57 protein-coding genes, 2 rRNA genes, 1 pseudogene and 1 riboswitch (1 of these 61 running past the window's edge) are annotated in these 57,671 nt (G+C 45.7%); of the genes and pseudogenes, 4 read left to right on the top strand and 56 right to left on the bottom strand.

Annotated features, from left to right (window positions below; translation table 11 throughout):
• The 20 genes from AC1DPK_RS23175 to AC1DPK_RS23080 all read right to left on the bottom strand — a co-directional run.
• Positions 1 to 776, bottom strand: the 5' portion of a protein-coding gene (locus tag AC1DPK_RS23175) for an ABC transporter ATP-binding protein (RefSeq protein WP_076271306.1). Its footprint begins 769 nt before the window's first position; only the first 776 of its 1,545 coding nucleotides appear in the window; its start codon is at positions 774 to 776; the stop codon falls past the left edge of the window.
• A 162-nt stretch (positions 777 to 938) separates the two neighbouring features.
• Positions 939 to 1,994 (bottom strand): BMP family lipoprotein, encoded by a 1,056-nt coding sequence (locus tag AC1DPK_RS23170; protein WP_477511769.1) that lies wholly within the window; start codon positions 1,992 to 1,994, stop codon positions 939 to 941.
• A gap of 345 nt (positions 1,995 to 2,339) precedes the next feature.
• Positions 2,340 to 4,337 (bottom strand): ATP-dependent zinc metalloprotease FtsH, encoded by a 1,998-nt coding sequence (gene ftsH / locus AC1DPK_RS23165; protein ID WP_477511768.1) that lies wholly within the window; start codon positions 4,335 to 4,337, stop codon positions 2,340 to 2,342.
• A gap of 98 nt (positions 4,338 to 4,435) precedes the next feature.
• Positions 4,436 to 4,975 (bottom strand): hypoxanthine phosphoribosyltransferase, encoded by a 540-nt coding sequence (gene hpt, locus AC1DPK_RS23160; protein WP_477511767.1) that lies wholly within the window; start codon positions 4,973 to 4,975, stop codon positions 4,436 to 4,438.
• Positions 4,976 to 5,024: 49 nt separating this feature from the next.
• Complete coding sequence (gene tilS / locus AC1DPK_RS23155; protein ID WP_477511766.1) at positions 5,025 to 6,437, bottom strand: tRNA lysidine(34) synthetase TilS; 1,413 nt, start codon at positions 6,435 to 6,437, stop codon at positions 5,025 to 5,027.
• A 39-nt stretch (positions 6,438 to 6,476) separates the two neighbouring features.
• Positions 6,477 to 7,400: a protein kinase domain-containing protein gene (locus AC1DPK_RS23150; protein ID WP_477511765.1), complete on the bottom strand. Its 924-nt coding sequence runs from the start codon at positions 7,398 to 7,400 to the stop codon at positions 6,477 to 6,479.
• Positions 7,384 to 8,109, bottom strand: a complete 726-nt coding sequence (locus tag AC1DPK_RS23145) for a vWA domain-containing protein (protein WP_441885240.1) — start codon at positions 8,107 to 8,109, stop codon at positions 7,384 to 7,386. Before AC1DPK_RS23145 ends, AC1DPK_RS23150 begins: the two co-directional genes overlap by 17 nt.
• Positions 8,110 to 8,904: 795 nt before the next feature.
• Positions 8,905 to 11,397 (bottom strand): stage II sporulation protein E, encoded by a 2,493-nt coding sequence (gene spoIIE, locus AC1DPK_RS23140; RefSeq protein WP_477511764.1) that lies wholly within the window; start codon positions 11,395 to 11,397, stop codon positions 8,905 to 8,907.
• 503 nt (positions 11,398 to 11,900) lie between these two features.
• Positions 11,901 to 12,419: a S1 domain-containing RNA-binding protein gene (locus AC1DPK_RS23135; RefSeq protein WP_076271298.1), complete on the bottom strand. Its 519-nt coding sequence runs from the start codon at positions 12,417 to 12,419 to the stop codon at positions 11,901 to 11,903.
• A gap of 148 nt (positions 12,420 to 12,567) precedes the next feature.
• Positions 12,568 to 12,876 carry an FtsB family cell division protein gene (locus tag AC1DPK_RS23130; protein ID WP_076271297.1) on the bottom strand — a complete coding sequence of 103 codons (309 nt, stop codon included), beginning with the start codon at positions 12,874 to 12,876 and terminating at the stop codon, positions 12,568 to 12,570.
• A gap of 8 nt (positions 12,877 to 12,884) precedes the next feature.
• Positions 12,885 to 13,493: a spore cortex biosynthesis protein YabQ gene (gene yabQ, locus AC1DPK_RS23125; protein WP_477511763.1), complete on the bottom strand. Its 609-nt coding sequence runs from the start codon at positions 13,491 to 13,493 to the stop codon at positions 12,885 to 12,887.
• A complete protein-coding gene (yabP, locus tag AC1DPK_RS23120) occupies positions 13,490 to 13,777 on the bottom strand; it encodes a sporulation protein YabP (RefSeq protein WP_076271295.1) in 288 nt (95 codons plus the stop codon). Before yabP ends, yabQ begins: the two co-directional genes overlap by 4 nt.
• A 166-nt stretch (positions 13,778 to 13,943) precedes the next feature.
• Positions 13,944 to 14,687, bottom strand: coding sequence for a YciC family protein (locus tag AC1DPK_RS23115; RefSeq protein ID WP_477511762.1), 744 nt, complete (start codon positions 14,685 to 14,687; stop codon positions 13,944 to 13,946).
• A 130-nt stretch (positions 14,688 to 14,817) separates the two neighbouring features.
• A complete protein-coding gene (locus AC1DPK_RS23110; protein WP_076271293.1) occupies positions 14,818 to 15,108 on the bottom strand; it encodes an RNA-binding S4 domain-containing protein in 291 nt (96 codons plus the stop codon).
• 3 nt (positions 15,109 to 15,111) lie between these two features.
• Positions 15,112 to 15,384 (bottom strand): HU family DNA-binding protein, encoded by a 273-nt coding sequence (locus tag AC1DPK_RS23105; RefSeq protein ID WP_053373361.1) that lies wholly within the window; start codon positions 15,382 to 15,384, stop codon positions 15,112 to 15,114.
• Between the two features lie 180 nt (positions 15,385 to 15,564).
• Positions 15,565 to 17,061 (bottom strand): bifunctional methyltransferase/pyrophosphohydrolase YabN, encoded by a 1,497-nt coding sequence (yabN, locus tag AC1DPK_RS23100; RefSeq protein WP_477511761.1) that lies wholly within the window; start codon positions 17,059 to 17,061, stop codon positions 15,565 to 15,567.
• A 1,149-nt stretch (positions 17,062 to 18,210) separates the two neighbouring features.
• Positions 18,211 to 20,361, bottom strand: a complete 2,151-nt coding sequence (locus AC1DPK_RS23095) for a polysaccharide biosynthesis protein (protein ID WP_477511760.1) — start codon at positions 20,359 to 20,361, stop codon at positions 18,211 to 18,213.
• A 127-nt stretch (positions 20,362 to 20,488) separates the two neighbouring features.
• The gene (spoVT, locus tag AC1DPK_RS23090) at positions 20,489 to 21,031 is read right to left on the bottom strand and encodes a stage V sporulation protein T (protein WP_054025813.1); all 543 of its coding nucleotides are present in this window, start codon (positions 21,029 to 21,031) and stop codon (positions 20,489 to 20,491) included.
• A gap of 343 nt (positions 21,032 to 21,374) precedes the next feature.
• The gene (locus AC1DPK_RS23085) at positions 21,375 to 21,560 is read right to left on the bottom strand and encodes a type II toxin-antitoxin system antitoxin (RefSeq protein ID WP_076271291.1); all 186 of its coding nucleotides are present in this window, start codon (positions 21,558 to 21,560) and stop codon (positions 21,375 to 21,377) included.
• Positions 21,561 to 21,572: 12 nt separating this feature from the next.
• Positions 21,573 to 22,445, bottom strand: coding sequence for an SPFH domain-containing protein (locus AC1DPK_RS23080; RefSeq protein ID WP_477511759.1), 873 nt, complete (start codon positions 22,443 to 22,445; stop codon positions 21,573 to 21,575).
• 155 nt (positions 22,446 to 22,600) lie between these two features.
• Here AC1DPK_RS23080 and AC1DPK_RS23075 point away from each other — a divergent pair, with 155 nt between their 5' ends.
• Together AC1DPK_RS23075 and AC1DPK_RS23070 are read left to right on the top strand one after the other, a co-directional pair.
• Positions 22,601 to 23,092, top strand: a complete 492-nt coding sequence (locus AC1DPK_RS23075; protein WP_477511758.1) for a hypothetical protein — start codon at positions 22,601 to 22,603, stop codon at positions 23,090 to 23,092.
• A gap of 26 nt (positions 23,093 to 23,118) precedes the next feature.
• Positions 23,119 to 23,991 carry a phosphotransferase gene (locus AC1DPK_RS23070; RefSeq protein ID WP_477511757.1) on the top strand — a complete coding sequence of 291 codons (873 nt, stop codon included), beginning with the start codon at positions 23,119 to 23,121 and terminating at the stop codon, positions 23,989 to 23,991.
• An 87-nt stretch (positions 23,992 to 24,078) separates the two neighbouring features.
• Here AC1DPK_RS23070 and urtE read toward each other — a convergent pair whose 3' ends face one another.
• The 24 genes and pseudogenes from urtE to AC1DPK_RS22950 form a co-directional block, all read right to left on the bottom strand.
• Entirely contained in the window at positions 24,079 to 24,774 is a 696-nt protein-coding gene (urtE, locus tag AC1DPK_RS23065; RefSeq protein WP_477511756.1) for an urea ABC transporter ATP-binding subunit UrtE, read from the bottom strand.
• Positions 24,752 to 25,525 (bottom strand): urea ABC transporter ATP-binding protein UrtD, encoded by a 774-nt coding sequence (urtD, locus tag AC1DPK_RS23060; protein WP_477511755.1) that lies wholly within the window; start codon positions 25,523 to 25,525, stop codon positions 24,752 to 24,754. Before urtD ends, urtE begins: the two co-directional genes overlap by 23 nt.
• The gene (gene urtC, locus AC1DPK_RS23055) at positions 25,497 to 26,579 is read right to left on the bottom strand and encodes an urea ABC transporter permease subunit UrtC (protein WP_477511754.1); all 1,083 of its coding nucleotides are present in this window, start codon (positions 26,577 to 26,579) and stop codon (positions 25,497 to 25,499) included. Before urtC ends, urtD begins: the two co-directional genes overlap by 29 nt.
• Positions 26,580 to 26,601: 22 nt before the next feature.
• Complete coding sequence (gene urtB / locus AC1DPK_RS23050; RefSeq protein WP_339205875.1) at positions 26,602 to 27,507, bottom strand: urea ABC transporter permease subunit UrtB; 906 nt, start codon at positions 27,505 to 27,507, stop codon at positions 26,602 to 26,604.
• Positions 27,508 to 27,636: 129 nt separating this feature from the next.
• Positions 27,637 to 28,911: an urea ABC transporter substrate-binding protein gene (urtA, locus tag AC1DPK_RS23045; RefSeq protein WP_076271283.1), complete on the bottom strand. Its 1,275-nt coding sequence runs from the start codon at positions 28,909 to 28,911 to the stop codon at positions 27,637 to 27,639.
• A gap of 326 nt (positions 28,912 to 29,237) precedes the next feature.
• Positions 29,238 to 29,696, bottom strand: a pseudogene (locus AC1DPK_RS23040) (TroA family protein); the annotation flags it as partial.
• A 116-nt stretch (positions 29,697 to 29,812) separates the two neighbouring features.
• Positions 29,813 to 30,868 (bottom strand): peptidylprolyl isomerase, encoded by a 1,056-nt coding sequence (locus AC1DPK_RS23035; RefSeq protein ID WP_477511753.1) that lies wholly within the window; start codon positions 30,866 to 30,868, stop codon positions 29,813 to 29,815.
• Between the two features lie 71 nt (positions 30,869 to 30,939).
• Positions 30,940 to 34,467: a transcription-repair coupling factor gene (gene mfd, locus AC1DPK_RS23030; RefSeq protein ID WP_477511752.1), complete on the bottom strand. Its 3,528-nt coding sequence runs from the start codon at positions 34,465 to 34,467 to the stop codon at positions 30,940 to 30,942.
• A gap of 109 nt (positions 34,468 to 34,576) precedes the next feature.
• Positions 34,577 to 34,807, bottom strand: coding sequence for an anti-sigma-F factor Fin family protein (locus tag AC1DPK_RS23025; RefSeq protein ID WP_339205871.1), 231 nt, complete (start codon positions 34,805 to 34,807; stop codon positions 34,577 to 34,579).
• A 63-nt stretch (positions 34,808 to 34,870) separates the two neighbouring features.
• Positions 34,871 to 35,431, bottom strand: coding sequence for an aminoacyl-tRNA hydrolase (gene pth, locus AC1DPK_RS23020; RefSeq protein ID WP_076271325.1), 561 nt, complete (start codon positions 35,429 to 35,431; stop codon positions 34,871 to 34,873).
• A 184-nt stretch (positions 35,432 to 35,615) separates the two neighbouring features.
• Positions 35,616 to 36,266 (bottom strand): 50S ribosomal protein L25/general stress protein Ctc, encoded by a 651-nt coding sequence (locus AC1DPK_RS23015; protein ID WP_441885271.1) that lies wholly within the window; start codon positions 36,264 to 36,266, stop codon positions 35,616 to 35,618.
• Between the two features lie 216 nt (positions 36,267 to 36,482).
• Positions 36,483 to 37,880, bottom strand: coding sequence for a bifunctional UDP-N-acetylglucosamine diphosphorylase/glucosamine-1-phosphate N-acetyltransferase GlmU (gene glmU, locus AC1DPK_RS23010; protein ID WP_339205866.1), 1,398 nt, complete (start codon positions 37,878 to 37,880; stop codon positions 36,483 to 36,485).
• Positions 37,881 to 38,199: 319 nt separating this feature from the next.
• Complete coding sequence (gene spoVG / locus AC1DPK_RS23005) at positions 38,200 to 38,481, bottom strand: septation regulator SpoVG (RefSeq protein ID WP_028609566.1); 282 nt, start codon at positions 38,479 to 38,481, stop codon at positions 38,200 to 38,202.
• 130 nt (positions 38,482 to 38,611) lie between these two features.
• Positions 38,612 to 39,010, bottom strand: a complete 399-nt coding sequence (locus AC1DPK_RS23000; RefSeq protein WP_305953918.1) for a RidA family protein — start codon at positions 39,008 to 39,010, stop codon at positions 38,612 to 38,614.
• A gap of 51 nt (positions 39,011 to 39,061) precedes the next feature.
• Entirely contained in the window at positions 39,062 to 39,889 is an 828-nt protein-coding gene (gene purR / locus AC1DPK_RS22995) for a pur operon repressor (RefSeq protein ID WP_076271323.1), read from the bottom strand.
• Between the two features lie 83 nt (positions 39,890 to 39,972).
• Positions 39,973 to 40,827: a 4-(cytidine 5'-diphospho)-2-C-methyl-D-erythritol kinase gene (gene ispE, locus AC1DPK_RS22990; RefSeq protein WP_339205863.1), complete on the bottom strand. Its 855-nt coding sequence runs from the start codon at positions 40,825 to 40,827 to the stop codon at positions 39,973 to 39,975.
• Positions 40,828 to 40,964: 137 nt separating this feature from the next.
• Positions 40,965 to 41,150 carry a small, acid-soluble spore protein, alpha/beta type gene (locus tag AC1DPK_RS22985; protein ID WP_054025797.1) on the bottom strand — a complete coding sequence of 62 codons (186 nt, stop codon included), beginning with the start codon at positions 41,148 to 41,150 and terminating at the stop codon, positions 40,965 to 40,967.
• 203 nt (positions 41,151 to 41,353) lie between these two features.
• Positions 41,354 to 41,629 (bottom strand): biofilm formation stimulator Veg, encoded by a 276-nt coding sequence (gene veg / locus AC1DPK_RS22980; protein WP_053373389.1) that lies wholly within the window; start codon positions 41,627 to 41,629, stop codon positions 41,354 to 41,356.
• Between the two features lie 282 nt (positions 41,630 to 41,911).
• Positions 41,912 to 42,796: a sporulation peptidase YabG gene (gene yabG / locus AC1DPK_RS22975; protein WP_076271274.1), complete on the bottom strand. Its 885-nt coding sequence runs from the start codon at positions 42,794 to 42,796 to the stop codon at positions 41,912 to 41,914.
• 76 nt (positions 42,797 to 42,872) lie between these two features.
• Positions 42,873 to 43,790, bottom strand: coding sequence for a 16S rRNA (adenine(1518)-N(6)/adenine(1519)-N(6))-dimethyltransferase RsmA (rsmA, locus tag AC1DPK_RS22970; RefSeq protein WP_477511751.1), 918 nt, complete (start codon positions 43,788 to 43,790; stop codon positions 42,873 to 42,875).
• 4 nt (positions 43,791 to 43,794) lie between these two features.
• Positions 43,795 to 44,343, bottom strand: coding sequence for a ribonuclease M5 (rnmV, locus tag AC1DPK_RS22965; RefSeq protein ID WP_441885278.1), 549 nt, complete (start codon positions 44,341 to 44,343; stop codon positions 43,795 to 43,797).
• Between the two features lie 124 nt (positions 44,344 to 44,467).
• Positions 44,468 to 45,616, bottom strand: coding sequence for a ubiquitin-like domain-containing protein (locus AC1DPK_RS22960; protein ID WP_441885280.1), 1,149 nt, complete (start codon positions 45,614 to 45,616; stop codon positions 44,468 to 44,470).
• A gap of 248 nt (positions 45,617 to 45,864) precedes the next feature.
• Positions 45,865 to 46,045, bottom strand: a riboswitch (cyclic di-AMP (ydaO/yuaA leader).
• Positions 46,046 to 46,229: 184 nt separating this feature from the next.
• Complete coding sequence (locus tag AC1DPK_RS22955; RefSeq protein ID WP_477511750.1) at positions 46,230 to 47,003, bottom strand: TatD family hydrolase; 774 nt, start codon at positions 47,001 to 47,003, stop codon at positions 46,230 to 46,232.
• A 17-nt stretch (positions 47,004 to 47,020) separates the two neighbouring features.
• Complete coding sequence (locus AC1DPK_RS22950) at positions 47,021 to 48,319, bottom strand: HD domain-containing protein (RefSeq protein WP_477511749.1); 1,299 nt, start codon at positions 48,317 to 48,319, stop codon at positions 47,021 to 47,023.
• 270 nt (positions 48,320 to 48,589) lie between these two features.
• Here AC1DPK_RS22950 and AC1DPK_RS22945 point away from each other — a divergent pair, with 270 nt between their 5' ends.
• Positions 48,590 to 48,844, top strand: coding sequence for an AbrB/MazE/SpoVT family DNA-binding domain-containing protein (locus tag AC1DPK_RS22945; RefSeq protein WP_054025791.1), 255 nt, complete (start codon positions 48,590 to 48,592; stop codon positions 48,842 to 48,844).
• Positions 48,845 to 48,975: 131 nt separating this feature from the next.
• Here the strand turns inward: AC1DPK_RS22945 and rsmI are convergent, their stop codons facing one another.
• The 10 genes from rsmI to AC1DPK_RS22895 form a co-directional block, all read right to left on the bottom strand.
• On the bottom strand, positions 48,976 to 49,857 hold the full coding sequence (rsmI, locus tag AC1DPK_RS22940) for a 16S rRNA (cytidine(1402)-2'-O)-methyltransferase (RefSeq protein ID WP_477511748.1): 882 nt from the start codon (positions 49,855 to 49,857) through the stop codon (positions 48,976 to 48,978).
• Positions 49,854 to 50,522 carry a tRNA1(Val) (adenine(37)-N6)-methyltransferase gene (locus AC1DPK_RS22935; RefSeq protein WP_076271322.1) on the bottom strand — a complete coding sequence of 223 codons (669 nt, stop codon included), beginning with the start codon at positions 50,520 to 50,522 and terminating at the stop codon, positions 49,854 to 49,856. The genes rsmI and AC1DPK_RS22935 overlap by 4 nt, the downstream gene beginning before the upstream one ends.
• A gap of 127 nt (positions 50,523 to 50,649) precedes the next feature.
• Positions 50,650 to 51,051, bottom strand: coding sequence for an initiation-control protein YabA (locus tag AC1DPK_RS22930; protein WP_477511747.1), 402 nt, complete (start codon positions 51,049 to 51,051; stop codon positions 50,650 to 50,652).
• A 62-nt stretch (positions 51,052 to 51,113) separates the two neighbouring features.
• Complete coding sequence (locus AC1DPK_RS22925; RefSeq protein WP_053373398.1) at positions 51,114 to 51,917, bottom strand: PSP1 domain-containing protein; 804 nt, start codon at positions 51,915 to 51,917, stop codon at positions 51,114 to 51,116.
• Between the two features lie 3 nt (positions 51,918 to 51,920).
• A complete protein-coding gene (gene holB, locus AC1DPK_RS22920; protein WP_076271266.1) occupies positions 51,921 to 52,898 on the bottom strand; it encodes a DNA polymerase III subunit delta' in 978 nt (325 codons plus the stop codon).
• Positions 52,899 to 52,931: 33 nt separating this feature from the next.
• Entirely contained in the window at positions 52,932 to 53,375 is a 444-nt protein-coding gene (locus AC1DPK_RS22915; RefSeq protein ID WP_076271265.1) for a YaaR family protein, read from the bottom strand.
• Between the two features lie 16 nt (positions 53,376 to 53,391).
• Complete coding sequence (locus AC1DPK_RS22910; protein ID WP_054025787.1) at positions 53,392 to 53,721, bottom strand: cyclic-di-AMP receptor; 330 nt, start codon at positions 53,719 to 53,721, stop codon at positions 53,392 to 53,394.
• A 127-nt stretch (positions 53,722 to 53,848) separates the two neighbouring features.
• Positions 53,849 to 54,505, bottom strand: coding sequence for a dTMP kinase (tmk, locus tag AC1DPK_RS22905; protein ID WP_477511746.1), 657 nt, complete (start codon positions 54,503 to 54,505; stop codon positions 53,849 to 53,851).
• Between the two features lie 113 nt (positions 54,506 to 54,618).
• Entirely contained in the window at positions 54,619 to 56,148 is a 1,530-nt protein-coding gene (locus tag AC1DPK_RS22900) for an aminotransferase class I/II-fold pyridoxal phosphate-dependent enzyme (RefSeq protein ID WP_477511745.1), read from the bottom strand.
• Between the two features lie 105 nt (positions 56,149 to 56,253).
• Entirely contained in the window at positions 56,254 to 56,445 is a 192-nt protein-coding gene (locus AC1DPK_RS22895; protein ID WP_339205847.1) for a sigma factor G inhibitor Gin, read from the bottom strand.
• 232 nt (positions 56,446 to 56,677) lie between these two features.
• Between AC1DPK_RS22895 and AC1DPK_RS22890 the strand changes: the two genes are divergently transcribed.
• Positions 56,678 to 57,208 carry a hypothetical protein gene (locus AC1DPK_RS22890; RefSeq protein WP_076271261.1) on the top strand — a complete coding sequence of 177 codons (531 nt, stop codon included), beginning with the start codon at positions 56,678 to 56,680 and terminating at the stop codon, positions 57,206 to 57,208.
• Positions 57,209 to 57,319: 111 nt separating this feature from the next.
• Here the strand turns inward: AC1DPK_RS22890 and rrf are convergent.
• A 5S ribosomal RNA gene (gene rrf, locus AC1DPK_RS22885) occupies positions 57,320 to 57,436 on the bottom strand.
• 99 nt (positions 57,437 to 57,535) lie between these two features.
• Positions 57,536 to 57,671, bottom strand: a 23S ribosomal RNA gene (locus AC1DPK_RS22880); the annotation flags it as partial.

Raw genomic sequence — 57,671 nt, 5'->3', positions numbered from 1 at the left:
ATAACTTCGCCAGGCTCGTTCTTCGTCTTCTTCACCTCGAAGGATACGTCCCTGCCGACCATTAATTCCGCAAGCTGCTGCTCATTCGTCTCATCTGTAGTTACTGTCTTGATAACCTTGCCGCGTCGAATAACGGTTACAGCATCTGCAAGAGCCATTACTTCTTTCAATTTATGCGTAATGATAATAATCGACTTTCCTTCAGCAGCCAGGTTGCGAATGATTTCGATTAGCTCCTCAATTTCCTGCACCGTCAAAACAGCTGTCGGCTCATCAAAAATAACGATTTCGGCGCCGCGATACAACGTTTTCAGAATTTCAACACGCTGCTGCATGCCTACTGTAATATCTTTAATTCGCGCCTGAGGGTCTACATTCAGACCATAACGTTCGGATATCGCCCGAACCTTCTCATTAGCGAGCTTGTAGTCGATTTTCATACCTTTGACAGGCTCATTGCCAAGCACAATATTTTCTGCAACGGTAAAAGGCTGTACGAGTTTGAAATGTTGATGAACCATTCCGATGCCAAGGTCAATTGCTTTAGAGGCACCCTCAATGACTGTTTTCTCACCATTAACCCAAATCTCGCCCTCGTCCGGTTGATATAGTCCGAACACAATGTTCATTAGGGTCGATTTTCCTGCGCCATTCTCGCCAAGCAGCGCATGAATCTGACCTTTCTTCAATTCAAAATTTATGGAATCGTTAGCTACCAATCCGGGAAACCGCTTTGTAATTCCCTTTAACTGTACAGCCGCCTTGCTCCGGTCCATTCCTCATCATCTCCCCGGTTTTTACTGCTTCAATATGCATAAAAAATTTGACATTAAAAGCACTTACTTATCCCAACAAAGAACAAAGACCGGCCGAAGCCGGTCTTGTCTGATTCATCAACAAACGATCCTCAATCAAAGGATACCATTGAATGGAGAAAACTATTCAGTAGGTACTTTAATATCGCCGCTAACGATTTTTGCTTTGTATTTCTCTACTTCAGCAAGAACATCAGCTGGAACGTTTTTCTTAGATGTTTCTGGCAAGCCTACTGCATCGTCTTTCAAACCTAACTCTTGTACAGTTCCGCCAGCCCATGTTCCAGCGAGTAGATCTGTGGATACTTTATGAACAGCAGTTTCAACGCCCTTCATCATGGACGTTAGTGTAATTTCATCACCGAACTCAAGTGATTGGTCTTTATCTACACCAATAACCCAAACGTTTTCACCATTGTCTTTACGCGCTTTACCTTCATTGAACACACCATTGCCTGTAGCACCAGCAGCGTGGAAAATAATATCAGCACCGCCATCGTACATTGTTGATGCAGCCAATTTACCAAGGTCAGGTTTACCAAAGTCACCTGCATAGTTAACTTCAACTTTAACATCCGGTTTAACCGCAGCAACACCAGCTTTGAAGCCTGCTTCGAATTTCTTGATAACCGGAATCTCCATACCGCCAACGAATCCAACTTTATTTGTTTTTGTCATCAAACCTGCAACGACACCAACAAGGAAAGATCCTTCGTTTTCAGCGAAAGTAATAGAAGCAACGTTTGGCGCTTCAACTACGCTGTCAATTACTGCTAGCTTAGCATCTGGATTTTCTTTAGCCACTTTGCTTAGTGCATCATTAAACAAGAAACCGATACCCCAAGTAAGGTCATATCCTTCTTTAACGAAGCTGTTTAGGTTCGGCTCCATGTCTGCTTCGCCTTTACTTTCCAAGAACTTCGTTTCCGCACCAGTCTCAGCAGTTACTTTCTGAAGAGCTTCCCATGCGCTTTGGTTAAAGGATTTATCGTGTACGCCGCCAACATCAGTAACCATACCAATTTTTTTGCCTTTTCCAGTACCATCGTTTTCAACAGCAGGCGTAGTGCCTTTATCTCCGTTCGTGCCACCCTCGTTGTTTTTCTTTCCTCCGCAAGCTGACAACACTAGTGTCAACGCGATCATCATTACAAGCATAAAGCTAAATGTCTTTTTCATGCGTGTTTTCTCCCCTGCTCTAATTTTTGTGTAGCTTGGCAACCCCTGTTACATTCTTATTCTTGCTGATACTGGCCGCTATTATTTCATTATAGTTACAAAAAAATAAACGTCAATAACTTATGTCAGTTAAAATGACATAAAAACGTTATGACCGTTGTCATGTAACATCTATGTAACATTTGACCAATATGTGCAAAACCCCCATGTGAGCATTTCTGTTTTTCATCTGAGGTTTATACACGTATTATAGGCTAAATCCGAACATTAATAAAGAAAAAAATAGTCGCCCGCTACTCTTTACAAGTAGCAAAGCGACTATCGTTAACAATTATCCATAAAATACTATTCGTTCTTATCTGGATCTTCTGTTGCATCACGTTTCTCAAGGTTCGGAGCTTTCGCTTCGTCCTGATCACGAGTTTGGATGCGCACCTTTACGTCTCCAACCGTCTCAATAATAGGCTCGGTTGTCGGCTCATTTGTTTCAACTGCATCAGTAGAAGGACCGCCTTCCAAAGTACCAGTCTCAACCAAACGTTTGATTTGATCCATTTCGAGCGTTTCTTCATTAAGCAGTGTTTGAGCAATCAAATGCATTTCTTTGCTCTTCTCTGTTAATAGCTTCTTCGCACGATCATAACAGCCTGTAATAATGGATTGCATTTCTTGATCTATCTCGTATGCAATGGCATCAGAGTAGTTCTGCTCATGTCCAATATCACGTCCAAGGAATACTTGGCCTTGTGAACTGCCGAATTGCATCGGTCCAAGCTTGTCGCTCATACCGTATTCCATAATCATACTGCGTACGATGCCTGTCGCTTGTTTAAAGTCGCTATATGCACCTGTACCAATTTCACCAATAAACAGTTCCTCTGCTACACGGCCTGCAAGCAAACCAGTGATTTTGTCCAGAAGCTCCTGTTTCGTTACAAGCATACGATCTTCTTTTGGAAGCATGATGACATATCCGCCAGCACGTCCGCGAGGAATAATCGTAACCTTATGCACCATATCCGCATGCTCCAAGAAGAAGCCTGCAATCGTATGGCCTGCTTCATGGTAAGCGACAATACGTTTCTCACGATCACTGACAACACGGCTTTTCTTCTCCGTACCAACAATGATTCGGTCAATCGCATCATCAACTTCAACCATTGCGATATCTTTCTTATTACGACGGGCAGCTAGGAGAGCTGCTTCATTAAGTAAGTTTTCTAAATCAGCGCCACTAAAGCCTGTTGTACGTCTTGCGATAACTTCAAGCTTAACATCCTTGGATAGCGGCTTATTGCGCGCATGTACTTTAAGCACCGCTTCACGGCCCTTAAGGTCTGGACGGTCAACCGTAATTTGACGGTCAAAACGGCCTGGACGCAGAAGCGCTGGATCAAGGATATCCGGACGGTTTGTTGCTGCAATAATAATAATACCTTCGTTGGCACCAAAGCCATCCATTTCAACGAGCAATTGGTTGAGCGTTTGCTCACGTTCATCATGTCCGCCGCCTAGACCAGCGCCACGTTGACGACCTACCGCATCAATCTCATCGATAAAGATGATACAAGGAGCATTTTTCTTCGCGTTCTCAAACAAGTCGCGTACACGGGATGCACCGACACCGACGAACATCTCTACAAAATCAGAACCGGAAATGCTGAAGAACGGCACGCCCGCTTCGCCTGCTACTGCACGAGCAAGCAATGTTTTACCTGTACCCGGAGGACCAACAAGCAATACGCCCTTCGGTATACGAGCGCCTACTAAATTGAATTTCCGCGGGTCCTTCAAGAAGTCTACGACCTCAACGAGCTCTTGCTTCTCCTCGTCTGCGCCAGCGACATCTTCGAATGTAATCCGCTTCTTCTCATTATCGTAAAGCCGCGCTTTGCTCTTGCCAAAGTTCATAACTTTGCCGCCGCCGCCCTGAGCTTGATTCATCAAGAAGAAGAACAGGACAAAGATGATGACAAACGGAATAATGGAGGTAAGGAATGTAAGCCAAATGCTTGGCTGATCCATTTCCTTCGTCTCATAAGCGAATCCATACTGCTTCGACCATTCAGCGATCTTAGGCTCAGCGCTAACGCCGGTCCTTGATACGAATTGATCGTTTTCTGCATCCGCAGGTTTCACTTTATATTTTCCGGAAACAAAATAAGATTGGTTCTCGTACTTAACACTTAACTCTTTAACATTCCCTGACTCAATTGCTGCAACGAGTTCATCGTAACGCAATCCAACGGTCGTGTTATTTTGGCTGCTGATAAATTGAAAAATCCCAACGGTCACCAAAAAGATAATTAAATAAAAACCAGTATTACGGATGATCCGATTCATCCCCAACCTCCTCTCAGACGCTTAAAATATTTTACCATATCATGACTTTCCATAACAATAGAGGTGTACGGAGAAGGGCATGTACGGGTGAATCGCAATTATTTTTGATAAACTTGCGGCTTCAAAATACCAATATAAGGGAGATTACGATATTTCTCTGCATAATCCAGTCCATAACCGACAACAAACTCATCAGGCAGTGAAAAGCCTTTATAGTCTGCTTCCAATTCAACTGTACGGCGAGCAGGCTTATCGAACAAAGTTACAACTGTAACAGACTTCGCATTGCGACGCTCTAGCACGTCAATTAGGTAACTAAGCGTCAATCCGCTGTCGATAATATCTTCAACGATTAGAACATCTCGGCCTTCGACAGATACATCGAGGTCTTTAATAATTTTGACAACGCCAGATGATTTCGTGGATTGTCCGTAGCTAGATACAGCCATAAAATCAATTTCAAGCGGCACTGTAATTTCCTTAACCAAATCAGCCATGAAAATAAACGCGCCTTTCAAAACACAAATAACGAGCGGATTACGCCCATTAAAATCTTTACTCAGTGTTGCACCAAGTTCCTTAACCTTCTCACCAATTTGCTGCGCGTCGTACAATACTTCTTGAATATCGTTCTGCAAGTGTAAATCCCCCTACGCTTAACTATGTTTATGAGTGTACCAGTGCTTCTTATTCGTTGCCTGCCCTTATGAATAACACGTCTTTTGTGTGTACATCCGTAAGCGCATGGCTTGATCTGCGAATGCCCGGAATCCAGAGTAATTTGCCTGATCCATCAAACAGCAATGGATACAGCTCTCTCTTCAGCGGAGCAACTTTCTCGTCAACGAACATATCTTGCACTTTTTTCGAACCATTTAATCCTAAAACCTGAATTCTGTCTCCCGGCTGCCGATTTCGAACAACGAGCGGATACGTTAGTTCCGACGCATCAAAGCAGGCTTCATAACGCGATGCAGGCTTACAACTTTCTAACGCTGATGTATAAGCAAACTCAAATGTCCACCCGCATTGCTCGATCGCCAGGCTAGCTTTATCCCTTCCCACCTCGCACAAATAGACACTCGCTTCTTTGGATACATGCTGTGGCACTTGAATCCACCGCATTCTATCATATTCACGAGCGCAGCAAATGCCGGCACCAGCATCGATTCGCCAAGTTGCAGGCGCATGAGTGGAAGCAGCAAGCCTCATCGTCTCAATCTGCTCGAAAGATATCTTTTCCGTTTCCTTAGAAAGATAACTTAATATTAGTTTAATCAATCTCCTTTGTAAAGCGACGTGGAGACCATGCAAATCGTCGCAGCTTATCGCGCATTCATTGGGGGATAACGTAACGAGCTGCGCTAATAACGCTTCGGTTTGTTTCTCCATCCATTCGTCTTCCGCTCCCGCTACTTCAGCAAGTCGTTGAAGGGATTGGGATATGTGCGGATTATGCTTTGATAAATACGGTAAAATATCTAACCGAATGATGTTTCGGAAATAATGGCGTTCCTTGTTACTGCTGTCCGTGCAGTAAGGAATTTGGTGTTCTTCGCAGTAACGCAGAAGGTCTGACTTGTTCATACGAAGCAGCGGCCTGATAAGTTCCACGTTTTTTTCTCTTCTTTTACTGAGAATTCCCGCCAAACCAGTTAAGCCTGTCCCACGAATGACGCGCATAAGGACGGTTTCCGCCTGATCATCTGCATGATGGGCGAGCGCGATACGCGAAGCTCCATATCGGGTCGCGATTTCATGCAAAAAGCCGTACCGCCTCTCGCGTGAGGCAGCTTGTCCATTCATTCGGGTTTCTTCTATATAAGACGGCATGTCGAACGTTACCGTCTCACAAATGACCCCTAGCTGCTCCGCAAATTGCTTAACGACAATCAGCTCATGCGCCGACTCCTCTACTCGAAAGCCGTGATTCACATGAGCTGCAATAATGGAGATTTCATTGCTCTTCGCTACAGCAGACAGCATATGCAGCAGCGCCATTGAATCCGGACCTCCGGACACTGCTACAACAATACAATCCCCTCTCGACCAAAGCCTGCGGTCTGCAGCTGTTTTCTCAAGCTCGTTTCGCAGATTCATAGGTTGTACCTCACCTTCATTTCCCGTTGCGTGCTGCCGCTACAGCACATTGCGTATGAGCCAGTAAACCGACGTTCCAAGCAAGACCGCTGAAAGGGCAGCAAGCCCCTTTAACCACCCTGGTGTAGCAGAGGGTCTATGCGTGTCTCGTCTATGCATCAGTAAACGCCAAGCCGCTGAAGCCTCACCCGCATCCGAATACTGTCCTGCAAAAGCTTTACGCAGCCATCCGGCAACTGGCTTTAATACCGAACTGGATTCAGCGATCTGGATGAGCTCCACAGCTGAGCGATTTTGCGGCAATAGCTCCACCGTCAACTGATGAAGCCGTTTTGGTTCATGCAGCTGTATGCAAAGCACACCAAACGAGAACAAATCGTAACTCGGATCAGCAGATCGCGAGCCTTCATTCCAGTAGCCCCGATCATAAATTTCAGTAAATTGGCGAACGGCTTTGCCTGCTGCAGTCACCCCGCCGAAATCAACCAGCTCAACATGACCATAATCGGCAACGAGCACATTTTCCACCTTTAAGTCGCCGAACACCCATCCTGCTTGGTGCAGCTTCGTCAGCTTGCCCAGCAGATTCAAGCCAACTAACGGAAACCACTCCGAGCCGTGCTGCTTTAGGTAATCGTCCAGCTTAGATCCCAGTACATAGCGCATAATATAAAAAGGATATTCCTTTCCATCCGGACCGTACAAATCATCTACGTCGAACAAAAAGGATTCCTGCCCGTATTGCTTCTGCTTGGCGATCGACTGCAGCACATTGATCTCCGATTGCAGATCGAGTGCATCTAAACCGAGCTTCATCGCATACCAGCTGCGATCACGCTGTACGAGATATACTTTACCGTTTGCGCCCTCTCCAAGCAACCTCTCTATCCGGTAACGCCCTTGTTTCCACTTGCCAACCACCACCATGCCACGGCGAAGATCAACTTTAAACGACGTAGTCACTCATCATCCCATCCGTTTCGTCTCTGCTCTGTCTACCATAATCGCCCTGGCGATAAAAATCAATGACATGCATAATCGCAGGGCCCGTCGGCGTGGTTCCGCCCATTTGCAGTTTCGGAAAGATGGCGTGAACACCATTCAAGTGACTCGTCCAGCTCAAATCCATCAAACAGTCATCCCCATGTCTTGAGCCTGGGAAATGAAATACCGAGATTTCACTTTTTCCTTGTCTCGCTTGCAGGCTGAGCATTAAATCGCGTATAGCCTCCTCCACAGCCGCCAGCTTTGGCTTCATGCTGGCGCTGGCATCAATAAGAAGCGCCACTTGCAAATTTGATGTCTCCCCCAGCTCGTCGATAACACGTACAACATCGCCACGCTTCTCCGGCGACAATGCTTCGATTGAGCCGTTGCCAAGCACCTGCTTCAATTCCTTCTGAACTGCTAATTGAATCGTCTGCACTACGGTCTTGCGAGTCATCATCTGTACCGTCTGCGACAGCTGACGCATATTTACCATCCTGCTTAGACCGCCGCCCGCACGCGCAATCTCATCAATCTCAGCCGCGCCAAGCTCACCTACATCGCCATGATCGAGTACGCCTACTACATTTACTGAAATTCCTTCCGATTGTGCATGTGCCGCCGCTATGACTGGACTTAGACCCACATTAGAGCATCCATCTGTAATCAACAATATTTGCTTCATAATGATTTACCCTCCTCAAGCGTTTGAGAATCAAACGCAGCATCGTAAGCATAGGCTTAGTGTTTGAGAATCAAACACAGCATCGTAAGCATGAGCCAAGTGTTTGAGAAACAAACACGGCATCGTAAGCATGAGCCAAGTGTTTGAGAAACAAACACGGCATCGTATGCATAGGCTTAGCGTTTGAGAATCAAACGCAGCTTCGTAAGCATAGGCTTAGCCCTTTGCCTTTCTATTAGCTTTGCCTTTTTTGAGAGGGATAAACAACTAGACTAGTTAAAAATTGATATTTACACATATAACAAACCAATATTACTTGTATTAATAAGGCACATCTGTCCACTCATTGAAAATAGGTTTGATATTCATAGCAATATGTATAACTATTTTATTTGAGCATTTACTATGTACCACAGTTGAAAATTACTAAACTTCATATGCCCCTTTATCTTTCATCGGTCATAATTGAGTGTTGAATGAATGCAGCAACAAATTGATGTTTCAAAAATAAAATCTACGTGTATGTATTAATATTAGTGTGAATTCCGTTTCGCGGGTTAATTCAACAAAGCATGTCATGTCTTTGTTACTTTAAAGCTTTTATGTACTATACGCTCGCTATTATGTAACAAACAATAACAATAGCCCATTTCCTGTCAGCGTGAGTCAGCCGACAACAAAATAGGCTACTGCTTGCTCAATGAATATCATAGATACAAGCTCACCGTTCAAGTATCCATTCATCATTGTTTTAATTTTATAAATGATTTCACAATCCATATTTTATTTCTATACTCAGCTCACCGTCCTTGGACGCTCCATGCGCGTCACACCCGGAAAACGGAAGGATGCCCATTCTGGCAAATGCTTATCGATACGCGCTACAAGCACGGTCATATCATCAATAATCTCTCCATTATGATGACGAACCACCTTCTCAAGCAGCGCATCCGCCATTTCCTGCGGATCATCTGTCGCCAGCTCGCTAATAATTCGCTTCATCCAGAGCTCTTTATTAACCGCAAGGCCCGGCGCATCATAAATGCCGTCACTCATCATGACTAGCGTGTCGCCCGATTGCATTTGCATCGACACGAAGTCGACGTCAATATCTTGAAGAATGCCAATCGGCAAATTGTTCGCTGTTATCGGAATAACCTCATTTCCTCGTTTAATAAAGCTTGGCGTTGATCCTATTTTCATAAACGTCGTTTGCGCCGTATACAAATCAACGATCGCTAAATCGACGGTAGCAAATACTTCATCAGATGAGCGCAATAAGAGCACCGAGTTAACTGACTTCACGGCCAGCTTCTCATCCATGCCTGACTGCAGCAGCTGCTGCAGAATCGACAATGCCGCGCTGCTTTCCTGACGCGCACGCTCACCATTGCCCATACCATCGCTGATCGCAACTGCAAACTTGCCATTTCCAAGCTCCACCATACTAAAGCTGTCGCCAGACAGCAGATCTCCTCCTTTAGCTGCACCAGCTATGCCCGTCTCCACCTCGTACTGCTTGGCTGAACCAAACGCGACCAGGGACGGCTCACCGCTTCTCGTTGGGGAGTGCTCCGACTTCACTGCAATATGCTCTCCCAAAATATCACTAAGCAGCGGTGCGATTATTTTTCGGCACTCATCATAGCCTTGTCCAAACGTATGATACACCTCTATATCCACATTCCCCTCCTCTAAGCTCACAATATCAATCCCCTGTACGGATAAACCGAGTCCTTCCACCGCCTCTCGAATTTGCTCCTCCTGCAGATGAAGCGTTTGTCCCTCCCTTTTAATTTCTTTCGCCAAATCCTCCATTACCTGCGATACACCCTGCAATTGATCCGCTACAAGCTGACGGGAGTCGCATATTTGCTTCTTCCAGTGCATATTATTTTGATATAGCTCGTACTGCTGGCTCATATCCACAAGAACCTGTGACGATTTCACGCAATGCGCCGACCAAGCCCGCGGTATTTCCTTAGGGGACGGAATCCGTTTCTCCTCTACAACCGTCATCATATCGGTCATCATTTTGTACGTATGAAAGAACTTGTCCTCCCAACAAGCATTTTGCCGATGGCAGCTGGCACAGCTGCGCTCAGCAACCGCATTCATAAAATGGCTGATCTCATCCTCCCTTTTAACCGTCGTAACGCTGCTATTGAGCTGGCCAAAGCTCTTTGACAGCTGACGGAACACTTCTGAGTACTGTGATACGCGGTCCGCAGTCACCTCACGTACCCGCTTGGCATAATCATGCTGAGATTTGGCATGCTCATTCGTACCCGGCACATAACGTGATATCGTGCGGATCATAATACGCGGCGTCAGCATAAGCAGCGTTGCGGCTGCTACCGACTCCCAGGTTGAGCTCATAACATCAGCCTGACTTCCTACATATATGGATAAAATCGATGTTCCAAGCAACATTCCGAATGCCGCTGCCATTTTGCCGCCATCACGCAGCAGACCAGCCAGCAAGCCCGCAAAAGCGAGTAAGCTCATTTGAACGACTGCACCAAAATCAGCCAAGCTTAGAATGAGTCCTGCAACCACACCGACCGAAGCGCCAAGCGGCGCACCCCCTGCTAAAGCAAAGAGGAGCAGCATATAACGTGACATCACATGCTCTACCGACATTCCGTAAAACACCCATCCAACCGCCCCCGTCATAACCGACGCGAGTAAAATCATTAAACAAATGATTTCCTCGTTTTTGAGAGAAGCTGATTTTTTGGTCATCGTAAGCACCGGTATCGCTTGTATGAACACCAATGTGAGCACGAAACCAAGCGCGGCCTCCACCACAACGAGCATGAAATTGTACCAGCTCAGCTCGTCCCCTATAAACACGCTGAACATTTGCACCATTAACGTTGATGCGAACACTAGAATGGGCGCCGACGACAGTTCTGCCCTCTCGTAGGTTTCTAATCCCTTTAGAAAAAGAAAGAGTACAGCAATCTCCATCGCAATCCACATCGGGGCAGGATCAGCTGCAAACCAGCTCCCGGCTACTAAGGATATCGCTACCCACGGGTAAATATCCCTTCTCATAAAGTAAATAACGGCGAAATAAGCAATGGCAAACGGCATCAGCGATTCGAGTATAACCGCTCTTCCGAGCAAGAAAGCTACACCTACGAGTAGAAACGTCCACTTTTTTGCTAAAATGACTTGAATGAACCGCCTTGCAGCCGCCCATTCCCGACCTTTCTGCAACATCGTCTGAGCTAGTCCTAACCGTTTCACACCTGGAAGCACAACCGCGTTTTCCTTTTCCATGAGCAGACACCACCATTCCGAATGTAATGTGTTTTTCATTATAGGAGGTTGTCCGCATAAAGTATGTCAGTTAAAGCAACTGAATTGTAAATTTTTTCCGACAAAAATAAATGGCATTGCGGTCATTGTCATTTCACTGTCAAACATATATCCCATATGGGATTTCAATACCTCCTGCACAACCAAATCACACAGGTCCGACAACAAAATATGTGTTGTGTCCTTTTGAAATGATGGCGAATCGGGGTTATAATGTGTCGGGAATGATGGAGGATGAGAGAAAAGTATTTTTTTTACGATTCTGCGCGCTTTACAAACGACATTGACCGTGACAATTAGAGGCTCGTCCAAACATTCACCAGCATATACGCAGTCTTATTGTCCTGCTTCGACAGCAACCTGTATACGCTTACTCATTATCGCGGGGAAACTTGTGCAGCTGGACGCAAAAAAAGCAGAACCGGTTAGGTTCTGCTTCATGTATAATGTTATGACGATTCAGCTTATACTCGCTTGGCACCGCGTCCGCCGCGTTTGCCCTCCGTATTCTTCTTCAAAGAGGAGATGCGCTCTTCGCTGTCTTTCAGGAACCGTGACACTTTATCCTCGAATGACGGTTTACCGTATGCCGGTCTGCCAGCCGATTGCTTGTTGAAGGGACGTCCGCCGCCACCACCACCGCCACCGCGGTTGAAACGTTCGCCACCACCACCACTACCGCCAGTGCTTCCACCGCCGCCTCCGCTGTGACGCTCGCGTTGTTGTGGCGCTGGTTGGCCTTCTGGCCGGTCAATGGCTTGCTTAATGGAAAGCCCGATCTTTCCGTCTTTGTCCACGTTGATCACTTTGACTTTCACGACATCGTCGATCTTCAGGTGATCCTTCACGTCTTTGACGTAATTATCAGCAATTTCCGAAATGTGAACAAGACCCGTGACACCTCCCGACAAGTCGACAAATGCCCCAAAATGCGTAATGCCTGTCACTTTTCCTTCTAACTTAGCGCCCACTTCAATTGCCATAAAATAAAATGTTCCTCCCTAAAAGTTATGCGAAGCAAAACTGAATTCATAAGCATATGCTAAAAGTTTTGCGAAAACGCTATTAACGTGATTATAACCGAACCGTTCAAGTAAGGTCAACAGACGTTCACCCGAATTGACGCCCTAATTAGTCACTGAAAATTTGCTGCTCGCCCTTCTTTACCATGCCCTGCTCTTTTGTTGCTAGCTGTTCGATATATTCTGGGTCGTTTAATCGTTCAATTTGACGTTTAAGCTCCTCGGTTTCTTTGGTGGTAACATCAAGCTTATCTTGAATTGTAGTCAGCTTCAAACCTGTTGCGTTCTTCTGCTGCATTTGGCCAAAAATTGTATACCCCGCCCAGCCCATAAATAGCACGATGAACATCATCCATAGTTTGAACCGGCGTTTTGTGCCAGCATTCCCTGGCGTTTTATTCTCAGCTGCTTTTGCCATGAGCGGTGTTACCTCCTAAACCATTTGCTCCACAATCGAGCTATTCGTTGTCCAAATCCCCTCAGCTTGCCAACTAATTGCCATTTGGCAGCGTAGCGCGATAGCCACCGTCCAAGCGGACGAATGACTGGACCTGCCATCCAAACAAACAATTTCCAAAATGGACGGACTAATTGTATCACAATTTTTAGAGTGAAAATAGTGAGCGCAGACCCAAATGCCAAAATTACCTTTACCAACTTATAGAGCAGTAAAATCGGCTTAACGATAAGAATATCCAGGCATTTTAGCAAAATTTGGATTAGTTTGCGAACGGCTCCGATGATCCATTTTACGACTTGAATAACGATTCTGCTAAAAAAGAAATAATAGATGACCATCCCAATAGCCAGTCCGATAAAAACGTACGCTCGCACCTCGCCATTGTTGCTAGCGTACAGTACCCGAAAGACGATCAATGCCGCTGCCATCCAGTAAACGATATCAAGCACCGGAAGCCACCAGCGCGGAAGCTTGAGCTCATTCGTCACGACTCGGTAGCCGTCGAATACTGTTCCCATGCCAAGGCCTGATAATAGCATGACCGCCATCGTTAACCATTGCATATTAAGCGTCACTTAAATAGCTTCCCGAACAACCCTTTGGATTTAGAGGAGGAATTGTTGCTGTCCATATAGGCGAGCGAATGGACGAGTCCTTCAATAGTTACCATTCCCTGTTCAAGGCTAAGAAGCTTCATATGCAAATTTTGGCCCTTAACCTCCAAGAAGCCAAGCTCTGTTTCGAGTAAAAACTCTTCGCTGTCAAAGCTCTCTACGTTTACGACTCCGGTAAGCTCCAGCAGCTTGCGATTTAGCATTTTGACTTCCTGACGCTTCTGCCCCTTGCCTTGGTCAACCATAGACTCGTCCTCCGCTTCGTTAACATGTCTTGGCGTAAACGGCTACAGCCGAGCTAGTGCGGCGCAGCATACGTTTCGCGTTCAAATATAAGAAGGGCATAGGCGTAAAGCTTATCCTGTCTTATATGTTAAGACTAGCTTATGGGGCGTGGACGAGAATTAGAACCTAATCTGCTTGATTCATAGCATTCAGCGCGTCGTCGTTTCTTTCTGTATATACCTGTAGAAAAACTAGCAATAGTACAATGGTTACCAACTGGTTGAATAGGCTATAGCATAAATCAAATATCGTCGCGGTTATCCATGATTGATTCACAAAGAGAGAGAAAATAAAAACGATAATGCTGGTAAGCACTATGACCATAACGTATCCGCCAATCGCATAGCCTACAAGCTTGAAATAACGCCCGCGTGCCAAATCACGGCTAACTGTCATCGGATTTATCCGCGATGTATCAGCAATAGAAACAATTATAGGCATCAGCATCAGCCATACAGCAAACAAGAAACCCGGAACAATAAATACGATAAATCCCGCAATTACAATGACGCCGTGTAGAAAAGTATACACAATCATGCGCGGCCATTTGCGAAGCCCCCGCAGAATGGGCTGCACAATGCCACTGCTATTCCCCGTCATTTTACCAAGTATGTAATAGATAATCATCGGCGTGATGACACATAGGAAAAATAAACTGGTCACACTGTCCATGCTGTTGGCGGGCATATAAATAAAGCCGTCTTCCGGTTCAAAATAGTAATAGTTTTTAATAGCCTCAACCGGAATCGTAATTATCGCTGTTAAAAATAGAATGGGTACAATGTTTTTGAAATAGAGAGCACAAGCATGCGCAAGCAATGAAAAACCCTTTCGCCGATACTCGGGAATGGGCAGCTGCAGATGATTCATCGAATAGTCCTCCGAGTATATAAACATAATTTATGATGTTGAAACAGGGAATCTCGTAAAATTTAGAAGCTACTTATTGGGCATAAAAAAAGACTGCCTGCAAGTATTATGCTTGTAGGCAGCCTTGTTGTTATTGCGGTACTTCCCAGTCGAGCGTATTCTCGCGCTGGCGTTGCTCTTCTTTCACCAAGGTATACAGCTCTCCGGCTTCATCCTTACGGGTCGTCTCCGCAATTCGCTCAACGCGAACGGTTACGATTTTTTGACCGAACTGGATTTGGAGCTCATCACCGACTTTGACGGCGCTGCTAGCTTTCGCTTCGCGGCCGTTGATCCATACGCGACCTTGCTCGGATACATCCTTCGCAACGGTACGGCGTTTGATCAGCCGGGATACCTTAAGAAATTTATCTAATCGCATAGATTATTGGATAGCTTCTTTCAACTTGTTGCCTGCTTTGAATGCAGGAACTTTTGCTTCAGAAATTTCGATTGGAGCGCCTGTTTGCGGGTTGCGGCCAGTGCGTCCAGCACGTTTGCGAGTTTCAAAAGTACCGAAGCCGATCAATTGTACTTTATCGCCACCAGCAAGTGCATCTGTTACTTCGCCCAAGAAGCCGTTAAGTACTGCTTCTACGTCACGTTTAGTCAAACCGCTTTTTTCTGCAATGTTGTTGATCAAGTCTGTTTTGTTCATTATAAAATCCTCCTAATTTTTAACCATTATTTGTGGTCGACGCTTGTGGCGTCGCCTTTGCTTCCCATTTTTACTCTCACGAAGAATACTTATTCTGCCTTGTAGCAAATAAATCCTGCCGCTATTTGAAATTTTTTTGCGTTTGTTGCGGAATAAAGGCGATTCATGACGAATTGCAAGCTAGGATTGACGTTTTGCCTCTTCCCACCAACGATCCATTTCTGTTAAATCAGTCTGGTCAAAATTTTTACCGCTTATACGAAGCTGTTCCTCAATATACTCAAATCTACTGCGGAATTTTTTGTTCGTGCGGGAAAGCGCCTCTTCCGGATCAGCGTGGATGAAGCGCGAGGCATTGACGACTGCAAACAGCAAATCTCCAAGCTCAGATGCCTGCTCCTCTTCCGATTGCAAGGTTATCGCTGCGCGCAGCTCTGCAAGCTCCTCTTCAATCTTGGCAAGCACAAGGCCAAGCTCGTCCCAATCAAAACCTACCTTAGCCGCTTTTTTCTGAAGCTTGTAGGCTTTCATGAGTGCTGGCAGATCTGGCGGAATGCCATCCAGCACCGATGTACGCGAAACATCGGTTCCTTTAATCCGTTTTTCCTCAGCCTTCATTTGTTCCCAGTTAACCAGCGCCTCTTCCGAATTGCTCGCATCAACGTCCCCAAATACATGCGGATGGCGGAAAATAAGCTTCTCGTTAAGTGATTGTATCACATCATAGACGGAAAATGCGCCAGTCTCTTCTTCCATTTGGCTATGAAGCATCACTTGCAGGATAACATCGCCAAATTCCTCCTGCATAGCATCCGGATCATCATTATCGATGGCTTCAAGCGCTTCATACAGCTCTTCGATAAAATTTTTACGGATAGACTGATGCGTCTGCTCCTGATCCCAAGGACAACCTTCAGGGCTGCGAAGAATAGATACAATCTCATGCAATCGCTCAAAGGAACGATTGCGAAGCGCTGCATCATCAGAGCGCGGTACCCAAATCAACGATAAATTACCGTAACCAGGTGTGCGATCAAGCTCGTATAGCGGAACGCGAATGATCTGCTGCTGGGACGCAACACCAAGAGCATGCCCTACCACAACCTCGTAGTCATCGGGATAACGCTCCATAAGCGCAAGCTTAACATCAGATGCCGTGAAGGCATCATACACCTGTCCAATCAGAGTATGCAACTGCGGCTGCAACAAAGACGGCTGTAATTCAGCTGCATCAAGCAGCGCAAAACCTTCTATCGGATCGATTCCAAGACTAATAAAAGCTTGATCAAGGAAGCTTTCACCGCCGATAATTTGCAGCTCAATACCCGCTTCCGGACATTGCTCGCGCAGCAGCTGAACCGTGCGTTCAGCCACCATTGGGTGCCCGGGAACCGCATAAATAATAGGCTCGTCCACGCTTGTGCTCATGCTTTTCGCTTCGGAAATAAGCGCCTCGGCTATTGCCTTGTACACATCCGGAAAGGAATCATGCTGCTCATACAAAGTATCAAATGAGGTATATTCCATACCGATTTCCAGAAGCATCGACATTGCAGGATGCTCAGCCGTACGGACAAAAATTTTCTTCGCTGCTTGCAGCCTGCGCCATACGCCAAGCGTCATTTGGTCAGGATCACCTGAGCCGAGCCCAACAACAGTAAGATATGGGGTTGCCATTTTGGTAAAGCCTCCTTAACTATTCATTCGTATTATGGTCGAAATTTGATGGAGTAGCTATAATGCCAGCGGCTTGCAAAAAGACTTTCGGGGTCGTTTATAGGGATTGAAACGAGCTCGGAAGTGTGTTCGGTAAAGAGCTCGCATGCATTCGAAAATAAGTTCGAAAACGAGCGCACATACATAAAAACACGACTAATCATCGTTTATTTTTGCTCAAAAATCAATAATGAACCAATTTGACATAAACTTCAATATAGCCGTAAAAAATGCTTGCGATTAGCATATCACACTGGATGTTCATAGTTGAAATAGTCAATTCGTAGGAAACAATATGGGATATGGGTATAGCGGATAGTTTAATCTCAATGACATATATCTATCAAAAATAGTTCATCAATTGAGAGAGTTGTTGATCAGAATAAATGAGCTGGTGACCAGGTTTATTACCTGTGAAACTAACCTATTTAACAGAATTATTTATAAAAATATGTAATGATTATGCAATAACCTCTACTAATTCTGCTCATAATTGCTAGATTCCTAGAGATTGTTATAGATCTAGAAACTAGATCTATTTTCTTCAAAATGACCAATATTGCACAAGTAAGTGCAGATATTAGTCTTATTTTGCGACGCTTTCTGCCAATGGGCAGCAGAGGTGCGGAATGGATGGAAATAGGACTAGAATTTAGTTCTATTCGCTTCGGAATGATCAATTTTGCATAAATAAGCCTAGATCTTAGTCTTATTTTGTAGCGCTTTCTGCCAATGGACAGCAGAAGTGCGGAATGGTCGGAAATAAGACTAGAATTTAGTTCTATTTGCTTCAGAATGATCAATATTCCACAAATAAGTCTAGATATTAGTCTTATCTTGTTGCGCTTTCTGCCAATGGGCAGCAGAAGTGCGGAATGTTCAGAAACAGATCTGTGGATTCATCACGTTGAGAGATTACATGTTCAATCGAGGCAAGCGATGCCGCACAGCAATGATTGTGCTGAAAAGATGCTTAGGTTTTCTCAACTTTAGAGAAAACCCTAATAATCTACACGAGATAACCTGTGCAGCTCAGACAACTGGCGTTTTACATATTACTCCATGAAAAACACTTGCTTTACAAGCGCTCACCGCCGCCAACTTGCGGCGCTAGCGCTCATCTTTCGCTGGCGGAATAAGCCGCCAGCGCTGCAAACGGGCGGCCAGCACCGCGCCGCCCGGCAACGCGCGCAATTCGCGCGCGCTGATAGCGCCGCCACGCAAAGCTGCGACGCCAAAGGCGCAAGCGCCGACGGCAACGCACGTCAGCGCAAGCGCAGTTGCTGCCGCCCTAGGCGGCAGCCCGCCAAGCGCTGCGCTCAGCGCTCGCTCGGCGATAACAAGCGCCGCGGCCATGACCGCGAGCGCAAAGACCGTGCCCGCCGCCGCACGCCCATGCGACGGCTGACGTCCATCTTCTCTCCCTTGCTTTCGCTCCTGCCCTTGCTCTCGGACCTGCTCTCGCTCTTGCACTCGTCCTCGCTCTTGCCCTTGCTCTCTCCACCGCTCTTGCACTCGTCCCTGCATTTGCTCCTGCCCTTGCTCTTGCTCCTGCCCTTGCTCTTGCACTCGTCCCTGCACTTGCTCCTGCTCTTGCTCCTGCACTCGTCCCTGCTCTCGCTCCTGCACTCCTCCCTGCTCTTCTCCCAGCACCCGCTCTCGCACTACCCTCTCACCAACCACTCGATCGCGCGGCTTCACACGCCCTTCCACACCCGCTCGTCCGCCAGCTAACGCCGCTCCAGAACCCGAAGCTGCATACCGCACTGCAATGATCCCAAGCAAAGCCGCCACGCTTAGTGCCACGACACCTGCGATGGCTGCGCCTTCAATGCCATACGTGGGTACAAGCACAGCGTTAATGACGCCTTTAAGCAGCGCTGCAACCAGCAGCAGGATAGCTGGAATACGTACAGCGCCTAATCCTTGAAGCACAGGTGCCGTCACCGCATTCACACTGCCCGCAAGAGCAGTGCAGCCAACCAAGGCGAAGGCGAATGTACCTTGAGTATCCGAATACAGCATCATATTGAGCGGTTCCGCGAGCAGTGCCAAGCCGATGGCTGCTGCAGCGCCGATTGCCCAAGCCGCCCGCTCAGCAAGCGAAAGCTGTACTCGAAGCTGTCCGTATGCACCCCGCATACGTGCTAACGCAATGCTTGGTACGAGCGCCGCTGCCGCCGCTCCAGCTACCATAACAACAAGCTGCACAAGCGGCTGCGCTCGGCTGTACACGCCAAACGATGTCATTGCCGCAGCTTCCGAAGCCCCTCCTTCCTGCAATAAGCGAGGAACCATAAAGGCATCCACAACGCCAAGAACAGGAACAACCACCGCGCCAAGCGCGACAGGCAGTGCAATAACGGCAAGCTTTCTCATCTCTGCTCGTATTGCCCCTGCCATTCGATTAAGCCGCTCCCCGCTGCGTCTGCGCCATAAATATATAGCCAGCAGCAAAAGCGATGCGCAAGCTCCGAATGCCGAACCGCTCATCACACCAGACGCTACAGATGCATCTGCCCATCCAGCGGACCAGCTTAATGCAAGCACTAGCAGCATTACGCCTACACGAATCATTTGCTCAACAACTTGTGAGGCGGCAGACAATCCCATTTGTCCGATTCCCTGCACATATCCTCTTAACGCAGCAACGAATGGAGCAAGCAGCAGCGCAAACGAGACCGAGCGCACTGCACCAGCCGTCTCCGCATCGCCAATCCAACCTGCTACTTGATTCGCTCCACCCCACATCAAGCCAAACGAAATAATACCCGTCACACCAAGCAGCAAAAGCGCAGCGTATAACGTTCGCCTGACGCCTTCTGCATCATCTCCCTTGCGCAGCCTCTCTGCAATGAGAAGCGATACGGCCGTTGGCAATCCCGCAGTGGCTAGAACAGCTGCCAGCTGATAAAACGGATACACGGCGTTGTAAATGCCAAACACGCGGTCCCCAGCTAGATTTTGCAGCGGTATTTTTTGAAAAACACCAATCAACTTTGACAGCAGCGCCGCACCCGCCATGAGCGCAACACCATTCATGAGATGCTGCTTCGAGCTTCGTTCTACTTGAACCCGTCCTTCAACTGCAGGTTCCGCTGCTTTAGCTAGCGACTGTTCGCCGGCACAAGGTCGCTCTTGGCTCTCCGTAAGTTCAGCCTCAGCTTGGCGTGCTTCGACCACTCCCACGCTTGTTTTTCGCTTACCCGCCTGCCCCAGCATTTCCGCCGATTGCCTATTTTTCCCCGGCTTGCGGTTCATCCCGTTCACTCCTGCCTGTCGCACGATTTCTATTGGTATCTATTATACCTCACAATCGTAAACGTGGAAAAAGCTTCCCCAATCGAGTGTTTCTCGATCAAAGAAGCTGTTATAGCCACATTTCTTACTATTGCTCCATCTGTTTTGCCAAAAAGCCCGCTGCTGTTTCAGCCATTTTTGTTTCCATAGTAGACATTTTTACCGATTCATCCTTGCTAAGCAGCACGACTGTTCCAATGGGGTCGCCACCCGCAATGATCGGCGCAATAACGAAGGAGCTGTAAGTTTCCTGCGTATCCTTCACAATTTCAAAGGCACCGCCATTTGCTTCAGCAAGCGTCTTGCGATTTTCCATACAACTCTCCAGAACAGTGCCTACCTGCTTATCAAGCAGTTCTTTCTTGGAGGCTCCAGCTACAGCAATTATGGTATCCCGGTCCGTGATCAATGTAACATGATTTGTTCCTTCAAATAACGATTCCGCATATTCCTTAGCGAAGTCGCCAAGCTCACCGATAGGAGAATATTTTTTCAAAATAACTTCGCCATCACGATCTACAAATATTTCTAGAGGGTCTCCCTCGCGAATACGCAGTGTACGGCGGATCTCCTTCGGAATGACGACACGCCCGAGATCATCGATGCGACGTACAATTCCAGTTGCTTTCATTTCTTGTTGCCCCGCTTTCCTAGAGGATTTTGAATCGACTGGATTCTTGCAGCTTGTTTATAACGAAGAAGAAACTTCCTTCAAAAGATTTTGAATCTGACCATAGTATTCATCCGCTCCCAATTTCTTATGCACGGACTACAGTTCAAGCCAAACGTTCCATCTCTTTGTGAAAAAGGCCGTCGACGTATCGTCCAGCCTTCGTTTTACGCTTCCCCGAGCTCGTTTTCAGCATTCCCCATTTCTCCCTTTTGCTTGCATGAGAAGCAAATGCTTTTTAATTGTTTATGGATTAAAAAAGGCAATTATCGATTTGAATCGATAACCGCCCTTTGCCTAAATATTATTTACCTTCATTATTGTCCATCTGATTCGTTTTTTTGAGCCTGCCTGCCTTGCCAAGCGCTTCTCTGAGCAAAAACTCAATGTGCCCGTTGACGCTGCGGAATTCGTCTGCGGCCCATTGCTCAAGAGCACGATGGATATCGGGATCCAAACGAAGCGGAAATGCTTTCTTTTCTTTAGCCATAATAATCAGCCTCTAGCCGTAAAGAGTTCCTGTATTAATGACTGGAGTTGCAGCGCGATCAGATACAATCGCCACCATTAAATTGTTCACCATCGCCGCTCTCCGTTCGGCATCCAAGCTAATCCCGTTTTCCTCCAACTGCCGCAGTGCCATATCTACCATACCAACTGCACCTTCAACAATTTTGGAACGTGCCGCTACAATCGCAATCGCCTGCTGCCTTTGAAGCATTGCACTAGCGATTTCCTGAGCATACGCCAAATGAGTCAAGCGAGTCTCAAGCACCTTTACGCCGGCAACTGCAAGACGGTTTTGCAGCTCGTTGCCTAGCTCCGCCGCTACCTCATCCGCATTGCCTCTAAGTGAGGAAGCCGCGTCTGTAGAGAAAACATCGTAAGGATATTGCGCGGCAATGTGACGTATCGCCGTCTCGCTTTGAATTTCTACAAAACGCTCATAATTATCAACGTCGAAGCTCGCTCTTGCCGTATCCATTACTTTAAATACAACAACCGCACCAATCTCCACCGGATTTCCTTCCGCATCATTCACCTTTAGTGTTTGGCTGTTGAAATTGCGTACTTTAAGTGAAATATTAACCTTGTTTGTAAGTGGAAGAACCATCCATAAGCCGCTTTCAAGAACTGAACCCATATACGTTCCAAAAAACGTAACCACCTTCGCCTCATTCGGCTGCACGATCGTAAGAGAGGATAAACAAATGACGGACAGCAAAATTAAAAAGGCGCCAACACCGATAATTACCCCAGACCCGCTGTCCTTGGATGCTTCCGATATCGTTAGAAAAATACCGCCAGCAGCAGCAACTACCGAAAACAGCAATGCCATGTATCCGCTAACATACCAGGCTTTCTTCTCGTTCATTAAACCCCACTCCTTCATCTTTTTCTATATTGTTTTGATATAAATATGATATCACTTTTTACATATATAAGCAATTATTTCTTTTTACATCCAACCTCTTTTTGCAACAAAGGGAGCTGCCGCTTCGTCACAAAAAGCAAAGAGATTAAGAAGGGATGAATACATTGAAATATTTATTAATCCTATTTCTGCTTTCCTTGTCGATCGGTTGTACAGGAGAAACCAAAACAACGTCAGAGCAATCCATTTCTCAAAGCTATCTTGAAGAAAAAGGATATCGAATCAGCTCAAAAGAAGGGCAAGTTGAGAGCTATGAGCTTACCGAACAGAAATTATCAGCATTGCCCTATATGATGTACTGGGGGTTGCAGCGCGTGAACCCCTCCGATTATATTGGAAAAACGATTCATATCCAGAAATTTACCGTAACGAACCATCCACTGAGCAAAGAGAAAGTAGATGTTTTTGTTTATTTGGCTGATGGTCAGCCTATAGGAGGAACTTCATTTCCAAACGGAGACACTGCAGACGGCGGGTATTGGTCTATAGAAGGCAAAAATTTAGAAGATATTCAAGGAATGTCTTATCAAGAGTGGCGTAAAAGCTGGACTGAGAAATATAAAAGCACTTCACCAGATGAAGCATAAAGCATTCCATATACAGGGGGATTTACATGAAAATAAAGAACGGCGTGCAGGAAATCATCGAAAATCTTCGGCATATAAGTGCCATTGAAAAACAGTCCGAATTCCATAAACAAATGGACGGAACGACGGAAGGTCTTGTATATCTCATTAAAGTTGATGAATCACCCAAATATGTGCTAAAGCTTGATCAGCCAGATGCACTTTCTTTAGTTGAACAATATAAAAAAACATATCCAGATGCCCCTCTATTGCCTAAGCTTACTTACACCGCTCCAGATAAAACATATATCGTTTATACATTTCTCAAGGGTTCAACCGATTATATTGGCGGCTCTAAGGAGCAATGGTTGAAGGCTTTAGTGAACGGACTTATTCAGCATTACATAAGCTGCTCACCCTCACAGAAATGGGGAGATTGGCTGGAGAATCCCCGCAATACTTGGCGAGAATTTATGGAGAAGAAAGTCGATTACGCTAGAAGTTATATCGGCGACCGCTTGCCATTAGAGGATCATACCCTTGTAAAATCACTTTTAAAGAAAGCAACGATGAGTGAGTCTCAGGGGAAATTTTTGCTTCACGGCGACTGCGGTGTTCACAACTTCATCTTTAGTCATAACGAGTTAATTGGCGTTATCGATCCATCACCAATAATCGGACCTCCGCTCTATGACTTGCTTTATGCATTCTGTTCCTCACCTGATGACTTGAGCATAGAGACGTTAATGCCTGCATTCGTTATGCTTAATCAATCGGATGCGGATCAACCAAGGCTAATTGAAGAAGTGATCATTCAGCTCTATTACCGCTTAGGCATTTGCCTCAAGCATCACCCTCACGATATAGACGATTACTTACAAGCATGGCGTTACTGGAAGTCCTTAATAAGCAATGAATAAACCACTATCATCACAGCTCAAAAACAGCTCTAAAAACACAAAGCAAAAAGCGCCTCTCATAAAGGCGCTTCTAGCTCATCATTCGCTTTATACCGTCAAATATTTGCGTATGACCTCATCATCCAACGACTCCAAGCCGCCCTCCCACGCAATCGCCCCTTTTTCCAGCACGTAGAAGTAGTCTCCTACACTCTTAACGAAATCCAGGCTTTGCTCCACCAGCAAAATAGCCGTCTTGCCATCCGCTTTAATTGAGCGAATAACATCCCTAATATCATCGACAATGGAGGGCTGAATCCCCTCACAAGGCTCATCAAGCAGCAATACTTGAGGCCTTGAAGTTAACGCCCTCGCGAAGGCAAGCTGCTGCTGCTGTCCGCCGCTGAGATCGCCGCCGCGGCGCGTATACATTGCCGGCAGCACAGGAAACTTTGCAATAGCCTCTTCTGGAATAGAAGATATTTTCGACTTTGAAGCCTCAAGGCCAAGCAGCAAATTTTCATAAACGGATAGCTGAGCAAATATTTCGCGTCCTTGCGGTACATAGCCGATTCCGCTTTTAGCCCGCAGTCCCGGCGCTTTCTTCGTTAAATCCGAGCCATTATAAGAAACAGAACCCTCGCGCGCCTTCAGCAGCCCCATAATGCTTTTCATAAGCGTTGTTTTGCCTACGCCATTCCGCCCGAGCAGACATACAACCTGCCCTTGCTTCACTTTCAGCGACACATCACGTAAAATAATGCTTTCACCATAACCAGCCTCAAGCTGTTGAACGGCTAACATCGGCATCCCGCCTTTTCCCCAAGTACACTTCCGCCACGCGGTCATCTCGTTGAATTTCATCCATCGAGCCTTCTTTCAGCAGCTTCCCTTCATGCATAACGGTGACCTTGCTCGCAAAATTACGAACAAACTCCATATCATGCTCCACAACTACAATCGACCGCATACGGGCTATCTGGTGGAGAAGCTCGCCCGTTTTATCCGTCTCCTTATCGGTCATCCCCGCCACTGGCTCATCGAGCAGCAATATTTCCGGCTCCTGGAGCAGCATCATGCCAATTTCGAGCCACTGCTTCTCTCCATGCGACAGACCGCCTGCCCGCCAGCTCGATTTTTTCTGCAATCCAATCATAACGAGCTGCCCGTCAATTTTAGCCCGCTCATCCTCAACCATCTTCGCAAACAACGTCGCGAACACAGTACGCTTTTGGCGCATCGCGATTTCCAAATTCTCAGCAACCGTCATCGAAGGGAATATCGAAGGAGCTTGAAATTTACGACCGATGCCAAGCTCAGCAATTTGATGCTCTTTCTTTTTCGTTATATCTACCTTCCCGAATGTGACACGTCCCGCTGAAGGCCTTACTTTCCCACAAATCACATCCAGAATTGTCGTTTTGCCGGCTCCATTTGGCCCAATGAGGAAACGAAGCTCCCCTTTCTCAAGCTTTAGGTTCATGCCTTGGACCGCTTTAAAGCCATCGAACTCAACAGTCACATCATCACACAGCAGGATTGCGGACTCCTTCATGCTTCGGCTCCCTCCCTTTTTTGCGTAATTTCAATTGGCCAACTAAGCCAGCAACACCTTTAGGCATAAATACGACCACGACCACAAACAGCAGCCCCATAAAGAATAACCAACCCTGCGGATAAGCGGTACTGAACTCACTTTTAGCCCAGTTCATGAGGATAGCGCCGAGTGCGGCTCCAACCAGCGTTCCACGTCCGCCAATTGCTACCCAAAGAACCATTTCAATCGAAGGCACAATTCCGAGCATCGACGGTGAAATAATACCGACGTGGAGTACAAACAGCATGCCCGCTATACCTGCAATGCCTGCCGAAATCGTAAATATGACCATTTGATAAATTGCGGGATTGTAGCCGATAAACCGCACCCGGTTCTCGCCATCGCGAATCGCACGAAGCACCTTGCCGAAGCGGCTGCCGATGACGTAACGGCAAAAGACGAAGATAGCAATGAGAGCAATGACGGTAATATAGTAAAGCACGCGCTTCGTCTCAGGAGAACCTATAGAGAAGCCAAGCACGGTAGAGTAGCCTGTTATCCCATTCGTACCGCCTGTAAAAGCTTGCTGACCAATGAGCAGTGTCGTCGTAATAATAACGAGCGCTTGCGTCAAGATCGTGAAGTAAACGCCGCGAATTCGGTTGCGGAACGTGACGTAACCAAGCACAAGCGCGAGCAGCGCAGGTATGGCAATCCCCATCGCTACCGCAAACCAGAAGCTCTGAAATGGCTGCCAGAAAAGAGGAAGCTCTTTAAGACCGCTCCAGCCCATGAAATCCGGCGGCCTTCCTCCGCTTGCCTCCAGCTTCAAATACATCGCCATAGCGTAGGCGCCTAAGCCAAAGAAAATGCCATGCCCTAAACTTAAAATGCCGGTGTAGCCCCATATCAGATCAAGCCCTAATGCTACTATGGCAAAGGCTAGAAATTTCGCTAACAAATTGAGCCGAAAATCACTTACAAATAGCGGAGCGGAGAAGAGTGCTGCCGCTGCTGCCGCATAGCCAATTAAGATCCATATCCGCGCAGGAGTAAACTTTTGCAAGCGCATAAGCGTTCCACCTTTCTTTTCCCTAGTCAAGCGACCGCGAACGCATGGCAACGAGTCCCATAGGCTTCCATTGGAGGAAAGCAACTATACAGACAAACACTAGCACCTTGCCAAGCGAAGCATTCGTCCAATACTCAAACAACGTATTAAACATTCCAATCCCTGTTGCCCCGAGCACCGTCCCAACCAGCTTGCCGACTCCGCCAAGCACGACGACCATAAAGGCATCAACGATATAATAAGTGCCAAGGGACGGACCGATAGGACCAAGCAGCGTTAACGCACAGCCGGCAATGCCGGCAATACCCGATCCGATAGCGAAGGTCATCGCATCCACTCGTCTTGTCGAAACGCCAAGGCATGCAGCCATATCGCGATTTTGCATCACTGCCCGCATCCTTCTGCCTTCATGGCTGCGGTAAATATAAAAATACATAGCAACTAAACAAGCGATGACGAGTCCGATGATGAATAACCTTTTGTAAGGAAGCAATGTTCCATCCATAATCTTCAAGCCGCCATTTAGCCATGCCGGGCTTGTGACTGCAACGTTTGGCGCCCCAAAAATAGATCTTGCTAGCTGCTGCAGCACGAGACCCACACCCCAAGTGGCGAGCAAGCTATCAAGCGGCCGTCCATATAGAAAGCGAATCAGCGACATCTCGAGAATGAGACCAATGATAAATGCAACGATAAAGCTGACCGGAATAGCCAATACAAAATACCAATCAAACATCGATTTCGGCAAATAATCATGAAACACATTTTGCGTCAAATACGTGGAGTACGCACCGATCATAATTAACTCACCATGCGCCATATTGATGACCTTCATCAAGCCAAACGTAATCGCAAGCCCCAAAGCAACCAGCAATAAAATGGAGCTGATGCTTAAACCATTAAATAGCTGCAGCAGAAACACTTCCATATGACCGCTCCTCTCTAGCGTAAACGGCTGTCGCCTTCCTCTGTCACAAAAAAAGCAGAAGGGAGCATTCGAAGCGATCGAATACTCCCCCATTAATTGCTGTGTATTAGACCATTGTTTGCTTATGGATTATTGCGTTGGTTGAATGCTAGCTGCCCAGTCGTAGCCTTTGAGATACGGATCCGGCTTAACCGCTTCACCTGAGTTCCACAGCTCCTTGAATTGGCCGTCCGCTTGCACTTCGCCAATACGAACCGTTTTATAAATATGCTGAGTAGCGCCGTCGATTTTCACTTTTCCTTCTGGAGCATCCCACTCCAGCTCTTTGGCTGCTTCCTTTACTTTATCTACGTCCGTGGAGCCTGCTTTCTCGACCGCCTTTGCCCACAAGTAGACCGCTGTATAGCCGGCTTCGATAGGGTCCGCCGTTACACGCTCATCACCGTATTTCTTTTTGTAGTTTTCGACGAACGTTTTGTTAGCTGGCGTATCCGTTGTTTGATAATAGTTCCACGCCGCCAAATGGCCTTCCAGCACATCGACGCCAATACCGCGGATCTCTTCTTCTGCAACCGATACTGACAAAGTAGTCAAATCTTTAGCTGTAATGCCTGCATCCTTCAATTGCTTGAAGAACGCAACGTTGCTGTCGCCGTTAAGCGTGTTGTATACGACATCTGGTTTAGCTTCTTTGATCTTGCTGATTAGCGTGCTGTAATCTGTATGGCCTAGCGGCGTGTATTCTTCTCCAACCAGTTCGCCGCCTTCAGCCTTCAACTGTTCTTTTATTACGAGGTTTGCGGTACGAGGGAATACATAGTCCGATCCGAGTAAGTAAAATTTCTTGCCGCGGTTTTCAAGCAGCCACGAAACAGATGGAACGATTTGTTGGTTTGTCGTAGCGCCTGTATAAAAAATATTCGGAGAAGATTCAAGACCTTCATATTGCACCGGATACCACAGCAGGCCATTTAACTCTTCGAATACCGGCTTCATTGCTTTCCGGCTTGCGGAAGTCCATCCACCAAATACGGTAGCCACTTTATCTTCAGAAATAAGCTTGCGCGCCTTCTCAGCGAAGGTCGGCCAATCGGAAGCGCCGTCTTCAAGTACAGGTACAATCTTTTTACCTAAAACACCGCCTGCAGCATTAATTTCATCGATAGCCATCATTTCAGCATCGATAACCGATACCTCGCTAATTGCCATGGTGCCGCTCTGTGAGTGCAATATTCCCACTTTTATTTCCCCGTCTGCTCCCGATCCGGCATTGGCAGCATTCGTAGGTTTATCTGTTTCCCCATTCGTAGATGCTGGTTTGTTGTTGTTTGCGCCACAACCTGTCAATACGATCGTTAAAGCTACAAACATAAGGCCAAATGAATAAAACATTCTCTTTTTCATCTTCCCACTCCCCATCGCTTCATATTTGTCTCTATATTTCCGAACATTTACATGGATTTAACTTCCATTGTTCGTGCTTTTATTATAGATTGGGAATTAAGTTAATGTCAATATAGTTAACACTAATTTTTTCAAGGGATACATTCATACTTAAAAATGGTCAATTAGGGGCAATTTATTCGCATTTATGTTAGGTATAATGACACTTGTTTGTCGATTTACTTTTTTTATGTGCGAAATGTTGATTGTATGACATTTTTATTCACATAAAAAACCCAACCTAAGGCAAATGCCTCAAGTTGGGTTAACTTGTTTAAATTCATATATTATTTTTTATTTTCTTCTGCTCTTGCAATAAGCATGTCTACAATAAGATCGACTTGTCCGCTTATAGCAATGGGATCATAACGATAGAATGTATTAAAATCATTTTCAAAATATTGATTGTTTTTCACGGCGTCTAAGCTTTTCCAAACCGCTAAGTCTGTCAGCTGCTTAATCGCCTCACCCTTCTTCTCCGGGTCATAGACGGTTATAAACATATAATCTGCCGAATACTCAGGAAGTGCTTCTTTAGACAGCTGGAAAAAGCCGTCGTTGGCATCCACTTGCTTTTTAATCGATTCAGGAATTTTTAGACCCAGTGCATTATATACCGCTTGACCCGATCTGCCCGAATTTTCGCCAAACATCCATATTTCGCCTTTATCTGTAAGCTCAAAAATGCCGACTGTCGTATTTTCATCGACAACACCTTTCAGCTTCTCGCGGCCCGCTTTTGGCTTCACGCAGCAAATATTGATTTGTGTTCAGCATACAATCCATCCTTACTCAGCATAGTTTCAGAAAAAGACCCCTTAACCGGTGAATGGTTAAAGGGTCTGACATGTTTGTTTTGCACTTATTTCGTTGCAGGTGCTTCTGTAGCTGGAGCATCCGTAGCCGGCGTTTCTTCACCAGCAGGAGCATCGCTAGCAGGAGTATCACTTGCTTTTGGAAGCTTAATGACGATTTCTTGCTTAGGAAGCTCGTCTGTCATATATTTGTTCATTTTCTCAGAAGCAACTGTACCTTTTACTGATTCTTTATCTGCATCAGTTAATTTATCAAATGCTGGCGTATCACGTTTCTCAACAAGGATAACATGGTAGCCAAAATCTGTTTTCACAGGCTCGCCAATAACGCCAATCTCTTGTTTATAAGCAGCTTGTTTAAATTCTTCTACCCATTGACCATTCTTCTTGTCCGCATATAGACCGCCTGCGTCCTTCGAGCCTGGATCGTCGGAGTATTGTTTGGCAAGAGCAGCCCAGTCTCCGCCTGCTGCTAGCTTGTCTTTCACTTCTTTAGCACGAGCCAATGCTTCTGCATCCGTGCGAATCTCTTTTTCTTCTTGTGTAGTTGGATCCGTTGTTTTGGTTGATACCAAGATGTGGCGAACAGAAACGGTTGCATAGTTAATACCGTTCTTTTCATATTCTGCTTTCATTTCTTCCTCAGTTACTTGAGCGTTCATATGAGCTACAAGCTTGGAAGTCATAAGCAAATAGTTTTCCATATCTTTGTCTTTCAATTTCTTAGCATCTACAGCAGCTTTCAATTCGGCATCTTGGGAAAGCGCCGTTTTATACTGCTTCATTTGTTCTTTTACTTCTGTTTCAGCCTTTTTCACGTCTTCCTTAGAAGCCTGGCCGCTTAAAATTTTGTAGGAAATATACTGCTGGAGCAGCTGCTCCTTAAATTGCGGAATTTCAATAACTTGCGCATACGCTGGCTGCATAACCGTAAATACATCCAAATACTTGTTGAATTCCTTGTCTGTCACATTGCCGCCTTTATAGGTTGCAACTTCTGTTTCCTTCGCGCCGCCGCATGCCGCCATCGTCAAGACCAGCACGACTGCCACGATAAGCAGCGCGCCTTTGCGCCATGCCGATTTGCGTGAACTGTGTAACATGTTGAATCCCCTTTCATATTGAGAACTTGATAGTATTGTATCAGAAAAGGGGCGTATAAAGCGAATCTTGTCTATGTTGTCGCATCTTGCAATTCGTCTTTATAAAGGAGAACATCCTTGTACGCTTGCAAAAATTGTTCAATCATATGAATTTTCTGCTCCATATTCAATCCCTTGCCGCGCAGCAAAATACTTGGGTTTGGCTCCTGCTCGCTGCCCTGCTTAAAGCGGTTCTCATGCTTCAGACAAAGCTGATCCACCTTCTTACGGTCAATCCTCAGCTTCTCGCTAGCTGCGTAACGAAGCAGCAGATCATCACCTTTGCCGCTGAGCTGTTCAATGCCATACATCGTGCCATATACTTTTAATCTAGCCACTGCGAGCAAATTGCTTACCGCTTGCGGTAAATCGCCAAAACGATCCACAAGCTCATCAATCACATCATCTGCCTCTTCGAACGTTCGGATAGCAGCTACTTTTTTATAGATCTCAATTTTTTGGATGCTGTCATAAATGTAATCCGAAGGCAAATAAGCATCTACACTAATATCAATAAGCATGCTAACTGGCTTCTCTTCTTTGATTTCTTCGCCGCTCATCTCCGCTTTGCGCTTCGCGATCTCATCAGCCAGCATCTGCGAATACATGTCGAAGCCTACCGAGGCAATAAAGCCATGCTGCTCCGCCCCAAGCAGGTTGCCCGCTCCACGAATCGATAGATCGCGCATTGCGATTTTGAAGCCTGATCCGAGCTCAGTAAATTCTTTGATGGATTGCAGACGCTTCTCCGCAACCTCCGTAAGCACCTTATCCCGTTGATACGTGAAATACGCGTATGCAATACGATTCGAACGACCAACGCGTCCGCGCAGCTGATACAGCTGAGAGAGTCCCATTTTGTCAGCATCATGCACAATAAGCGTATTCACGTTCGGAATATCGACGCCTGTCTCAATAATGCTGGTGCTTACCAGAACATCGGATTCACCATCGAGGAAATCAAGGATGGTCTTCTCCAGCTCCTGCTCTGACATTTGCCCATGGCCGACCGCAACTCTAGCACCTGGTACAAGCGCATTGATTTGCTCCGCCATTTGGTAGATGCCTTGTACACGGTTATACAAGTAATAGACTTGGCCTCCACGTGCCAGCTCGCGCTCTATCGACTCCCGTACGAGGGACGGGCTGTATTCCACCACATAGGTTTGCACAGGGAAACGATTTTCCGGCGGCGTTTCAATAACAGACAAGTCCCGCACGCCAAGCATCGACATATGAAGCGTTCTTGGAATCGGTGTCGCAGTCAGCGTAAGCACGTCGACATTAGTTTTAAGCTTCTTCAGCTTTTCCTTATGCGATACGCCAAAACGTTGTTCCTCATCCACGATCAGAAGGCCGAGCGATTTGAAAATAATATCCTGCGACAGCAGGCGATGCGTCCCAATAACGACATCCACCGTTCCCGCCTTCAGGCCCTTCATCGTTTCATTCTGTTCCTTGCGTGAACGGAAACGGCTGAGCACCTGAACGTTAATCGGATAACCCGCAAAACGCTCGCGGAATGTCTCATAATGCTGCTGCGCCAAAATAGTCGTCGGAACTAGCACCGCTACCTGTTTGCTGTCCATTGCTGATTTGAAGGCAGCACGAATGGCGACCTCTGTTTTTCCGTAACCGACGTCTCCGCATAACAGCCTATCCATCGGCTGGGTTTTCTCCATATCCTTCTTAATCTCTTCGATCGCTCTGAGCTGGTCACGCGTCTCGTCATAAGGGAACATCGCTTCGAACTCATTCTGATACGACGTATCTTGTCCAAAAGCGTACCCCGGTGCCGTCTGCCGCTCTGCATACAGCTTGATCAAATCATCAGCAATATCCTGAACGGATGCTTTTACCTTGCTCTTCGCCCGTGTCCATTCACTACCGCCGAGTTTATTGACCTTAGGCTCTTTATCTTCATTGCCGACGTACTTCTGAATCATATCCACTTGCTCGATTGGAACAGATAGCTTATCGCCGCCAGCATAGAGAATATGCAAATAATCTTTATGAATACCTGCTATTTCAAGCGTACCTATACCAACATACTTGCCAATACCATGGTTATGGTGAACCACATAGTCGCCGACCTTAAGCTCTGTATAGCTCTTAATACGCTCGGCATTATCAACTTTTTTATCCATTTTCCGGGCTTTGCGCTGCTTTTGGGAGAACATCTCGCCTTCAGTAATAATGACAAGGTGAGAGGATGGCAGCTCAAAACCGGACTGCAAATTACCTTCTAGCAGAGTAGGCGTCTCAATGCTATAGTCGTCAAGAACTCGGCGCATGCGTTCCATGCGCTCTGCATTGCCGGCAAGCATCATTACTGTGGCACCCGTCTTGCGCCAACGTTCCATTTCTGCCTTCAGCACATTCATTTGTCCATGAAAATTTTGCATCGAGCGGCTTGTCATGTTCAATATATTTTGCGGCTGCGAATGCGGGATTTGCCTTAAGAATAAGGACAAGAACAGCGTTGGAAACGGACGGTGATGCAAAATCTCCTCTGTATCGCGGGCAAGAGCAAGATCCGGAAGCGACTTGCCGTTTTGCAGCAAATGCATGGACCATTCCGCTTCATCCCGCTCCAATTGCTTCGCTGTCTCTATTAAACGCGTTGGCTCGTCTAGTATGAGCAGCGTGTCAGCTGGCATATAGTCAAGAATCGTTTGACGCTCTGGGTATAACAACGAAATATATTTATAAATTTCCGGAAAATAAACATGCTCACGCAGCCTTTCAATCTCTCCGCCCAGCTCCGTGCGAAGTCGATCCTTGGCTGTACGATCTGTCATCTTATCGAGCTGCTTCTCCAGCAGCCGCTGCGCATGATTTGCCGCAGTCTCCATACGGTGTCCGTCTGCGAGTAGCTCTTGGCATGGCGGAACCACATAAGATTCCAATCGATCCAAAGAACGTTGATCTGCTGGATCGAAGGTACGTATGGAATCAACGTCATCGCCAAACCATTCGATCCGGTACGCTTGTGAAGCCGTAAGCGGATAGAAGTCAACAATCCCGCCGCGCACGCTCATATCGCCACGCAATTCTACGCGGTCAGCCCGTGTATAGCCAAGAGCGGTCATTTGCCGCAGAAAAGCATCTATCGGCAGTGATTGGCCAACTTGAACCTCTACTTGCGCTTCAGCCATAACACTGCTTATAGGCAAATAACGCCGAACGCCGGAGAAGGGCACGACAACAATCCCGCGATAGCCTTGGGACAGCTTGATCAGCACATCCATTCGCTGCGCAAGCGTCTCAGGACTCGAGATCGCCGCTTCTGCAGCTACCAGCTCATTTGCGGGATATAATAATACATTTTCTGACGAAAGACATTCCTGCAAGTCCTCCGCAATCTTCTGCGCAGAGAACATGTTATGCGTCACAACAAGCATAGGACGCTCTACATCCTCCCGCAGCGCTGCAATGAGCACTTGTCTGGAAGAGCCTGCGAGGCCAGATATCATCTGCTCACGCATGCCTTTACGAATACCGGATATAACGGACTGAACGTCCGTATCCGCGGCAAAAGCATTAATTAAAGCTTTCAACTTTTGCGACACCCCGTTTCTTTACACAATCGGAGAGTGATACGATCGCTCCCTGTACATTGAAAATAAGCCTCAGCCATCTGCTAAGGCTCATACTATTCACTTTCCGTCATTGAAGAGGACTAGTTACCAAATGAAGCTCTGGGTTCGCATCAATCGCCTCGCGGCAATAATCACAGACCACTTTTACCGTTACATCCCCATTTGGGTCATACGCTATTATATCGCTGCGTTCTTCGGGGGTCAAGAAATGGAAGCCCAGTTGATGCTCCGTTATATTTGACCCGCTAAGCGACCCCATCGATGTTCTGCAGTGCCGACAAATATAGTTTACTGCCATATGTATGCCTCCTGAAGGGTAGTTATATCCTTCAGTATGCCCTCATAATCAATTTCTAACAGATTATCGGTTAAACTTTGCCATTGTCTCCTCGAAAGGCGCCTTCAATCTAAACTCAATAGCATCACAAGCGTCAGCAACCATAGCAGACAATTTCTCATGCTCGCTCTTCGGAAAAGTGGAGAGCACATAGTCCGCAATGTTCATGCCTGGCTGAGGGCGCGAAATGCCCATCCGAACACGGTCAAAAGTTTGCGTGCCCAAATGCTGAATCAATGATTTGATTCCGTTATGCCCGCCCGCACTTCCTTGATAGCGAAGGCGAAGCTTGCCGATCTCCGTATCCAAATCATCATAAACGATTAAGCCATCCTGGACCTCAGCCTTAAAGTAATCTAGAAATGATCTTACTGACTCTCCAGACAAATTCATATATGTCATCGGCTTAATAAGGACAACCTTCGTGCCTTGTACGTTGCCTTCTCCGATTAATGCCTTGCATTTATTTTGCGTTACACTAATGCCCCAGCGCCTTGCAAGCTCATCAATAACCATAAATCCGACATTATGCCGGGTTCCTTGATAAGCAGCACCGGGATTGCCAAGTCCTGCAATCCACCTCATTGCTCACTCCACTCCTTTACGGACAAATGTAACATAATCTATTACAAGCGTAAACATCGGAAGCCGTTCTGCGTCAGAACTTTCATTCTATTTTTCCCAAAAAGCAAACAACGCCGCCCTGATGAAGGACGGCGCCTGAATATGCTCGGTACTGCGTGGTATACGTAATTTTTCAAAAGAGATTCTACAGGCTCTTAACGCCCTCAAGCTTCGCTTCGTTGGAGCGTGACTCTGCTTCTGTAAGCTCCACTGCAGCAGCCTCTGCTTCCTCTTCTGTAAGCTCTTTTTGCGGCGCAAGAATCGTTGCAACTACCTGCTCAGGCTCGGCTAGTAATTCCACGCCGCTCGGCAGCTTCAAATCGCTTACGAGTATGCTTCCGCCAATCTCCAGCGACGATATGTCGACGGAAATAGAATCAGGAATACTGCCCGGCAAGCATTGCACCTCAAGCTCATGCAAAATCAACTGCAAGATACCGCCCTCACGCACACCTTGAGAATCGCCTTCTGCATGAATACGAACGTTCGCCCGCACATTCTCGTTCATATTAATTTGATGGAAATCAACGTGCAGCACTTGCCTGCTCAAAGAATCACGTTGCACCTCTGCGATCATAACGGAGGTTTTTCCATGGGATGGAATATTAATTTCAAGCACCGCATTCGGCTGAGAACGCAGCAAAGCCTGCAGTTCCTTACTATCCACCATGACTTGTGCTGCATCATTCAACTGTTTACCATAAATAACGCCCGGTATTTTCCCTTGGAGCCGCAATTGGCGCAACTCACCTTTCGTCGTGCCAGTTCGTTGATCCGCGTTCATAGCTATCGCCATATTGATTACCTCCCAAAAGTTTTGTGAAGCAAAACTTGCTTCGTAAGCATACGCTTAGGTTTTGTGAAGCAAAAACTCGCTTCTGTTTTGATTTCCCTATAACTTACCCACTACAGCCAAAAATTAAACTTTAAACGACATTTGCATAAAAAAAGATGCAGCAACGAATTCATCCTCTGAATTCGTCACTGCATCCCCTATATCAACCATTTGGTATTATGATTGTTTCTTTTCTTTTTTTGCTTTTGCACGTCCACGGATCTTATCCGCATAACCTGATTTGTTCACTTGGCGCTCGCGTGCGATCGCAAGATCACCAGCAGGTACATCATGCGTAACCGTAGAGCCGGCAACAACATATGCGCCATCACCAATTTTCAATGGTGCAATCAAATTGACATTGCTGCCGATGAAGGCATTATCGCCGATTTCCGTTACAAATTTATTGTAACCGTCATAATTGACCGTTATGGCGCCGCAGCCGATATTAACGTCTTTGCCAACCTTAGCGTCACCAACGTAGCTTAGATGCGATACTTTGCTGCCATCATCAAGTGATGCGTTTTTGAGCTCCACAAAGTCACCTACTTTGCAGCCAACGCCAAGCTTCGAGCCTGGACGCAAATTAGCGTATGGCCCCACAGCGCTTGTATCGCCAATTACCGATTCAGAAACAACTGAATATTTAATCGCGACGCCGTTGCCGATCGTACTGTCCGCAATATCAGCTTGAGGACCGATAACACAATCTTCTCCGATAATTGTTGACCCGCGAAGCACTGTACCTGGATATATGACGGTGTCAGATCCGATCTGAACACCCGCTTCGATATAAGTTGAGGACGCATCAATCAAAGTGACGCCGCCAAGCAGATGATTGCGGTTAATTCGATCGCGCATAAAACGCTCTGCCTCAGCAAGCGCCACGCGGTCATTCACGCCTATGGCTTCTGACACATCTGTCGTGCAGTAGCCTTGAACGGATTCGCCCGCTTCACGGAATATTCCGATAACATCCGTCAAATAATACTCGCCTTGTGCGTTATTACTCGTTACCTTAGCAAGCGCAGCGAACAGCTTCTCATTGTCGAAGCAATATGTGCCTGTATTAATTTCTTTAACTGCCGCTTCTTCAGCTGAGCAGTCCTTTTGTTCAACAATCCGCTGTACAGTGCCATCTTCGCCACGAATAACGCGGCCATAGCCTGTAGGATCGTCAAAAGCGGCTGTTAGCACCGTTGCAGCAGCTCCGCTCGAATGATGCAGCTCAAGCATGGCTTCAATTGTCGATGCTTGCACAAGCGGAGTATCACCGCAAATCACAATCGTCGTACCTTTCTCGCCGCCGAGAAGAGCTTCCGCTTGCAGCACCGCATGACCGGTACCGAGCTGCTGCTCCTGTAAGACGTATTCAGCGCCATCGCCTAAATACGATTTAACCTTTTCAGCTCCGTGGCCTACAATAACGACCGCGCGCTCCGCAGCCGCTTCCTTCACAACATCAAGCACATGGCCTACCATCGGCTTGCCGCACACCGGATGCAGCACCTTATATAACTTCGATTTCATACGCTTACCCTGTCCTGCAGCAAGCACAATCGCCATAACCTTCAAATGAAAGACCCCCTAGACCTGCAATAAATGATTATTTTAGTATAGCTTTATAAGTGTAAAAAAAGTGCTATCTTCATCAGCAAACGCTGAAAGCTGCAATGATTCAAGTCGTACATCCTATTCCATTATACGAATATGTTGCTCGATTTCCAAGTGTATGGAATCGCTGCCTGTCATTCTACACTACAACCTATTCGTTTCATAGTAAAAAGATAAGTCGCACGTAATCACATGCTCAGCAATCACCTCTCGCAAAAAAAAGAGAAGAGAGCCATGGCTCTCTTCTCCAATCAACCCCAAAAACATAAAATGCAGTGCCTTAAGCTCCTTCTTCAATCGCAACTTCTTCTGCTGCGCGCTCGTATTCAGCGAGAACAGCAGCCTGGATTTTCTCCCGGGTGGTTGAAGAGATCGGATGAGCGATATCCCGAAATTCTCCATCCGGAGTACGTTTGCTTGGCATTGCAACGAACATACCATTGTTTCCATCGATGACACGAATATCGTGAACAACGAATTCATTATCAATAGTAATGGATGCGATTGCCTTCATACGCCCTTCGGAATTTACACGGCGGAGTCTGACATCAGTAATTTGCACTTGTGTTCACCACCTTTGTCTATCAGAGACTTGGTGTATACTTCCACGTTTTTGTGCCAATTCCTTCTACATTTTTGGTAAATTCATACTCAATTTAAAATATTTTTTTTATTTTGAATCTTTTTCGTTTTCATTCGACAATTGTCGATGCAATGACCTCTATTTCGACAAGAACATCCTTTGGCAGCCTTGCGACCTCCACGGCCGAACGAGCCGGTTTATGCTCTCCGAAGTAAGAGGAGTAAATGCCATTTACCGTTGCAAATTGATTCATATCTTTCATAAATACGGTCGCTTTTACGACATCCTGAAAACTGGCACCTGCAGCAGCAAGCACGGCCTCCAAATTTCTAAACACCTGATGCGTTTGTTCCTCAATGCCGCCATCAACAAGCTGCCCAGCCGCATCGAGTGGAATTTGTCCTGAAGTGAACAATAATCCTCCGAGCTTAATCGCTTGCGAATAAGGTCCGATCGCTGCAGGAGCTTTGTCCGTTGCAATCACTTGCATTTGTTGCTTTGTTGTCATGATGGTCCCAGCCTTCCTAACAAGATGTAATAAGCTCTCATTTACACGTATCTATTCTTTAAAATAGTTGCCTGGAATTACCGTCGTTTGTTTTGTCTTCATATCAACAGCCGTCAGTTTAGCTAGTGAAACATAGTCCTCAAGAAGCCGTTCCTCGAGTTCTACCTCGCCTGACTCAACAAATACGCCAACGCCTGCGACGATAGCTTTAAATTCAAACAGCAAATCCATCATGCCTTGGATCGTTCCGCCTGCCTTCATAAAGTCATCAATAATAAGAACGCGGGATTGCTCCTTAAGCGCTCTGCGTGCGAGTGACATCGTCTGAATCCGCTTGGTTGATCCTGATACATAGTTGATACTCACTGCAGAGCCTTCCGTTACCTTATTGTCACGCCGTACAATAACAACCGGAATATTCAAGCACGCAGCTGTTGCGTAAGCTAGAGGTATTCCTTTTGTCTCAACGGTCATAATGACGTCAATCTTCCGGTCTGCGAACGCAGTTGCAAACATCCTGCCGACATCCGCGAGAAGCTCTGGTTGGCCTAACATATCCGTTATATACAAATAACCGCCGGGAAGGACCCTTTCAGGCTGCTCTAACTGGCGGCATATGCTTGTCATAATGGTAAGAGCCGTCGTTTCTTGCATCTTAGGCGTATATCTTACTCCGCCTGCTGCTCCTGCAAGTGTATGAAGCTCGCCGATACCTTCTTCCTCAAACACTTCTTTTATGATCGCCAGGTCCTCACTAATTGAAGACTTTGCCGATTGATATCGATCAGCAAATGCTGTCAGTGAAATTAACGTGTGGGGTCGACTTAACAGGTATTGGGTCATCTCTACCAACCGCGAGCTCCGTTTCAACTTTTTCAAACACATCTCCCCCCACCTAAATCCGAATATTATAATGTAAATATAACATTTTTATACGGATTTAATCAAGGAGAACGTCAGCCTTATGTGAGCATTCTTACCACATATACTTCTTTGCAGAAACCGCGGAGCCCATTATAAATACGAGGAAGCTTGGCTTCCTTCGACACAAGGCCGAATACAGTAGGTCCACTGCCAGACATAAGCACACCGTCGGCACCAAGCCGAATCATACTTTCCTTCAGCTGCATAACCTCAGGATGCACATCCAGCGTAACTTTTTCGAGTACGTTGCCAAGACCTTCACATATATCGGCAAAAGAGCCGCGCTCAAGTGCACCAACCATATTTGAAATGGAGGGATGCTCTTTAAGCTCATTTGCGCGGAATCTGCCATATACGTCAGCCGTCGATACATTGATTGGCGGCTTGGCAAGTACAACCCAGCATTGCGGAGGATTGGCGATATGCTCAAGCTTCTCACCACGTCCCCTTGCGATTGCAGTGCCGCCTGTTACACAGAACGGAACGTCAGAGCCGAGCTCTGCGCCTAGCTTGCACAGCTCGTCCTCAGGGATCTGCAGCTTCCACAAACGGTTTAGCCCTCGCAAAGCAGCAGCAGCATCACTGCTACCGCCAGCGAGTCCCGCAGCGACTGGTATCTTTTTGTCTAAATGAATATATACGCCTTGCTTAACATCATAACGGTCTTTAATAAGCCTAGCTGCCTGAAACGCTAAGTTCTTCTCATCTAACGGTATGTATCCAACTTGGCTTGAAATAATGATCGTATCTCTAGGTAGCTCTTCCATTTCAAGTCGGTCTGCAAGGTCAACCATGGTCATAATCATTTCGACTTCATGGTAGCCGTCATCACGCTTGCGGAGTACATCGAGCAATAAATTAATTTTGGCAGGAGCTTTTTCATAAATTTTCATCTGATAAGTTCACCCGTTCGTTCGTAAGCTTAAGCATCATTATATCAAACCAACGCAATAAAAGCTAAGAGATGACAATCGAATGTTTTTCGACAGTCATCCGCTTAGCTTTTTCACGTATAAATAGGAGCCATCACTTAGGGTTGATTTGTTTTGGCAGCAGCCTGTTCAGCGATTTGTATTGCGCGTTTCACCATATTTCCGGCGTCCTTCGCGCGTATGCTTCCCCAGCCCTCTTGCTGCACCGTATCATAAAAACCAAGATCTTTAGCAAGCTCATATTTCAATTCCTCAGACATTACTCCGCGTCTTCTGCGACCCATATCATTACCTCCATATTCGAATTTACGTCATTCTAATCAAAATATACGGCTGTCACTATTGCACAGGTAGTATGCTTCAAATGACAAGCGACCATACGGAGATGGAAATGGCCGCCTTCTTTTCGCAAAGGTAAATGAATGAACGCAAAAAAAAAAGCGCAGATGCGATCTGCGCTAACATGCCTCACTAGGCGATATATATTCTATTGTTGCAAATGGGCGATACGGACTTGACCTTCATCATTGCATACGGTCACTTCCACCGACTCAGTCAGTATGTCCGCATAGCTGTAAGAGACACGCTTAAAGGCATGCTGCTCTTCATCCAGCTTTACAATGAAAACAGAAGGGTAGGTTTCTTCCAACGTACCGGTTCGTTCGATGGTCTTTCGTCGTCCACCGTTCGCTCGAAGACGGATTTTGGAGCCAACATGAGCTTCCAAGCTGCGTTTAATATCCAATAGCGCATTTTTTGCCATTGTCCACTACCACCTCTTTCCTTGTCCATTATAACCAAAAGGAGGAGGGTTGTCAAACAAAGCAAAATATTATATCAGTCGGTATATTTACTTGTCAACGGTGATTTCACCCATTTTTTAAAAAACCATACATAACGAAGCAAAAAATATACATATTAAGAAGTTGATTCAATTTAAACGTAACATTTGATACAAAATTGTGGCGAAAAGGACATGTTTGATTAGACTATTTTCAGCCTGAAAATAGTCTCTATTCATCCCTTCAGAACATATCGTTATCTGTTACTGCTTTAATACAGAGTTCGGTGACGTAATTTTTGGCTTTGGCAGACCTACACGGAAGCTGCCCATTGTCTCAATACCGCCCACGCCGTCAATTCCGCTTATCGTACCATGAATGACATCTGCTAAGTTAATCGTGTCTTTTATGGATGTATAGCTTGCTTTAATCGCTATATAAACAGGATCGAGCGCATGAATCAATATTCGTCCTGGCGAGCTTGCAAAGTTTGAGCCCACTTGCAGCAAAGCTTCAAAATGGGATTGGCAAGCACCTGCAATAACGATCAACCCGTCACGGCTTCTCTCATATTCTCTAGCGACGCGTACGGCATTAACGAAATGTTGTGAGTTTTTATAGCTGCTTAAACTGTACAGATCCATGGGCAAACGGCTTTTCAGTACGCCATCATGACCTGTTATTACGACAATATCCGGTTGAATTTGGGGCAGCAGACGGTAAAGCACATCAGCCATCTGAGACTCATGCACATGGAGACCGTGGGAAGGAACTTGCATCGTATTGTACAGCTGCATGCTCTTCTTCAAATAATTACTATCACCATCAAGGTGAAGTACCTTTCCTGGCACTTCAAAGAATGGTTGAGTCTGCTGCAGCGCATGCCGAATATGCTCCTCATTCTCAACCGCTTGACGTTCCCGTTCAGAATGCATGCGTCTTAATGAATCATTCACTTTAATTCGAACTTCTTGCACCGCACTTGTCGTTTCTGGATCGCGTATGACCGACAAATCAGGAATCGGAGCATCCGCAAGCAATCGGTAATCCGTGCCTTTCAGAACGGCAGTATGTGTACGAATAGCCTCAACCTTGAACAGCACGTCACCGCCATACGATTTGCGGACGACCAGGTCCCCTTGCTTCATGGGTAAATCACCTCTTCGTCTATCCTATGGGCAGAACGTGCGAATGGTGAGTATTTTATGATGAAACGGCCTAGCTCTACCAGCCGGCCTCCAGCATGCTGCGGCTAATCCGCGCAAATTCCTCGAGCGACAACGTCTCACCGCGTCTTATAGGGTCAATATCGTTGCTTAAAAGCATTTCCGTTAATGCTTCGCGGCGCTCCTTGCCCACGAATGCCGTTAGATTATTCGCCAGTGTCTTCCGTCGCTGTGCAAAGCTGGCTTGCACCACTTTAAAGAAATGATCCTCATCGGGTACATCAACAGCTGGCTTGTCACGCAATGACAGCTTAATAACGGCTGAATCTACATTTGGCTGCGGTATAAACACCGTATGAGGCACCATGCAGACAACCTTAGGCACGCAGTAATATTGAACGGCTACACTGAGGCTGCCATATTCCTTGCCGCCTGGCTTCGCTGCCATCCGCTCCGCGACTTCCTTCTGAATCATGACGACAATATGCTCAAGCGGCAGCTTCTCTTCAAGCAGCTTCATAAGAATTGGCGTTGTCACATAATAAGGCAAGTTGGCAACAACACTTACACCTGTTACGTCCGCAAACTGCTCTTCGAACAGCTTCTTCAAATCAAGCTTAAGCACATCGCCATGAATGACGGTTGTATGCTCCTCGCCCTCCAGCACATCCTTCAAAATCGGAATGAGCCTATTGTCGATTTCGACAGCCGTCACCTTACCAGCCGCTTTGGCAAGCCGCTGTGTGAGCGCGCCAATACCAGGGCCGATTTCAAGCGCGCCCTTCGTTTCATCAAGCTCAGCTGCCGCTACGATGTTATTTAATATATTTTGATCGATCAGAAAGTTTTGTCCCAAACTCTTTTTGAAGGAAAAACCGTATTTCGCAATGATTTCTTTGGTGCGTTTGGGCGTAGCCACCTCTATCGCGGATGGCTTTACTGCTTCCTTGCTAAGCTCACTATGCTCTTGACTCATTCAGCTATCCCTCCAGTTCCTTTTCCATTTGACGGAAAGCTTCCGTAAACTCTGTTTTGGAAATCCGAAAGCTTGTACAGCGCTTATAGAACTGCTTGCCATTCGCATAACCAATTCCGAGCAGCTTGCCTATAACCAAGCGACGATTAGACGCATCAGGATGTACAATCAGACCTGCATCCATTAAGTCTTCCCAGCTAATTTCTCCCGCTTCATCTGCCGATTCTGTTCGGAGCTCAGAGAGCGCCGCACGAATAGCCTCGGGGCTCGCATTTTCGATGCCGATGTCCCCTTTGTACAAAGCCTTCTCCTGCGGCAAAAAAGCATGCTTGCATCCTGGCGCATGACGCGCAACAATCTTGCGAATGCGTTCTCCTGCATGATCAGGGTCTGTGAATATAATAACGCCGCGACGCTCATTGGCCAGCGCAATCCTCTTCAATACATCCTCACCGATAGCAGAACCATTCGTCTCTATGGTATCTGCATCTACCGCCCTTTTTATTGCAACGGTATCATCTTTGCCTTCAACGACAATGATCTCTTTGATCACCAAGATCATCCCCTTCTACATAAACTGTATTAGACCCTTAGACATGCAAAAAGAAGAGGCAGTGCCTCTCCTTATGATGGCATATTTAATTGATTATTGCGATAAGATGATGGTAACCGCTCAATTAGCTTGCAGTTGGTTTATTCGGCCCCAGCACATATACAGTGATGCCTTTTTTCCTGCCGAATTTGTTCGCAATCTTTGTACTATCAAAGTATACGTCGATTTTGTTGCCTTTAACCGCACTTCCTTTATCCTCAGCGCGGCGGAAACCGATTCCTTCAATATAAACCCACCAACCGATGGGAATAACCTTCGGATCAACAGCTATCGTCCGACCCTCTTGCACACGAGTGCCTGATGATGTAATCCCGTATTCCGGATGGCTTTCATCTTTTCCTGTTGAAGAGAGGTCTGCAGAATAAGCAGTCAACGTGACATTTTTAAGTACTTTTCTCGCCTTAAACGTTACACCGCTCTTCGTAAGCGAAGTAAAGCTCGGGCTCTTGTTCGAGAGCACAGATACTTTAGGCTCTTCCTTCTTCGTTCCGATGGCGACAACCTGATTAACCGCAGCGGTTTCAACCACTTTGCTGACCATCTTCTTCGATATAAGAATACCGTCCTCGTACTGCTTCTCGATACTCTCTACGATCAGACCTTCCTTGCCGGGTTGAACAAGCTTCTGCTTGCCCGCTTCCAGCGTTGGATCGTTCTTCTTCACAATAGAGAATGGCATTGCACGCTCTGTCTCAGCTACCTTCTTATCTACGCGAACGACGGTTACAGTCAATTCGTTGTCCAAAACGGTATGAAGCGGAGGTATTACTTTATCTTGACCACGAACTGGAATATGTAATTCCTCGATCGCTGCCTGCACTGTTCTCTCTGTCGTATATACAGTAGAGGTCTTGCCATCAGCCTTCACAATTACCGGTATCGCATGAGTCACCTCTATACGATCTCCGTCCTTTATTGCCGCATTAAGCGGTATGGACACCTCATCATGTGGTCCAATTGCGATAGCTTGTTCATCCAGTAGGCGTTGCAGGACCCATTGCTTCGTTTCCACAATGGTTTCTTGTCCGTTCACTACTACGGAGACGCTTTTGACAGCCGTTCCGTACAACAACACCAAAAACATGAAAGTCATAGCGATTGAGATAGTAGCACTCAAAAGAATCAAACGCAAGTTTTCACGCTTCCATCGCAATGCGAAAGACATGCTGGATGATCGTTTCCCATGGGTGTCCTTAACCTGGAGTATTCCCACTTCATCGGTCCTCCTTCATAGCCCCGCCGCCAAGTGTTACGCATGATACAACTGACGCGACTATAGTATATTGGCGTGCGAGCACGCAATCCAGTACTGCTATCGATCCTCCCACCCCCATCTTTTATCCCTATGTCGACAAATTCCCGATTATTCGAAAATAAAAAGAAGCCGTCGACAGAGGATCTGTTTCGTGGCTTCCCGGTTAAATGATTCACTGGGATACAGAAAAATGGATGCACGAGGTTGATCACTCTCTATAACGCTTGCGAGGTTAGCTGACGGATTCGGACAAGAGAGTCGCCCTATTCGTTACACAATGCTCATGGCAATGGCTTCGAAATTCACCCCTGAAGAATTCAAAATACGGAATTAAAAACCGTACATGGTTCCCCCGCTCTCCGAATGGAGATTAAGCGTAAACTGGAAATCCAATACAAAATTTTATTGCTCTGAGATGAATCATACCTTCATACGAGGTCAATTGTAAAGATACGATAAAAGACGATTTAAGCGAAAAAGCAGGATAAAGCAGGAAAAAATAAGCGATTATCGCTATAAAAATTAGTTTTTACGCGATAAAGGTCTCTATTTCTCATTATTCCTCTCGTTTTTAGACAATACCAAAACATCTTCGACCGTTTTCAGTCGTAATTACGCCTATTTCTTCTACCGTTTTGCCCAATAATTCGGCTGCTGTCTCTGCAACTAAAGAGACGTAAGAGGACTCATTTCGCTTCCCTCTGAACGGGTGAGGAGTTAAATATGGAGCATCCGTTTCGATCAAAATTCGGTCGATCGGAACCTGCTTAAGCACCTCTTTTGGCACCCTTGCATTTTTGAAAGTAACGGGTCCTCCAAATGATATATAGAAGTTCATATCAAGACATTGTTTAGCCGTTTCCCAGCTGCCGGAGAAGCAATGCATGACACCGCCAACCTCTGCTGCATTCTCTTCCTGAAGAATACGAATAATGTCCTCATGAGCATCCCGATTATGAATAACAATTGGCTTGCGCACCTTACGAGCAAGACGAATTTGCTCACGAAAAACCCTTTGTTGTACCTCTTTTGGAGAAGTATCCCAGTGATAATCGAGTCCAATTTCACCAATGGCAACAACCTTCTCATGCGAGCATAGACGTTCAATCCATTCCAAATCCCCTGGAAGCATATCTATACTGTCAACTGGATGCCAACCAACTGCTGCGTATATAAAATCATATTTCTCTGCTAGCGCCATCGTTGTAGGGATCGTTTCACGGTTAAAACCAATATTGACAAGCATATGAACGCCTGCATCCTTCGCACGCTGGATGACCTCGTCGCGATCCTCATCAAATTTTTCCGAATCTAAATGGGTATGTGTATCAAAAAGTAATGTCATGTTGATGTTATGCTCCTTCAATCGAGTTTGAAAAGCTTACGAAGTGAATCCGGCAATCGATGAATATTTTTTTTGAGCGGCTCTTCTGGATAATAAAGATGATATTGTCCTTGATGCAGGCCAGTAATAGAACGAATAATGTCGGATTTAGAGGATATTTCGCTTATATCTTCCAAACCATCTAACAACAAAATCGGCGCTTTTTCTTTCTTTTCTCCTTCTTTTTTATCTGGTCGATATACGTCATACGGCAGGTCAAATGGAAAATCGATTTCCATATGATAATCCGGATTCATTCCTATAGAAGAGAAACATTCGCTAATCTCATTTAGCAGCTCTTCATCCGGGTTTTCAAGCGTAATGTACTTATATAAAAGCCTGTTCAGAAATCGTTCACATAGATCGCTTAAAATAGGATCATGCTCCTCCGCCCACTCTGCGAAAGCGGTCTGAACGAGCGCTTCATCCAGCTTTAGATAGTCGTGTACCGTCATCGTGTTCTGAAGCAAGCATTTCAGCTGCTTAGGCATCCACTGAAAAGAGTAGCCACCCACGTAAAGCTCCTGTGCTCTACGAAATATTTGACGTAGAATAATTTCCGAGCTTCTTGTAACCGGATGGAAGTAAATTTGCCAATACATTTGATAACGAGACATCAAATAATGTTCAACTGCGTGCATACCGCTCTCTTTAACTACAATTTGCCCTTTATAAGGACGCAATACGCGCAAAATGCGCTCTAAATCAAATGTTCCATAGTTAACACCTGTAAAATACGCGTCTCGGAGCAAATAATCCATCCGATCAGCATCCATTTGGCTTGAAATCAAACTAACAACAATCGGATTTGGATATTTTTTTTGTATGACTGCAGCGACCTGAGCAGGAAACTGCTCCGATACAGCACTTAGCACGCGATTGATTTCTGTATCTCCCAAAATGATGTTACATGTCCACTCTTCGTGATCCGTGTCGAATACTTCTTCCAAGGAGTGCGAGAACGGACCATGACCAACATCATGCAATAAAGCAGCACAAAGCGAGACTAGCTTTTCTTCGACTGGCCAGTCAGGATAGCTGTTTCGTTCAAACTGAGAAATAATTTTTCGAGTAATTTCATATACGCCAAGTGAATGTGAAAACCGGCTGTGCTCTGCTCCATGGAAGGTCAAATAGGAGGTTCCTAGCTGTCGTATCCGGCGCAGTCTTTGAAACTCTTTTGTATTGATCAAATCCCAAATCGTTTGGTCTTGTACATATATATAATGATGAACAGGATCCTTAAAAACTTTCTCTTCGGTCAGCTGTTTTTTCATCGTCTCTCATCTCCTTTGTTCATATTTTCGACACAAAAAATGATTTTCATGTCGAATAGTGTCGGAAATTAGTTTCCAAATTGTCGAAGCTGTTGTATTCTATTACAGAGTAATATGACCGTACTAACTAGTCAAATACTTGTGAATTCAGCTATCCGGGGAATATTCCTGGTTGACTATTATGGTAATCGTTGGTATTATAGTAATCATAAAAGCAAAAACTATGTCGAACGATGACGAAACGTATTTTGAGAGGGGCAATAATAGATTATGATGAAATCTACTGGTATTGTTCGTAAGGTTGATGAGCTAGGACGCGTCGTTATACCGATCGAATTGCGCCGTACACTTGGAATAGGCGAGAAAGATGCTCTTGAAATCTACGTAGATGGCGAGCGCATCATGCTTAAGAAATATGAGCCTGCATGTATCTTCTGTGGCAACGCAGAAAACGTATCTTATTTCAAAGGAAAAATTGTTTGTCATGTTTGTTTGTCAGAAATGCCAACACCTGTGACAAAATAAAAAAAATAAGTTATACTGTACTTATCAACTTGTTAATTCTAACCTTTTTTATACTCCTTGATACCTTCCTGCGCTTGAACCCGGCCAGGAAGGTCTTTTTTTGTCTACTATTTCACATATATAATAATCATCTATCTATTTACTTCATTATATACTTCGCGTTTAGGCAAACCTCGATCGAGCGCAACCTTCTTAATGGCTTCCTTACGATCAAATTGTTCCTCATAATGAGCAACATGGGCAGCAAGATCAAGCTCAGACCACCAAATATCTGCCGCTGGCAGCTCACTTGCCCCTTCACCCTCTGATCCTTCCACCACAACACAAAATTCTCCGAGCGGCGGATGCTCCTCAAACCATGCTATACATTCTGAAATTCGGCCGCGGACCGCTTCTTCATGGCGTTTTGTCAGTTCTCTGATACATGCTATTTGGCGATCGCCGAGACATTCCTGAAGTGCATCAAGTGTTTTGTTTATACGATGGGGTGACTCGTAGAAAAGCAGGGTCCCTTTCTGTGCTTGCATATCGAGCAGCCATTTCATTAATGACTTTCGCTCGCGCGGCGGAAATCCAGCAAACAAAAATCGATCCGTAGGCAGACCCGATATAATAAGTGCAGATAATGCTGCATTCGCTCCTGGAATAGGAATAACGGAAATACCATTTTCAATAGCGTCCTTCACGAGATCCGCACCTGGATCAGAAATAGCCGGCAGACCCGCATCACTAACTAATGCGATGGATTGCCCATCTAGAAGCAATCTGATCAGCTCAGGGCCGCTAGCTTGTTTATTGTGCTCATGATAGCTAACAATACGAGTTCCAATCTCGAAATGTGTAAGCAGCTTCCGTGTTTGCCTCGTATCTTCAGCAGCGATAAGCTGTACTTCCTTCAATGTACGAATCGCACGGAATGTCATATCTTCTAAATTTCCAATTGGTGTCGCGACCAAATAAAGGCTTCCAACATTTTCTTTGGAAGCATCGGCAAAGCTTTTTTGTATATTCAAACGATCTGCACCCCATTCTCATATACCATTATTGGCGGAAGAAGCTTGATGTCAGGCTTCCCATCACGCATTGCTTCTATTAATACCATGTTTGCTTCTGCATTTGCATGAGGATGCACAAATTGAATCCGCTTCGGCTCAAGCCTCCATTTACGCATCGTTTCCACAATATCAAGCAGACGCGAAGGGCGATGAACCATCGAGACCTTGCCGCCAGGGCGCACCAGCCTAGAACATGCTTCTGCGACATCATCCAGCGTACAATGAATCTCATGCCTTGCGATCGCATAATGTTCGTTTTCGTTTTGCTCACCTGCTGTTATTGGCATGTAAGGTGGGTTTACCGTTATCGCATCATATACCCCGTTACCCGCAATCTTAGGATACAATTTCAAATCCTGCTCAATAACGTTTATTTGCTCCGTCAGCTTATTCAGCATTACGCTTCTTCTAGCCATATCCGCCAATCTCGGTTGAATCTCAACCGCATCAATTTGCGCATTTGTTCTCGTTGTAAGAAGCATCGGTATAACACCATTGCCCGTACATAAATCAGCAATTCGCCCGTGCTTTGGCACACTTGCAAACCGTGACAATAATACGGCATCAAGTGAAAAGCTGAACACTTCCCGGCTTTGTATAATTTTCAAACCATTTTCTGTCATAAGATCATCAAGACGTTCGTTTTCTGCTAAGTTTATATGTTCCGACACGATTTGGGCCGCTCCTTGATTGTATATTTAATAAAAATACCGCCCCTTGCGGCAAGGGCGGCATGTCGTACGGATTCCACTATTTATTAAGAAAGGATAGACAGAATAAACAGTCGCCTTCCGTCCGCAAATGCCCGTAATAAACGTTGCATATGTGGAATCCTTCGTGATACAACCGAGTTAAGTTGTCATGGCCTTCACCAATAGCTGCTCCCGCTTCCGCGAATGCATGTTCAGTGATGACCTGTTCCTCTTTGCTTACTCCCGGTTTAATTCCTTTCGCTGGAGCTGCAACAACTTCATGCTCTAGCTCAGCCTCTCTCTTAAACAACTGACGCAGCTGGTTGTTCTCCTCACTTAGACGCTTATTATCCTCGAGCAGCTCTTTTACCTTCTGCTTCAAGTCCGTAAGCTCCTTATGGAACACACCTACTTGGTTATCCAACTCGTCCATTTTCGCAAAAATATTGTTCTTCTCCAAGTTCCCACCCCAGAGCTTCAAGCGTGAGTGTAACCTCACCCGTGAGAATCGCACTCTGCCGCTTATTTGATGACGACATCATCCATCGACAGTTCTTTCGGTTTACCTGGTGTATCAAATAATTGCACATACACACTTTTGGTGGATGTATTAATACCAGTTACCTTACCTTCACCATATGAGGTGACTACGAATTTTCCAATTGCCGGAAGTTCTTCTCGAATGCTTTCGTAATTGTCATGCTCATATTTCAGACAGCACATGAGACGACCGCATAATCCAGAAATTTTTGTCGGATTAAGCGATAAGTTCTGATCCTTGGCCATCTTGATCGATACGGGCTCAAAGTCACCCAGCCAAGAGGAGCAGCAAAGCACTCGTCCACATGGACCAATACCACCGAGCATCTTTGCCTCGTCCCGAACTCCGATTTGTCTGAGTTCAATCCGAGTTCGAAATACGCTGGCTAAATCTTTTACTAGCTCGCGAAAGTCAACTCGGCCTTCTGCCGTAAAATAAAAAATAATTTTGTTACGGTCAAACGTAAACTCAACGTCAACTAACTTCATGCGAAGCTGATGACCTTTAATTTTTTCAAGACAAGTAGAAAACGCATTTTTGGCTGCGGCGCGATTTTCTTCAACAACTTTTGCATCCACATCGCTTGCAATACGTATCACTTTCTTAAGAGGAAGAACAACATCCGATTCACCGACTTGCTTCTGTCCCACCACCACTTTACCGTATTCGATTCCGCGTGCTGTTTCAACAATAACATGTTGTTCCTTATCCACGGGATGCTCAACCGGATCAAAGTAATAGATCTTGCCCGCTTTCTTGAAGCGGACGCCGATGACATTATACAAGAATTAGCCCTCCTGTAAGTTTACCAATAGTTGCTCAAATGCGAGCTGAGGCGTAACATTCGCTCGCATACGCTTACTCGCTTCTAACGTATGCTCGATGCAGGACACCCAACCTGCAAACGAACGATTAAATGCATGTTTACTTATCCAATCCAACTGATCTATAAAAACGATGTTGTCCTGCCTGCCGGCCTGGAACTGTATCAAATCTTTAAACCATATAACTAATAACGACAACAGCAGTTGCGTATGCTCTACCAAATCTGTTTTAAATAGCTGTTGTCCAGCAGTGATCATCGCCGCGGTGAATCGGGTCAAACTCTCCTTGCCTAATTGTATCACTAGGGTTCTGATTTCTGCAAACTGATTCTGCTGGAGAAATTGTCTTGCACCGTCTAAACCTGATGTTAATTGAACAACGGTTCGGGCTAAAATAGACGGAGCACCCTCAGCAATAAGAGTTTGCAGCATAATCTCAGGCGACATCGGCAGGAAAGGCACCCACTGCGTACGAGAACGAATAGTAGGAAGAACAGCTTGTCCATTATCCGTAATCAGAATAGCAACAACTGGCGACAACGGTTCTTCCAAAAATTTCAGTAAACTATTCGCAGCCTGCAGCGTCATTTTGTCAGCTTGCTCTATCATATACACTTTGCGCTTCGTCCCGCTATTGCGATAAGAAAAGTCCCGCTGCAGCTCGCGAATTTGATCAATTTTTATGGACTGGCCATCTGGCGCTATCGTCGTTAGGTCTGTCTGATTGCCATGTTCAAATTTTCTGCACTCCAAGCATTCCCCGCAAGCAGCGGCAATACCTGCCGTACAGAACAATGCCTTTGAAAATTCGCGAGCCATCGCCATTCTTCCCGTACCTGAAGGACCATTAAATAAATAGGCATGAGAAATTTTACCGCTCTGCAAAGCGTGGGTCAAAATCCGCTGCGCTTTCCATTGCCCCGGAATATTTTCGAAGCTCATCGCCGTTCCTTACCTTTCCCTGCTCTCTTATCATCAAAACAATAAATTAATAAGAAGGCCTCGTATCTCACCGATCCGGTTAAGCAAGTCAATTCTTCCTTGCTCACTGTCGAGTAAATCCTCAGCCATGGAGACGAGTGTCGCATCGATCTCATCCAGCAGTTTATATCGTTTAATTCGTCCTCTGCGATCGAAGCCTTTGACTTCCTTCAGCACAACGCCGCGCCTGATGGTGTCCTCCAAAAATTGCTTGATCATTTGACGATAAATTTTCAATTCACGGACAGTCATCACTCTAGCAAGCCGATCACCTTGTCTATGAATGTCCTGCAGCTTCAGTTGAAGCTGCTCTTGTGTGCGATCAGCATCCTGCTGAACCATCACATCAGCAAAGCTTCTTGGCTGTATCTGTTTGTTTGTGGCTTCGTTATTTGTACGGTTTTGTCCCAATGGTCGAAAGCCTTGATCAATTTTCACCCTATATCACGCCCATTCAGAAATGCTCAAATCGTTCAACAGGCATTACGAATACAGCTGCTCCACCAACCTGTACTTCAACAGGGAAAGGAATATAGGAATCTGTTGATCCGCCCATCGGTGATACAGGAGTAACCAACTGGTCTCTTACTTTGCAATTTGCATTAATAACTTGGAGAACCTCATGCACTCTCTCGTCCTCAATACCAATCATAAAGGTAGTATTGCCTGCTCTTAGAAATCCACCCGTACTTGCCAGCTTCGTTGCTCTAAACCCTTCACGAACAAGTGCATTTGACAGTCTGTTGCTATCCTTATCTTGAATAACCGCGATTACTAATTTCATCTTCATTCCCCCTTGACTACTATTAGAATAGGTTATTAACAACTTGCAATTTTAACCATTAAACCATTCGTTGAATCTCAAGCCCCATAACGACAAATCTCTTGATGCATAGAAATACGTCTATACTTTAAAGTTTGACATCGGTTGCAAAAAATCCTGCAAAACGCTCATCAATTGCTGATAAAACGTCAGCAAACACTAAATCCGCACTATTTTCGGCATTTACAAGCACGATTCGTTCCGGGTTCTGCTGCAGCAGCTTCATATAGCCTTCTCGCACCTTCTCATGGAAAGACTGCTTCTCTAGGTCTAAACGATTGATTTCTCTCTCTGATGCTTGTGCGATACGTCCGAGACCTACTTCCGGAGACACATCCATGTAGATCGTCAGATCAGGCATCACTTCTTTAATCGCGAATTGATTGATGGCCCAGACCTCATCCATCCCAAGCCCACGCGCATAACCTTGATAAGCCAAGCTGCTATCTACGAAGCGGTCACAAATAACAAACTCGCCTTTCTCCAGTGCTGGAACGACCTTTTCCACCAAATGCTGTCTTCTCGCAGCTGCATACAGCAGTGCTTCTGTTCTTGCATCCATTTCAGTATTCTCGCGATCCAATATAACGGCACGAATCTGTTCTGCAATGGGAATGCCTCCTGGTTCTCTCGTCGTCGTGATCGACTTTCCCCTTTGAAGCATTATATTCGTCAATTGTTCAATCAGTGTCGATTTGCCGGCTCCTTCGCCGCCTTCTATGGTAATGAATACACCTTTTTTCAAACTAAGGCTTCTCCTAACGTTATGTTAACTATACTTTCTTCTATATTAACAAAGCGGTACTCCTAGTACAATCAACATTTACTTCAAGTTCATAATCGTTCTGCTATTTAAGCTTATTCAGGGTAAACAGCTATGGTATTCATCATTCCATCAGCAGCGCCTTGAAACTTTGCACCCATCTCGGCAAGCTTTTGTATATGCTCAATTAACTCTGCCGTGATTCTCTCTCCTGGATACAAAATAGCGATGCCAGGCGGATAAGGTATAACCATCTCTGCTGATATATGATGTACAGCATCTTTCAGCTGTATTCGCTCACTTGATTTGTTCTTAAACCTAGATCTCGCAAACGAAACAGGCTCTGATATCAAGCGGCTCTCATGACAGGTAATTATTGAAGCTGCTGGCGTCGCACACCCCTCTTTATCATCAGGCATCAGCCCATCAGAGTTGTTATTTGTCGTAGCATTGGACTCAAGTGTCTCAACAGCCTCCTGCAGCCTCTTTATGTCCTCTAATGATGTCTGAATACCGACAACAAGTACAATATACTTAGGATCTGCCATCTCAGCAAAACAGCCATGCTGCTCCAGGTGCTTCAGCAGCTCATAACCGGTTCGCTTACCGCTAGAATCGTATAACACTAGTCGCAGCGGATCTGATCGCAAGTCTGATTCGCTATTTTCATCGATTTTCATCTCCCGTATAACGGATGAGTGACGATGCAGCCATTGACGGAAAAACGCCGCTGATTCAAGACTTTGTTTAAAAAGATCAGCACCCAAAGCATCAATCATTGCTCGGGAAATATCTATTGAAGCCAAAATCGGAAACGACGGGCTTGAGCTTTGAATCATCGCAAGCGACTGACGCAGCAATTCCCTTGATATTCTTTTGCCTTGAATGTGAAGAAGCGCCCCCATCGTAAGTGTCGGCAATGTTTTATGCGCTGACTGTACAACGCCGTCTGCTCCCTCTGACATTGCCGACTGCGGAAAAGCTGGCTCCAAGCCATAATGCGCACCATGTGCTTCATCTATGAAAATCGGCTTATTATACCGATGGACAGTCTCAACATATGATTTAAGTTTCACACTAATACCGTAATAATTCGGGTTAGTCAAAAAGACAGCTTTTGCATCAGGATATTCAATAAGCGCTTCTTCCACTTGCTGGACAGAAGGAATCGTTGCTAACCCCGATAACGGTTCAATCTGAGGCGAGAGGAACACTGCTTTGGCCCCAGCAAGCTTCAAACCATTTATAATGGATTTATGTACATTCCGCTGAACGATAACAATATCATCTGGATCACATGCGGCGAGCAGTAGCGCCATATTCCCAGAGGTGCTTCCTCCAACCAAAAAGTAAGTCTCCTCTGAACCAAATGTTTTTGCAGCCAATTGCTGTGCTTCTTTAATAGAAGCTTCAGGATGATGCAAATCGTCGGTTGATGATATTTCAGTTAAATCAAGCTGCATTATTTTATAAAAATAATCGACTACATCATCATTTAATTGATCATTCCATGATGGTTGCTTAAGTGCTTGTCCCCCATGATGGCCGGGTACGTGAAATCCGACTGGCTTAGTACGGGTATGATTCACAAGCGCTTCAAATAACGGAGCAATAAAGGGCTTCATTGTTTATGTACAATCCTCTCCAGTAAACATTCATTCCTATTTCTATTATATATAATATTCAATAAACACTACAAAAAAAGAGCAGCTTCTGTAATCAGAAACCGCTCATGCATTTTTACCCAAAAATATTTGCTTCATTTGATTAATGAAAAAAGGATATTTGGCATCTTTAACATCTGTTCTTATCATTTCCGCTTCACAGGTATCACAGATAAAACCGGTCACTATCCGAATACCCTGACCTTCAGCCTTTTCCTCGTTACAAATAATACACTGATACTCGCGATTATCGTCCATAACAATCCCCGCTTTCTGATCGTCCCTTATTAACTATTATTATGACACATAGTCTATCTATTTATACTTGTTTCATAGCGCATTTCAAATATTTATATATCGTATGCCCCGTATGGGCTAATGGTTACAGCATATGTAAAAATGTTTCATAAAGCTATGGACAGAATGCTTGTAAATACCGATATAGTTAACGAGAGTCACAGTATCTCTGAGAAGGAAAGGAAAAGTAAATATGCGTCAAAAATTATCTGAACAACAAAATGCTACAATTTATCAATATCAGCTTGTAAAACGAAAAATCATTCGCCCTGAGCTTATTCAGAGCCATTTGCTTATTGCAGCCGTATTATTGGCTTTCCAAATGCTTATGTATGAAATGGATGGTCTATTTTCATGGCTTTTCGGCTTTGCAGTCGTACAGATCATCCATATCGCGATTATACTGCTTACTTTTATCCGAGTGGACGAAGCAGCTGACAGGCAATGGGTGTGGCGTATTACACCCCCATGGATTGGATTTAAACCGGCTAATGATATCAAGCTGTTCCTATTTCGCCGAGTTCATCGTCATATGTTCTGGATCGGCCTTTGTGCCATTGCGCTTCTATATCCATGGATCAAAGAATCATTGATGATTAGCATTGTAAGTTGGCACCTATGGCTGCTGATCCCGCGTATGCTTCTGTCCTTCTCTTTCCGTAAGGAGCAGAAGGACGGCGTACTTAGGCTTCAGTCTAGAGAAGCATCTTATTACCGCAGATAACAAAGAGGCCTTAGAAGCTCATGCAGAGCGTTCTAAGGCCTCAATTTTTAATCGAAATTAGATACGGAAGAAACAAAAAACCTATCGCATCACATGCGATAGGTCTCTCGTGCTTGGCGACGTCCTACTCTCCCAAGACCCTGCGGTCTAAGTACCATCGGCGCTGAAGGGCTTAACGGTCGTGTTCGGTATGGGAACGCGTGGTTCCCCTCCGCCATCGCCACCAAACGTAGCGTGTTGCACGCTGAAAACTGGATACGAAAGATTAGGCTTGCTGAAGCCTTTATGCTGCTGTCTACTGGATGTATGGGTCGCAGTAAACGTGTTTAGGATAAGCCCTCGACCGATTAGTATTCGTCAGCTACACACATTGCTGTGCTTCCACCCCGAACCTATCAACCTCGTCGTCTTCAAGGGGTCTTACATACTGGGAAATCTCATCTTGAGGGGGGCTTCACGCTTA

This window comes from Paenibacillus sp. 01T424 (genome assembly GCF_056398745.1).
This window is presented reverse-complemented; position numbering and strand designations above follow the sequence as displayed.

Coding starts and splice junctions, on each gene's coding strand:
- AC1DPK_RS22890 (WP_076271261.1), top strand. CDS start 56,678: ATGCGTCAAAAATTATCTGAACAACAAAATGCTACAATTTATCAATAT.
- AC1DPK_RS22955 (WP_477511750.1), bottom strand. CDS start 47,003: ATGACATTACTTTTTGATACACATACCCATTTAGATTCGGAAAAATTT.
- veg (WP_053373389.1), bottom strand. CDS start 41,629: ATGGCAAAAAATGCGCTATTGGATATTAAACGCAGCTTGGAAGCTCAT.
- AC1DPK_RS23000 (WP_305953918.1), bottom strand. CDS start 39,010: ATGACAACAAAGCAACAAATGCAAGTGATTGCAACGGACAAAGCTCCT.
- AC1DPK_RS23070 (WP_477511757.1), top strand. CDS start 23,119: ATGAAAATAAAGAACGGCGTGCAGGAAATCATCGAAAATCTTCGGCAT.
- AC1DPK_RS23025 (WP_339205871.1), bottom strand. CDS start 34,807: ATGGCAGTAAACTATATTTGTCGGCACTGCAGAACATCGATGGGGTCG.
- AC1DPK_RS23145 (WP_441885240.1), bottom strand. CDS start 8,109: ATGAAGCAAATATTGTTGATTACAGATGGATGCTCTAATGTGGGTCTA.
- AC1DPK_RS22935 (WP_076271322.1), bottom strand. CDS start 50,522: ATGACAGAAAATGGTTTGAAAATTATACAAAGCCGGGAAGTGTTCAGC.
- AC1DPK_RS22985 (WP_054025797.1), bottom strand. CDS start 41,150: ATGGGTCGCAGAAGACGCGGAGTAATGTCTGAGGAATTGAAATATGAG.
- AC1DPK_RS23095 (WP_477511760.1), bottom strand. CDS start 20,361: ATGAACCGCAAGCCGGGGAAAAATAGGCAATCGGCGGAAATGCTGGGG.
- AC1DPK_RS23015 (WP_441885271.1), bottom strand. CDS start 36,266: ATGGCGATAGCTATGAACGCGGATCAACGAACTGGCACGACGAAAGGT.
- spoVT (WP_054025813.1), bottom strand. CDS start 21,031: ATGAAAGCAACTGGAATTGTACGTCGCATCGATGATCTCGGGCGTGTC.
- AC1DPK_RS23115 (WP_477511762.1), bottom strand. CDS start 14,687: ATGAATCATCTGCAGCTGCCCATTCCCGAGTATCGGCGAAAGGGTTTT.
- urtE (WP_477511756.1), bottom strand. CDS start 24,774: ATGTTAGCCGTTCAACAGCTTGAGGCTGGTTATGGTGAAAGCATTATT.
- AC1DPK_RS23085 (WP_076271291.1), bottom strand. CDS start 21,560: ATGGCTAAAGAAAAGAAAGCATTTCCGCTTCGTTTGGATCCCGATATC.
- urtB (WP_339205875.1), bottom strand. CDS start 27,507: ATGGAAGTGTTTCTGCTGCAGCTATTTAATGGTTTAAGCATCAGCTCC.
- yabP (WP_076271295.1), bottom strand. CDS start 13,777: ATGGTTGACCAAGGCAAGGGGCAGAAGCGTCAGGAAGTCAAAATGCTA.
- spoIIE (WP_477511764.1), bottom strand. CDS start 11,397: ATGGAAAAGGAAAACGCGGTTGTGCTTCCAGGTGTGAAACGGTTAGGA.
- yabG (WP_076271274.1), bottom strand. CDS start 42,796: ATGAAGCAAGGGGACCTGGTCGTCCGCAAATCGTATGGCGGTGACGTG.
- tilS (WP_477511766.1), bottom strand. CDS start 6,437: ATGAATCTGCGAAACGAGCTTGAGAAAACAGCTGCAGACCGCAGGCTT.
- AC1DPK_RS23035 (WP_477511753.1), bottom strand. CDS start 30,868: ATGTTACACAGTTCACGCAAATCGGCATGGCGCAAAGGCGCGCTGCTT.
- AC1DPK_RS23135 (WP_076271298.1), bottom strand. CDS start 12,419: ATGGCAATTGAAGTGGGCGCTAAGTTAGAAGGAAAAGTGACAGGCATT.
- AC1DPK_RS22910 (WP_054025787.1), bottom strand. CDS start 53,721: ATGAAATTAGTAATCGCGGTTATTCAAGATAAGGATAGCAACAGACTG.
- urtA (WP_076271283.1), bottom strand. CDS start 28,911: ATGAAAAAGAGAATGTTTTATTCATTTGGCCTTATGTTTGTAGCTTTA.
- urtC (WP_477511754.1), bottom strand. CDS start 26,579: ATGCGCTTGCAAAAGTTTACTCCTGCGCGGATATGGATCTTAATTGGC.
- AC1DPK_RS23130 (WP_076271297.1), bottom strand. CDS start 12,876: ATGGCAAAAGCAGCTGAGAATAAAACGCCAGGGAATGCTGGCACAAAA.
- holB (WP_076271266.1), bottom strand. CDS start 52,898: ATGAGCTTCGAAAATATTCCGGGGCAATGGAAAGCGCAGCGGATTTTG.
- ftsH (WP_477511768.1), bottom strand. CDS start 4,337: ATGAATCGGATCATCCGTAATACTGGTTTTTATTTAATTATCTTTTTG.
- AC1DPK_RS22945 (WP_054025791.1), top strand. CDS start 48,590: ATGATGAAATCTACTGGTATTGTTCGTAAGGTTGATGAGCTAGGACGC.
- AC1DPK_RS23170 (WP_477511769.1), bottom strand. CDS start 1,994: ATGAAAAAGACATTTAGCTTTATGCTTGTAATGATGATCGCGTTGACA.
- urtD (WP_477511755.1), bottom strand. CDS start 25,525: ATGAAGGAGTCCGCAATCCTGCTGTGTGATGATGTGACTGTTGAGTTC.
- AC1DPK_RS23110 (WP_076271293.1), bottom strand. CDS start 15,108: ATGCGATTAGATAAATTTCTTAAGGTATCCCGGCTGATCAAACGCCGT.
- AC1DPK_RS23080 (WP_477511759.1), bottom strand. CDS start 22,445: ATGAACGAGAAGAAAGCCTGGTATGTTAGCGGATACATGGCATTGCTG.
- rsmA (WP_477511751.1), bottom strand. CDS start 43,790: ATGAGTCAAGAGCATAGTGAGCTTAGCAAGGAAGCAGTAAAGCCATCC.
- ispE (WP_339205863.1), bottom strand. CDS start 40,827: ATGAAAATTTATGAAAAAGCTCCTGCCAAAATTAATTTATTGCTCGAT.
- AC1DPK_RS23075 (WP_477511758.1), top strand. CDS start 22,601: ATGAATACATTGAAATATTTATTAATCCTATTTCTGCTTTCCTTGTCG.
- pth (WP_076271325.1), bottom strand. CDS start 35,431: ATGAGGTGGATTGCAGGACTTGGCAATCCCGGTGCTGCTTATCAAGGA.
- AC1DPK_RS22900 (WP_477511745.1), bottom strand. CDS start 56,148: ATGAAGCCCTTTATTGCTCCGTTATTTGAAGCGCTTGTGAATCATACC.
- AC1DPK_RS22895 (WP_339205847.1), bottom strand. CDS start 56,445: ATGGACGATAATCGCGAGTATCAGTGTATTATTTGTAACGAGGAAAAG.
- AC1DPK_RS22950 (WP_477511749.1), bottom strand. CDS start 48,319: ATGAAAAAACAGCTGACCGAAGAGAAAGTTTTTAAGGATCCTGTTCAT.
- AC1DPK_RS23105 (WP_053373361.1), bottom strand. CDS start 15,384: ATGAACAAAACAGACTTGATCAACAACATTGCAGAAAAAAGCGGTTTG.
- yabN (WP_477511761.1), bottom strand. CDS start 17,061: ATGGCAACCCCATATCTTACTGTTGTTGGGCTCGGCTCAGGTGATCCT.